Source organism: Sporocytophaga sp. (assembly GCF_017745095.1).
Lineage (GTDB): Bacteria > Bacteroidota > Bacteroidia > Cytophagales > Cytophagaceae > Sporocytophaga.
Window position 1 is genome coordinate 1 of the sequence record NZ_JAGHZZ010000030.1, and the last position, 51575, is coordinate 51575.

41 protein-coding genes and 4 tRNA genes are annotated in these 51575 nt (G+C 35.3%); 28 read left to right on the forward strand and 17 right to left on the reverse strand.

Annotated features, from left to right (window positions below; genetic code table 11):
• Positions 1 to 224: 224 nt before the first annotated feature.
• Complete coding sequence (locus tag J7604_RS24375) at positions 225 to 677, reverse strand: hypothetical protein (RefSeq protein WP_293902288.1); 453 nt, start codon at positions 675 to 677, stop codon at positions 225 to 227.
• A 388-nt stretch (positions 678 to 1065) separates the two neighbouring features.
• On the opposite strand from J7604_RS24375, the gene J7604_RS24380 reads away from it, so the two are divergent.
• Entirely contained in the window at positions 1066 to 1941 is an 876-nt protein-coding gene (locus J7604_RS24380; protein WP_293902289.1) for an SDR family NAD(P)-dependent oxidoreductase, read from the forward strand.
• Positions 1942 to 2354: 413 nt separating this feature from the next.
• Positions 2355 to 6716: a CotH kinase family protein gene (locus J7604_RS24385; protein WP_293902290.1), complete on the forward strand. Its 4362-nt coding sequence runs from the start codon at positions 2355 to 2357 to the stop codon at positions 6714 to 6716.
• Positions 6717 to 6790: 74 nt separating this feature from the next.
• Here the strand turns inward: J7604_RS24385 and J7604_RS24390 are convergent, their stop codons facing one another.
• The 5 genes from J7604_RS24390 to J7604_RS24410 form a co-directional block, all read right to left on the reverse strand.
• Entirely contained in the window at positions 6791 to 8227 is a 1437-nt protein-coding gene (locus J7604_RS24390) for a T9SS type A sorting domain-containing protein (protein WP_293902291.1), read from the reverse strand.
• A 172-nt stretch (positions 8228 to 8399) separates the two neighbouring features.
• A tRNA-His gene (locus J7604_RS24395) sits at positions 8400 to 8470 on the reverse strand.
• Positions 8471 to 8507: 37 nt separating this feature from the next.
• Positions 8508 to 8583, reverse strand: a tRNA-Pro gene (locus J7604_RS24400).
• Between the two features lie 39 nt (positions 8584 to 8622).
• A tRNA-His gene (locus J7604_RS24405) sits at positions 8623 to 8693 on the reverse strand.
• Positions 8694 to 8772: 79 nt separating this feature from the next.
• A tRNA-Pro gene (locus J7604_RS24410) sits at positions 8773 to 8848 on the reverse strand.
• Positions 8849 to 9597: 749 nt separating this feature from the next.
• On the opposite strand from J7604_RS24410, the gene J7604_RS24415 reads away from it, so the two are divergent.
• Positions 9598 to 10443, forward strand: a complete 846-nt coding sequence (locus tag J7604_RS24415; protein ID WP_293902292.1) for a hypothetical protein — start codon at positions 9598 to 9600, stop codon at positions 10441 to 10443.
• Between the two features lie 107 nt (positions 10444 to 10550).
• On the opposite strand, the gene J7604_RS24420 is transcribed toward J7604_RS24415, so the two are convergent.
• Positions 10551 to 11438 (reverse strand): NmrA family NAD(P)-binding protein, encoded by an 888-nt coding sequence (locus J7604_RS24420; RefSeq protein WP_293902293.1) that lies wholly within the window; start codon positions 11436 to 11438, stop codon positions 10551 to 10553.
• Between the two features lie 180 nt (positions 11439 to 11618).
• On the opposite strand from J7604_RS24420, the gene J7604_RS24425 reads away from it, so the two are divergent.
• Together J7604_RS24425 and J7604_RS24430 are read left to right on the forward strand one after the other, a co-directional pair.
• Positions 11619 to 11942, forward strand: a complete 324-nt coding sequence (locus tag J7604_RS24425; protein WP_293902294.1) for a helix-turn-helix domain-containing protein — start codon at positions 11619 to 11621, stop codon at positions 11940 to 11942.
• A 699-nt stretch (positions 11943 to 12641) separates the two neighbouring features.
• Positions 12642 to 13079, forward strand: coding sequence for a response regulator (locus J7604_RS24430; RefSeq protein ID WP_293902296.1), 438 nt, complete (start codon positions 12642 to 12644; stop codon positions 13077 to 13079).
• 2 nt (positions 13080 to 13081) lie between these two features.
• Here J7604_RS24430 and J7604_RS24435 read toward each other — a convergent pair whose 3' ends face one another.
• From J7604_RS24435 to J7604_RS24470, 8 genes are all read right to left on the reverse strand, one after another.
• A complete protein-coding gene (locus J7604_RS24435) occupies positions 13082 to 14425 on the reverse strand; it encodes a HAMP domain-containing sensor histidine kinase (protein WP_293902298.1) in 1344 nt (447 codons plus the stop codon).
• Between the two features lies 1 nt (position 14426).
• Positions 14427 to 15095, reverse strand: a complete 669-nt coding sequence (locus tag J7604_RS24440; RefSeq protein WP_293902300.1) for a response regulator transcription factor — start codon at positions 15093 to 15095, stop codon at positions 14427 to 14429.
• Positions 15095 to 17299 (reverse strand): bifunctional alpha,alpha-trehalose-phosphate synthase (UDP-forming)/trehalose-phosphatase, encoded by a 2205-nt coding sequence (locus J7604_RS24445; RefSeq protein ID WP_293902302.1) that lies wholly within the window; start codon positions 17297 to 17299, stop codon positions 15095 to 15097. The genes J7604_RS24440 and J7604_RS24445 overlap by 1 nt, the downstream gene beginning before the upstream one ends.
• 164 nt (positions 17300 to 17463) lie before the next feature.
• On the reverse strand, positions 17464 to 17976 hold the full coding sequence (locus tag J7604_RS24450) for a YceI family protein (protein WP_293902304.1): 513 nt from the start codon (positions 17974 to 17976) through the stop codon (positions 17464 to 17466).
• Positions 17977 to 18000: 24 nt separating this feature from the next.
• Entirely contained in the window at positions 18001 to 18876 is an 876-nt protein-coding gene (gene ygiD / locus J7604_RS24455) for a 4,5-DOPA dioxygenase extradiol (RefSeq protein ID WP_293902306.1), read from the reverse strand.
• Between the two features lie 68 nt (positions 18877 to 18944).
• Positions 18945 to 19535: a YceI family protein gene (locus J7604_RS24460; protein ID WP_293902308.1), complete on the reverse strand. Its 591-nt coding sequence runs from the start codon at positions 19533 to 19535 to the stop codon at positions 18945 to 18947.
• Positions 19536 to 19689: 154 nt separating this feature from the next.
• Positions 19690 to 20340, reverse strand: coding sequence for an NAD(P)-binding domain-containing protein (locus tag J7604_RS24465; RefSeq protein ID WP_293902310.1), 651 nt, complete (start codon positions 20338 to 20340; stop codon positions 19690 to 19692).
• A 109-nt stretch (positions 20341 to 20449) separates the two neighbouring features.
• Complete coding sequence (locus J7604_RS24470; RefSeq protein WP_293902312.1) at positions 20450 to 21031, reverse strand: Crp/Fnr family transcriptional regulator; 582 nt, start codon at positions 21029 to 21031, stop codon at positions 20450 to 20452.
• A gap of 277 nt (positions 21032 to 21308) precedes the next feature.
• Between J7604_RS24470 and J7604_RS24475 the strand changes: the two genes are divergently transcribed.
• Positions 21309 to 22406, forward strand: coding sequence for a porin (locus J7604_RS24475; RefSeq protein ID WP_293902314.1), 1098 nt, complete (start codon positions 21309 to 21311; stop codon positions 22404 to 22406).
• Between the two features lie 99 nt (positions 22407 to 22505).
• On the forward strand, positions 22506 to 22721 hold the full coding sequence (locus J7604_RS24480) for a hypothetical protein (RefSeq protein WP_293902316.1): 216 nt from the start codon (positions 22506 to 22508) through the stop codon (positions 22719 to 22721).
• 4 nt (positions 22722 to 22725) lie between these two features.
• Here J7604_RS24480 and J7604_RS24485 read toward each other — a convergent pair whose 3' ends face one another.
• Positions 22726 to 23184 carry an OsmC family protein gene (locus J7604_RS24485; protein ID WP_293902318.1) on the reverse strand — a complete coding sequence of 153 codons (459 nt, stop codon included), beginning with the start codon at positions 23182 to 23184 and terminating at the stop codon, positions 22726 to 22728.
• Between the two features lie 131 nt (positions 23185 to 23315).
• Between J7604_RS24485 and J7604_RS24490 the strand changes: the two genes are divergently transcribed.
• From J7604_RS24490 to J7604_RS24590, 21 genes are all read left to right on the forward strand, one after another.
• Positions 23316 to 23789, forward strand: coding sequence for a hypothetical protein (locus tag J7604_RS24490; RefSeq protein ID WP_293902321.1), 474 nt, complete (start codon positions 23316 to 23318; stop codon positions 23787 to 23789).
• Positions 23774 to 26170, forward strand: coding sequence for a heavy metal translocating P-type ATPase metal-binding domain-containing protein (locus J7604_RS24495; protein WP_293902324.1), 2397 nt, complete (start codon positions 23774 to 23776; stop codon positions 26168 to 26170). Before J7604_RS24490 ends, J7604_RS24495 begins: the two co-directional genes overlap by 16 nt.
• Positions 26171 to 26254: 84 nt before the next feature.
• A complete protein-coding gene (gene ccoS / locus J7604_RS24500; protein WP_293902327.1) occupies positions 26255 to 26425 on the forward strand; it encodes a cbb3-type cytochrome oxidase assembly protein CcoS in 171 nt (56 codons plus the stop codon).
• A 1-nt stretch (position 26426) separates the two neighbouring features.
• Positions 26427 to 28553, forward strand: coding sequence for a cytochrome-c oxidase, cbb3-type subunit I (ccoN, locus tag J7604_RS24505; RefSeq protein WP_293902330.1), 2127 nt, complete (start codon positions 26427 to 26429; stop codon positions 28551 to 28553).
• An 8-nt stretch (positions 28554 to 28561) separates the two neighbouring features.
• Positions 28562 to 28768 (forward strand): hypothetical protein, encoded by a 207-nt coding sequence (locus J7604_RS24510; protein WP_028978268.1) that lies wholly within the window; start codon positions 28562 to 28564, stop codon positions 28766 to 28768.
• Positions 28752 to 29597 (forward strand): cbb3-type cytochrome c oxidase N-terminal domain-containing protein, encoded by an 846-nt coding sequence (locus J7604_RS24515; protein WP_293902336.1) that lies wholly within the window; start codon positions 28752 to 28754, stop codon positions 29595 to 29597. Before J7604_RS24510 ends, J7604_RS24515 begins: the two co-directional genes overlap by 17 nt.
• A 25-nt stretch (positions 29598 to 29622) precedes the next feature.
• Positions 29623 to 31041, forward strand: coding sequence for a cytochrome c oxidase accessory protein CcoG (gene ccoG, locus J7604_RS24520; protein WP_293902339.1), 1419 nt, complete (start codon positions 29623 to 29625; stop codon positions 31039 to 31041).
• Between the two features lie 30 nt (positions 31042 to 31071).
• Positions 31072 to 31506 carry a FixH family protein gene (locus J7604_RS24525; RefSeq protein ID WP_293902342.1) on the forward strand — a complete coding sequence of 145 codons (435 nt, stop codon included), beginning with the start codon at positions 31072 to 31074 and terminating at the stop codon, positions 31504 to 31506.
• Between the two features lie 4 nt (positions 31507 to 31510).
• On the forward strand, positions 31511 to 32203 hold the full coding sequence (locus J7604_RS24530; RefSeq protein ID WP_293902345.1) for a sulfite exporter TauE/SafE family protein: 693 nt from the start codon (positions 31511 to 31513) through the stop codon (positions 32201 to 32203).
• Positions 32204 to 32207: 4 nt separating this feature from the next.
• Positions 32208 to 33572, forward strand: coding sequence for an oxygen-independent coproporphyrinogen III oxidase (gene hemN / locus J7604_RS24535; protein ID WP_293902348.1), 1365 nt, complete (start codon positions 32208 to 32210; stop codon positions 33570 to 33572).
• Between the two features lie 288 nt (positions 33573 to 33860).
• On the forward strand, positions 33861 to 34607 hold the full coding sequence (locus tag J7604_RS24540) for an acyl-CoA desaturase (RefSeq protein ID WP_293902351.1): 747 nt from the start codon (positions 33861 to 33863) through the stop codon (positions 34605 to 34607).
• A 1-nt stretch (position 34608) separates the two neighbouring features.
• Entirely contained in the window at positions 34609 to 34989 is a 381-nt protein-coding gene (locus J7604_RS24545; protein WP_293902354.1) for a group III truncated hemoglobin, read from the forward strand.
• A 383-nt stretch (positions 34990 to 35372) separates the two neighbouring features.
• The gene (locus J7604_RS24550) at positions 35373 to 37280 is read left to right on the forward strand and encodes a hypothetical protein (protein WP_293902357.1); all 1908 of its coding nucleotides are present in this window, start codon (positions 35373 to 35375) and stop codon (positions 37278 to 37280) included.
• A gap of 37 nt (positions 37281 to 37317) precedes the next feature.
• Positions 37318 to 37665 (forward strand): hypothetical protein, encoded by a 348-nt coding sequence (locus tag J7604_RS24555; protein WP_293902360.1) that lies wholly within the window; start codon positions 37318 to 37320, stop codon positions 37663 to 37665.
• A gap of 228 nt (positions 37666 to 37893) precedes the next feature.
• Complete coding sequence (locus J7604_RS24560; protein WP_293902363.1) at positions 37894 to 41175, forward strand: hypothetical protein; 3282 nt, start codon at positions 37894 to 37896, stop codon at positions 41173 to 41175.
• Positions 41176 to 41182: 7 nt separating this feature from the next.
• Positions 41183 to 43114 (forward strand): transglutaminase family protein, encoded by a 1932-nt coding sequence (locus J7604_RS24565; protein WP_293902366.1) that lies wholly within the window; start codon positions 41183 to 41185, stop codon positions 43112 to 43114.
• A gap of 9 nt (positions 43115 to 43123) precedes the next feature.
• Positions 43124 to 45094 carry a DUF3857 domain-containing protein gene (locus J7604_RS24570; protein WP_293902369.1) on the forward strand — a complete coding sequence of 657 codons (1971 nt, stop codon included), beginning with the start codon at positions 43124 to 43126 and terminating at the stop codon, positions 45092 to 45094.
• A gap of 276 nt (positions 45095 to 45370) precedes the next feature.
• The gene (locus tag J7604_RS24575) at positions 45371 to 45976 is read left to right on the forward strand and encodes an RNA polymerase sigma factor (RefSeq protein ID WP_293902372.1); all 606 of its coding nucleotides are present in this window, start codon (positions 45371 to 45373) and stop codon (positions 45974 to 45976) included.
• Positions 45973 to 46614 carry a hypothetical protein gene (locus J7604_RS24580; protein ID WP_293902375.1) on the forward strand — a complete coding sequence of 214 codons (642 nt, stop codon included), beginning with the start codon at positions 45973 to 45975 and terminating at the stop codon, positions 46612 to 46614. Before J7604_RS24575 ends, J7604_RS24580 begins: the two co-directional genes overlap by 4 nt.
• A 13-nt stretch (positions 46615 to 46627) precedes the next feature.
• Complete coding sequence (locus tag J7604_RS24585; protein WP_293902378.1) at positions 46628 to 47536, forward strand: hypothetical protein; 909 nt, start codon at positions 46628 to 46630, stop codon at positions 47534 to 47536.
• A 59-nt stretch (positions 47537 to 47595) separates the two neighbouring features.
• Entirely contained in the window at positions 47596 to 50658 is a 3063-nt protein-coding gene (locus J7604_RS24590; RefSeq protein ID WP_293902381.1) for a T9SS type A sorting domain-containing protein, read from the forward strand.
• A gap of 198 nt (positions 50659 to 50856) precedes the next feature.
• Here the strand turns inward: J7604_RS24590 and J7604_RS24595 are convergent, their stop codons facing one another.
• Positions 50857 to 51468 carry a sigma-70 family RNA polymerase sigma factor gene (locus J7604_RS24595; protein ID WP_293902384.1) on the reverse strand — a complete coding sequence of 204 codons (612 nt, stop codon included), beginning with the start codon at positions 51466 to 51468 and terminating at the stop codon, positions 50857 to 50859.
• Positions 51469 to 51575: the final 107 nt, after the last annotated feature.

A 51575-nucleotide genomic window follows, 5' to 3' on the forward strand; every position in this document is an offset into this window, starting at 1 on the left:
GAGCTGTCCTAATAATGGGAAGGTTACAAGAACAGATGCATTTGGAATATTAACTTAATCATAAGGAAAGGTTTTAGTGGGCGACAAAATGCGTTCTTTGAGAGGGCTGGCTATGGTATAGTCATTTCATAAACTCAATAGAACAAAGTCTGGTTTGAGAGTGTCTTCTCTTTGGAAACCCCGAGTGAAGGGGAAAACGAGAAATTGGAAAGAGCAGAATATAATTAATTTACTTTTTTAAGATAGGTCATACCTGTCTTCCTGGCAAGAAAAAATAAAGTATCTATTTCCTCCATAAGTTGCAGACTCTGCTCAATAGCACTTGTATAAACAGGTATTAATCTTTTTAACACATCTTTCCTTATTTCGAAAGCTATCATAATATCAGTAGCCTGGATGTTGGAAGCCGCAAGATTATAATTGTTTTTTCTCCAGTTTTCAAAAGAATCAAGAATATTGTCAAAGCCTTTATTAATTGAAAGGTCCTTTAAAAATTTTCCGAAACTTTTGGTGAAAAGTTCATTAATTTCTTTTTCTGTATGAAGTCCTAATTTATCAATAATTTGCCCATGATGCTCCCTTGCTGCTTCAATGTTCAAATGTACGGCTTCTTTTAAATGCCCTTTTTCAAGTAAGAAAGCTGCAAAATTCTTAAGGTTTTTAATTTTATCAATCATAAAGTTGTATTAAGATAAGGATAAAATTTGATTTATGGTGAAAAAGCTTTTATAAGACCAGATGATTTTCCGAATACACCATCAATCAATCGCATCTTAATAAATGATATTTTAATCGATGTAATTGGATATTAGTTCTATTCTTCAAATGTCTAATCCCCGATCTATATGGAACTTAAATTGAATCCTTCCGGGGAACTTATTGCTGATTCATCTATGTAATTTATTCTCACTTTATCCACACTATTCCTATAAAAATTACAATGAAAGAGGGTTCATTACCAGATGTTTAATTTTCCCTGATTGATCAATGAGCTTACTGATTTTAATGTTGAACCGGCAAAGGAGATAGCATGTTCATTATGCATGATGAGTTGTGAAATGAGATATGAGAAGACTAGAAAATAAAGTAGCTATAGTTACAGGAGGGGGAACGGGAATCGGAGAAGCTATTGCCAAACGGTTTGCACAGGAAGGTGCAAAAGTAGTAGTATGCGGCTTTCCCGAAGATCCGGTAAGTGATACGGTTAAATATATAAAAGACGAAGGTGGGGAAGCTGTGGTGTTCAAAGGAGATATCTCAGAAGAATCAAATGCAAAAGCATGTATACAGACTGCTATAGATAGTTTTGGGAAGCTTGATATTCTGATCAACAATGCGGGAGTATTTCCGGAGATCAATGAATTAACAAACTATTCAAATGAAGCATTCAGGTACCTTGTCAAAAACAATATCGAATCGGTATTCATGATGACGAAATATGCTTTACCTGAACTTCAAAAGAGTAAAGGAAATATAGTGTCAGCAGGTTCAGAAGCGGGTAAGATAGGAATAGCTGATAATACTCCTTACGGAGGAACAAAAGCTTTTATCCATGCATTTATGCGCGGAGTTGCTATTGAACAAGCCAGACATGGCGTAAGAGCTAATTGTGTTTGTCCTGGACCGATAAATACTTCCTGGTTGAATACAGATGAAAGCGGCGTTACTGAAGAAATGGTAGAGTCTTTTGTGAATGCAACTGCATTAGGAAGAAAAGGAACACCGGAAGAAATAGCCAATGTATATCTGTTCCTTGCATCAGATGAAGCTTCTTATGTTACAGGTGCGCTTTATTCAGTTGATGGAGGTGTGACTATAACTAAAGGTAGTGTTGGAGTCATGGCAGACAAGAGTTTGAAGAAAGAACCTAAGGGAACTGTTAGACTTGAGCATCAGCAGATAGGCGCGACATATATACGAGAGCCAGTAGGAAAAAAATAAAAAGAATCATGAGAAGGCTTTGAAATTTAATATGGCCTTATTTATTGTGTGTGCCCTGTCTTCCAGACAGGGCACACATAAATTGATGGAAAGAATACTATAGAGTAACCATTAAAACTTTAGCAGGTTTCTATTGTTCTCTGTATGAATTAAAGATATTGATAGTATAGGCTACGATTATATAGCAAACTCTTTTAAAGAGTAACTTTTTATCTTATTCATAAAATCTAGCTGTTAAATGCTTCACAAGTTCAACATGGTAAAGTTATGTTTTTGAGAGCATGTCTTTCTTTAAATGTTTGGTTTATAGATTTTTGATTTTTTATAATAAAGCCTATTAGCCTATGATGCGCCAATAGACGTATAGAGTATAAAATAATTAGTATTTTTATTATTACTATTTATATAGGCTTATGAAACAAATGTTACTCTTTGCTGCTCTTCTGTTATTGTTCATTCCTGCTTATTCACAGGTGTTACTGGATGACAATGAGGGTAGTACATCTTTGTCTTTACAATGGTCATCCGGCTTTCTGGTGAGAAATGCTGTAAATCCTTTAAAGAATGGAAGCAACCAAAGTCCTTTTGTTGCAAAATATACACGTACGAATGCAGCTTATTGCGGATTTGCACTAAAGGCTTCAGCACCTTCCAAAGACCTAGGTCCTTATGCGACATATGATGCATCTGCAAAAAGATTTAAGATGGACTTTTACAGCCAGTATCCTGGCACAAAAGTCCAGATTACTATACAAAATAGTGGAATGGCTGCCGCGGCTGATTTTCCTGTAGGTCGACATTCTGAATATTCAGCTACGTCAACAAAGACTAATGAATGGGAAACACTGGTTTTCAAGTATGTCTGGACTCCTGATAAGTCTGTTCCCAATGATGCAGTAGATGAATTTATAATTTTCATACAACCAGGAGATGGAACTGCCTCCGGCAGAACATATTATCTCGATAACTTTATGGGACCAGAATCCTTTATACCTGAGCTTTCAGAAATGTTATATGAAGATGCGGAGGCCGTTTCTCTCGTTAATTATAAAAGTACAACAGGTGATTTTTCCAAAGGCGTAATTAATCCAGCGTCGAACTCTGTTAATTCAAGCGCTCAGTCCCTGAGATATGTAAGAAGTACTAAGACAGTAGATACGGTTATAATGTCGCCTGCTGGCACGATCCACTCACTTAGGCCATTTCTAAATGGAAAGAAAAAAATGACTCTTCAGGTCTATAGTAGCAAAGCAGGTTCTAAAGTACAATTAAGTTTTCTGGATAAAGACAGTAGATCAGGCACTACTAAAGGTATTCATTCAGTGTTTGAAGCAACTACGAAAAAGGTTAGGGAGTGGGAAACCCTTTTGTTTGATTATATCCGAATGCCTGATGCGGGAGTGAAGGATACAGAGATAGATGAAATACATTTGAATATTGCCAATGGTTCTACAAAGGCTGATACTTTTTTTCTTGATAATTTTTACGGACCGGACCTCTTTGTTCCCCAAGGAACTGTAGTACTTCATCTGAACGAAGTGTCAGCTTCAAATTTTAAAACAAAAACAGATGAAGATGGTGATGCCTCTGACTGGATTGAAATATATAATTCCGGTGATGGAAGTGCTAATCTTAAAGGATACCGATTGTCTGATGATAAGCAAAATCCTTCATTGTATAGGCTTCCGGATCTATTTATCTATCCTGGAGATCATATTATTCTATGGGCTTCAGATAAAGATACCGTTTTTCCTTCAGGTGAAATACATACCAATTTCAAGTTAAGCAATGAAGGCGAGCGCTTGTTGTTGTCCAGTCCTGAAGGTGATACAATTGACTTGTTGAATATTCCGGCATTGAGTCAGGATATTTCTTATGGAAGGATTACCGGATATTCTGATTCCCTGGGATATTTTTTAACTCCAACTCCCGGAAGTCCTAATATATCGAGTGCTTATGCAGGGTATGTGAAAACACTTCCTGTATTTTCTATGAAAGGAGGTTTTTATGAAAAACCATTTGATTTGAACCTAACTGCAGTTACTGGTATGGAGATCAGATATACTTTGGATGGATCAGATCCTTCTACTGAATCTTCTTTGGTGACAGGGACGTTACCTATAACAAGCAATGCACATGATCCCAATTCACTATCTACAATTCGTACTACATATATTAATTATCCACCTTTCTTGGCGCCATCAGACACTATTTTTAAAGCCACAACAGTAAAAGCAAGAGTGTTTAAGGAGGGACTGATACCAGGTCCGGTTTTAACAAATACCTATTTTGTTGACGAGAAAGGAAGGAACAGATATTCTCTTCCTGTATGGTCTATTGTGACAGATAGTCTGAATTTATTCGATTATGAAAAGGGAATTTATATACCAGGTAAACTTTACGATGATTGGCGTATTAATAACCCTACGGCAATAGTGGAAGGCAATACACCTTCCAATTATACACAGAAAGGTGATGAGTGGGAAAAGCCTGTTAGCATTGAGTTCTTTGAACCGGGAAATTTTACAGGAATTCAATACAACGCTGGTATTAAAATTCATGGCAACTATTCAAGAGCTAATCCTCAGAAATCTCTCAGGTTATATTTCAGAGACGGATATGGGGCAGATGTACTTAACTATCCAGTTTTCCCTGGACTTAAAGGAAAAACAACAGGGAAAAAGGTTGATGAATTCAAAAAGATATTACTCAGAAACAGTGGAGGAGATAACTTCTTTTCTTATTTCCTGGATGCACTTTCTCAAAGTCTTGTCGCTCACACTTCTGTTCTCACAAGTTCATATAGGCCCTCAGTTTTATTTCTGAATGGTGAGTATTGGGGTCTAATAAATATCAGGGAAAGGTATGATAAGGATTTTATAGTATCCCATTATGATGTAGCGGATGATGATATCGCGATTTTGTCTTTCAATGGAACAATAGAAGAAGGTTCTCAGGAAGATGCAAATGATTATCTGTCAATGGTGAATTATATTTCAACCAATGATATTACAGATCCTGTTGTTTGGGCATACGCAAGCCAAAAGATGGATATTACCAACTTCATTGAATATAATATTGCAGAGATTTACTTAAACAATCGTGACTGGCCTGGTAATAATGTATATTATTGGAAAAACAGAAAAGGCAATCCGGCTTCCTCTTCACCGGGACCAGATGGAAGATGGAGGTGGATATTGATGGATACTGATTTTGGTATGGGCTGGCCATTGGGAGATGTTTATCCTCCAACTTACAATATGATTAAGCATGCTACAGCAGAAGGTAATACAGAATGGCCTAATCCTGACTGGGCAACCTTGCTATTCAGAACATTGTTAAAAAATAATACTTTCAGAAATGAATTTATTAACCGCTTTGCCGATCATCTGAATAGTTCATTTAAGACCTCAAGAGTGATTGCTAAAATAGATAGTATGAAAGCTGCACTCAATCCTGAAATGCAGGAACATTATAAAAGATGGCATCCAAATACTTCTTTAAGTTTTTGGGAGGGTAATGTGCAGCTGATGAGGAATTTTGCAAAAGAAAGACCAATATATCAAAGACAACACATAACTGATTTCTTTTCCCTTACAGGAGTGCAGCAAGTAACACTGGATGTAAAGGATAACACGGGAGGAAGTATTAAAATATCTTCAATAAAAATTGACAGGAATCTTCCAGGAGTAGAAGATGGGGTATATCCATGGACTGGTATATATTTTAAAGATGTACCATTAACCATCACCGCTATTCCGGATCGAGGATATAAGTTTGCGGGCTGGAACGGTAATCCTTCCTCTGACAGCGATACTACTTTAGTACTTGCTTCAGATACTAAATTGGTAGCGTATTTTGTGCCATTGGATGAAAATGATAAAATTCCGTTTGCTCACAATCTTGCCAAATCAGATTATGAAATGAAGTATTGGAGTGCCTCCTCAGAAGCGGGAAGCTACCCGGCTTCTATGATATTTATGCAAACAGATACTATAGACCCGAAGATAGATGTGGAAAGAAATATTCCATATACTTTAGCTTATAATCTGACTAAAAAAACCAGAATAGAAGGGCTGAACGATGATGGATTCGCTTTCATTAACACAGGTTCTATTTCAGATGAGCCTAATCCCGGACGTGATCTGGGGGCAGCTGTACTTGCATTGAAAACAAAGGGATTAGAACAAGCGACGGTATCCTTTACTGCAGGAACAGTTTTACCTAATGATCGTTCATACGGAATCCGCCTTCAGTACAGAATCGGAGACAATGGAGCATTTACTGATTTCATGAATAACGGAAATCTTGTGGACTATATAAGAACTGCAGAAGGAGGTAAGTATACCAGATTTGAAAACATTCCGCTTTCGGAGGAATTAATGAATCAGGAATACATACAATTGCGTTGGGTTTATTATTATATATCCGGAAACTCAGGCCCAAGAGCAAAACTTCGTTTGGATGATATATCGGTTAGTGCTCTTCGTCCTTCAGCAGTTGCAGATGCTTCATCTGATCTTAACCAGGTCTCCATCTTTCCTAATCCGTCCAATGGAAGTTTTACATTTCGATTGTCAAATGAATTCAGGGGTATGATGAATATTGCCGCTTTAGATATAACAGGAAAAACAATTTGCTCAACAGAACTTAACAAACAAAGCAAAGAAATATACTGGCATTCGGAATGTGACTTTACAGGTCCTGGTTTTTATTTTCTAAAATGGAGTACAGGAGAAGTTCAGGGATTTGAAAAAATAATAGTGAATAAATAAAAGGTATTAATGATTCACTAACAAAAAAGACATCATGGAATTTCATGATGTCTTTTTTTTGCAATGGGTATATATTATTGTTTTACAAATTTTGTAGCGAATGAACCTTTGGTGGTTTCTACCTTTATTTGATAAAGACCTGCATTTAATCCATCTACCAGAAGTATTTTTTCGGCAAATTCCAGATTGATGACTTCACCGGTAGTGCTTGTAGCAGTAGCTTTCACGATTTCTCCGGCAGCAGTAACAGATACATTTGTTGCTGAAGGGTTCGGATAAACAGAAAATGCGGATTCAGTTTCCATTTCAGCTTCTGCAGATCTTAAATTGTTTGAATTAGCCCATCCGTTCCAGAAAGAGTCTGTAAATACAGCTCCCGCATTAGGATTAAAAGAATAGTTTGAATTGACAGCACCTACAATGATTCTCTCATTGTGAATGTCTATAGCATTTCCCACAGTTACTTTGTCAAGTCTGCCTGTTGCAGAATTTGTAGCAGGAATGTAAATAGAGCCAATCAGATTAAATGGAGTTCCTTGCAGTTGATAATAGAATACTTTTTCATTGTTTGAAATGATCAGACCCTGTCCGCTGATAGCAACATTCAGACCAAATCTCATAGGACCAGTCAAAGTCTGGTGAAGCGTCCATGTATTTGTTCCTGATTTTTTGAATACCTGCACAATCGGTTCGCCGTTTGAACCAGAGGTTGAAGCTACAGCATGGCTTGCTGTAATGTCTATCTGACTGTAACCATAACCATATGCATTTGAAAGCTGAGCAACATTTGTCCAGGTACCATTGTTTAATTTGTAGATGTGAACTTTGGTTCCTCCAGTAACTATCAATTGATCACCTGAAAGTTTTACAACCTTACCAAAGTAGTCTGCATACTGAAGTCCTGTTACAGGAATCCAGCCTCTGCGCACCCACTGAAGGTAACCAGTTCTCTGAAACATACATACACCACCCGCTGAATTGTCTTTGCCAGGTGCTCCAACGGCAACCCAATCTCCGTCCGTTGCCACAGCAGCACCGAATTGTAGGTCTGCAACTACATCGTTTGCATCAGGCAAAAGCTGATAGTTTAAGGTGGTATGGTATTCGCCGTTGTTTAGTTTGTTCGCAATGATTACAGCACCACAACTTACGCCACCAATAACATAAGAAGGTACACCTGCAGCTATACATTGCAGGCCTAAAGCTGTATTATTCTTTCTTCCTAATCCAATGCTGGAGCCATTTCCATAAGTATATGTTCTCACATATTGATTATTACTAAATAAGCGAATCGTACCGTGGTATGTTCCTGCTCCTCCATTGTAGTAAGTGTTGTTTTCGAACTCAGACGATGCAAGAGTAAGATGGTCGTATACAGCTACAGCTGATCCAAAGTCATCGATTCTCTCTGGTCTTGGATATGTTAGTTCTGTTGCCGGTACTTGTGCTGATGCTGTTCCTACAGCAAACAGCATCATAATGCTGAAAATGTTTTTTTTAAGTTTGAACATAGATTGATAAATTTTTCGTTCAATTTATCTAGTTCAGTTCAATCGCTTGAATAGTAATTTATAAGGTGGGACTTTTGCTTTACAAATTCTGCTTATTAATTGATGAAGAAAAAAAGTAAAAAGTAAAAACACTTTAATCTTTAAGCCTTTTAACTTTCCACTTCAAGTCTTGGGTGATTTCGGGACTCGAACCCTGTTCTCTACATTCACAGTGCAGCATTTTACCTGTTAAACTAAAACCACCATTTTGTTTTCCCTCATGGATTCGATGAAGGGAAAGTCAGTAGGGCAGGATTCGAACCTGCGTGCTCCTCCTTCCAAGGGAGGCTAGATAATCCTGACTCCTATACCTACTGATATAAAAAATTAGCATACTTAGAGTACTAATATTCTTGGGTGATTTCGGGACTCGAACCCTGTTCTCTACATTCACAGTGTAGCATTTTACCTGTTAAACTAAAACCACCATTTGTTTTCCCTCATGGATTCGAACCATAATACTCTCCTTCAAAGGGAGATGTCCTGCCTTCTAGACGAAGGGAAAGTCAGTAGGGCAGGATTCGAACCTGCGTGCTCCTCCTTCCAAGGGAGGCTAGATAAACCTGGCTCCTATACCTACTGATATAAATAAAAAAGCCCCTAAGATTTCTCAAAGGAGCTCTATGAACATTATGGTACATTATAAACTACATAGTATTCCCCTTGATGACTTTCGGCATCTGTTGCGGTTGATGGATATGTAATTGTATTGTTATCATAATATTGAATGATATCTTTTATACTAATTTAAAATTCTTGTATAGGAATTAAATGAGTTTCTCATTAAAGTAAATGATTACCCACTAAGGTACTGATATAAAACAAAAAGCCCCTAAGATTTCTCCAAGGGGCTTTCTATATAATATATTTATAAATTACATAACGATCCCCTGAATGCTTTGCGGCATTTGCTGTGTATGGGGGATATGTAATTTTATTGTTTTCATGTTACAAATGTCGTTAGTTAAATTTTCTTCTGCAAGAAATTGTTGTAAAATATTTTTAAGCAATTTAATTGTTATTGTTTTTTAATAGAAACTACAGGAATAATAAAGATTCATTTAGCAAATGTTTTCTGTTTTAAGGAAAATCTTTGTCAACTGACTTTTATGAATGAATTTGGAATATTAACTCTGTTATATGGTAAGATTTTGGGAAGGAGAAATTCTGGCCTATTGAGGAATTGACAACTCCAGTAGGTGGTAGAAATAAAAAATAATAATACACTACATAATGTTTTCAGCTCTTTGATTATTTATTTGTTTTCTTGAAACAAGAATACGATATTCATATTTTTTAATATAATTTTTTAATGAAATATAAAACCGTATATGAGAAAAGGATTTTTAATTTACAGTTTTTTACTGATTGTTTTAATATCAGTTTTCGGAGGATGTAAAAAGGATAAGGATGTTGATACTATGCATCCCAATAATGGTGTGTCAGAATCTATAAGTTTTTCGCCTGATACTACGGATATTCATATTCTTGAAGGGACTACTTATTTCTTAACGGTTAATTATTATGCATATAAAGGAATTAAGTCCATTGCAGTCTATAAGATAGAAGATGGAGCAACACATTTGTTTATAGGAAAAAATACTAATGGTTTTGATTCTGAAACAAATGAAAAAGAGGAGTATGCGTTTGTAGCACAATTGGAGGGCGATTCTGTTGTAACCTATAGGTTTGAAATGGAAGATAAAATGGGAAGAATTAGTTCGAAAATACTGATTTTACACGTCTTTCAGGATGAGAATGATAAGAATCATTACCTTAAATTCAAAAATTTGGTTCAGAGTGTACGGTTTATGCCTCACACAGACTATGGCCATTATAATCTTGCAGAAAGCAAATACGTTGATTCCGTTAATATTGAAGATGTGGACCTGTTAGATAATACGGGAACTGACCCTTGGATCAAAAAGTGGATACCAGGGCCAGGAAGAGAATTAAGAAAGGTGGTAGAGAAAGATCTTGGACGTCTTTCTGTAGAAACTTTGGAAGCTCTCTACAAGAACATCTCACCCATCAATGAATCGGATGTGTTAGAAGTAGGAGATAAGTATCTTTTAAGTTACAAAGGAAAGCATTATTTAATTGAAATTACATATGTTGGCGATAAAGGTTCTGAAAACTGGATGACGTTTGTTTACTTTAATTATTATAAATATTGATTAATACCCCTTGTCCACTCAACTTATTATTTTAAAAGCTTAGAGAGTTCCTTGATATAAAACCCTCAGGTATCCATATTAAGTATACCTGAGGGTTGAATTGTTCATTAGGAGTTATAGGCAAGAGTAAATTCATTGGCAAAATTTTCAAGCTTAGTTGGACTGAGAGATGGTTGGTGGTTATAAAGGTCTTCAAACATCTTGCCTGTTCTTACAGCAATTCCCATCTCTGTGAATGCATCGGCATGGCTTGCTGATAGCCCGGCATTTAAGAGACCTTCTTTCTGCTGTTCATCTGTAAATTCTACCCATGAAAAATCTTTTCCAATTGCTTTACCAAGTACTTGGACAATCTCTTCTGTTGTTCTGAAATCACTCACGATATATCTAAATGAACTTCCATTAAAATTAAGATGAAGCAATTCATCTATTGCAGTAGCGGCAATATCATTGGTGTGTACAAGTGGCAGTTTTGCATCACTGTTGCCAAAATTTCCTCCTGCAATCCCCATATTTTTAATTAAGTCTATTTGATTAAACAGGTTATAGAAAAAATAGGATGGTCTGAGATGTTTTACATTTAAGGCAGGTATCTTATTCAGCATCTTTTCATAGGCAGCCAAAGAATCTACAGGTCCGCAGCCATTTCCTAAATGTGCTCCAATACTACTTAATGTAACAACATATGGTATTTTATTTACGCGAATAGATGCTGCATAATTGGTAGCTATTTTAAGTTGAGAACCTCTAAGATCACTGGTATTCATCAATGGAGGGATCATGGTATATACCACATCAGCTTTTTTAAATGCATCTTTTACAAATTCCGCATCTTCCAGAGAGCCTGTCAGAGCTTTAGCACCAAGTGCTTCAATCTGTTTGATCTTATTGGCATCGCTGGTGATGATAGTTACATTTTTACCAGCTTTAATAAGATTCTCTGCTATTGGTTTGCTGATATGTCCGATTGAACCTGTTATTACATAGTTTTTCATAGTAGTCAGTTTTTATAATTGTTGATAGTACAATAGTTAGTAAAGAAATTCTTGACACTTGATCCGGATCTTTGTAAGTATTTACATTGCAATTTTAACTTTTTAGTCTTTATATTGTAAGTAGTTATATTAATCTGATATAGTCATAAAAATCATACTAATATTGTAAATCAATGTATTATGGAAAGATGTGAAATGAGAAATGTTGAAAATTGTCCGGTTACGGCAACTTTAGGAGTAATAGGAGGGAAGTGGAAAATGCTGATTATTTATATGATCAGTAATGATATTAATCGGTTTGGGAAATTGAGTATGATGCTAAAGGATATCAGCAAACAAATGCTTACCACCCAATTGCGTGAACTGGAGCAGGATGGTTTGATAGAAAGGGTGATTTACCCTGAAATTCCGCCGCGTGTTGAATATTTTTTGACACCTAAGGGAAAAGCCCTCGCCCCGGTAATGGCTGCCTTAAAAGACTGGGGAAACGAATTTTTGTTATAAAAAGTTTCCATTAATGAGGAAATCTAGATAATAAATATTATTTGATTTTTTTTGCTAAAATGCCTTCTCATAATCTATAAATTTCATACCTTTGAAGTGGCAAGCCCGTGCTGTTGACCATCGATGCTCACGGATATATAAAAAAATCGTTTATCTGCACTTGAAAAAGTCACATAACATTTTTTCCAACATAGAAATATGAGCGCGTCAACAGTCTGATATGGGCTTGTCTTTTTTTACATTTTCTAATAAAGACTTCTTCCTAAATAAATAGCAACAGTTTGAGCAGGAGCAACAAGATGTTTCTCAGGAATTGTCTTGCTGTTGCCCAAACTATTGCTATTTACTTAATTGATGAATCATCAAGTAGCTTTCCTACACTTGTAGAATATTTCTACATTATTTATTTTTTGCCAAACTTTATTTTACATCCCTTCAATATTATTAATATGCTTATGTATGAACCTATTAGATGAATGTGCTCTTTTCTTGAATACTGTCTCGTTAAGGGGAAGGTATTATATTAAGAAATTTTAATCGAATTCTAATTTCAAACCCACATCAACTCCCTATTTTTCGCTGTTATAATCTAAGTACTAGAATTCTATTTTCTGTATCGGTTTTCTGAAAGACTTAAAGGACTGAAAGGAAATAAAAACAATAGTAGCATTCCATAAAAATCAAATATTTATAAAGTAAATGGCTGCAAAATCTATTCTTTATATAGAGGATGATGAGTTAGATGTAATCTGTTTTGAAAGAGCATTGTTGAAATTTAATCTCCCCATAATTTTCTATACTGCTTATAATGGCATCGAGGCTCTTGAGTTGCTGGAAGGAAAAAATAAAATTTCGATTCCTGATATCATTGTGCTTGATCTTTCCATGCCCAAAATGAATGGTTTTGAATTTTTAAAGGAGCTGAGGAAGAACACTATTTATGATTCTGTTAGGATATTTATTATGACTACTTCGAACGATGACAAAGATAGGATACAGGCAGAGTACTTTAATATTGACGGATATATTATCAAGCCTTTAAACTTCAATGAGAACACTAAGAGGAACTCATCTATGGATAATTTCATGCAGTTTCAAATTAATAAAATGCTCGGAAAAGATTTTTCCACTTTATAAAATTAAATAGGAAAAATAAGGGTCACAGAAGTACCTGTGCTGATTACAGAGTTAATTTTCAAAGTTCCACCGTGTAGTTTTATAATTTTATCAGTAAGAGATAGTCCTATTCCAAAGCCGTTTGCTGAAAGGTTTCTGCGGCTTCTGTAAAATGGTTTAAGGATTTTTGTGAGTTCATCTTTATCTATACCGGATCCTTCATCTCTTACAATAAAACATATATTGGCATATTCTTTAGCATCAACAATTAGTTTTACAGCCTTGTTAGAGTATTTAAATCCATTTTCAATTACATTCATCAGAGCTACTCTTATAAGGTCTTCATTGCCTGTAATTTCAATTTCACTGAGATCTTTATTGACTTGATTTTCTATTATGAAGGATCTTGAATATTTCCTTTTTAATACATCTTCTTCAAGTCTATCCAATAAGTATCTGAGATTTACTTTTTCAGAAACCAAACTTTGCTTATCCGCTTGAAGCAATTCCAATAGCTTATTAGACAATTCTGTAAGATTTAACGATTCTTCAAGGATTGATTTTAATGTCTCTTTATAAGCTTCCGGAGAACGGTCTTTAAGTAATGATACTTCTATTTCACTTGTGATGGACGTAAGAGGAGTGCGCAATTCATGAGAGGCATGTGCTATAAATTTATTCTGCTGCTCAAAGGTATCTTCAATTCTGTCAAACATTTGATTAAAAGAATTGGCAAGCTGGGTGATCTCATCTTTTCCCTTACGCTCAGTTAATCTAAGTCCTGCATGACCTTCCTTAATATTATCTACTTCATGTATAATATCTGAAATAGGTGATAGGGCTCTTGAAGAAAAAAATCTTCCTGAAAAAAATATGACAATCAGTCCGAAAAGATTACCTGCTACCAATGCAATAGCAAGAAAGTTAATAGCTTCTTTTCCTTCTATATCAACGGCTGAGGCAGTTATCACATAATTTCCTTTATAATCTAGGCCTACAAATTGCCTTTCTGCTAGAACAAAGGAGTATTTTTTTTCATCTCTGATCTTTTGTAACTTTTCATCTGGAATTCTAAAATTGATTGTATCATCTTTATAGACAAGGCTATCATTTTTATCGTAGATTCTCACATATTCTTCATGAAGCGAAGTTAGATAATTGCGTCTTAGTTTTTTTAATAACTCGGCGTTTATCTCATCCACTTCAATAAGAATTTTAGCAGTATACAAAGCTTTTTCCCTGAGTCGCTTTCTGAAGTTAAATTCCCGGTATTGGCTGAAGGCATAATAGATGCAGACACTGAATAAAACAAGAATACAAAAGACAATTCCTGTAAACTGAAGTGTAAGCTTGTTTCTTATTTTCATGTCAATCTTCCTTAAGAATATAGCCCAGGCCAATGAGTGTGTGTATTAACTTGGGAGTGTAGTTCCTGTCTACTTTCTTACGAAGATAATTAATATAAACATCAATAATGTTAGTGCCCGTGTCAAAGTTGAGATCCCATACGTTTTCTGCTATGTCTGCTCTGGATAAAACCTTCCCTTTGTTCTTCAACAGATATTCTAGTAATCCGTATTCTTTCGCAGTAAGGTCAATTCTTTTTCCGCCTCTGATGACGGACTTGGTATCAAGATCTAGTTCAAGATTTGCTATTCTGTATACTCTGTCGTTATGAACCGGTGGTCTTCTGGATAAGGCTCTGACTCTGGCAAGCAGCTCTCGGAATTGAAAGGGTTTAAGTAGATAATCATCAGCACCTGCGTCAAGACCGTTTACCTTATCATCAATAGTACCAAGGGCGGTAAGCATCAAAATAGGCGTAGATTTTTGCGCTCTTATTTTAGTACAGACATCAATACCATTAATATCAGGTAGATTTATATCCAGTATAATTAATTGATATTCGTGTGATATAGCCAGGTCCATGCCTTCTTTACCTGTCAATGCGAGATCTGCTGTATAATTGCTGTCTTCCAGACCTCTTTTAAGTACAGAACCTACCTTTTTCTCGTCTTCGATGATAAGGATTTTCATTAAAACAATTTTTGTGTTTTTTCAGTGATTTCAGATAGGATAGTCCTTATACCTGAATTTACTCCCTGAATATATTGAGGAAGTGTGTATTTGGCTGCAGACAGAGATGAACCAATTTTTATAGTATAAGCATGTTCTGGCATTTCCTTGAACATATCTTCATCTGTCCAGTCATCACCAGCAGCAAGGATAAAATCAAAATGAGCCTTAAGATACTTTTTAACGGCTCTGCCTTTATTAATCAATGCACTTTTGATTTCAACCACTTTATTACCCTCTAAAACAGACAGTCCCATGTTTGTGGTCAGATATTGAAGATAGTCCAGCAGTTCCTTTTTTCTGGCATTGGAGAGATCATCATCGGCTTTTCTGTAATGCCAAACAAGGGAGTGTTCTTTTTCTTCGATAAATGTTCCCGGTGTTTTTTCAACGAAGTGATTGAGAAGTGCAGATAATTCTTTTTTCCATTCATCATTAAGTTGAAACATCATTTTCCAATTCTTTTCTCTTCTCATCCACAATCCATGTTCTGCAATGATGTCCATATTAAAATGACCAAACCACTCATTCAATGTTTCCTTATTCCTTCCTGAAATAATTACTACTTTGAGATTTTTAATAGCGCATAGTTTGGTCATTATATCATTTAGATCCTTGTCTGGTTTGGCGTGTTCAGGTTTATTCTGAAAGGAAACCAGCGTGCCATCATAATCTAGGAATAATATTCTTTTCTTGGAAGAATTAAAATCTGAAATAACTTTGTGTTTTAGCTCCGGGGTAAGCCTCTTCATGGCCAGTTCTTCTTGCTTCTGTACAATCTCTTCCATTGATTTTAGAAATATAGATGTCCACTTTGAAACATCATATTTTCTAAGAAGATATTGCATTTCAGACATTCTTCTCTGTTGTTCATCAAATGGCATGCATAAAGCGGTCTTTATCGCATTGGCACATTCTTCTATGTTGTATGGATTAATTACCAATGCATCTGAGAGTTCTTTTGCAGCACCTGCCATTTCACTGAGAATCAATACCCCCGTTTCATCATTACGGCTTGCTACATATTCTTTGCAGACTAGATTCATTCCATCTCTTAAAGGAGTAATCAGTGCTACATCACTTAATTTATAAAATGCAGAGAGGGATTGAAGTGGATAAGATCTGTAAAAATAAAGGACAGGAGTCCAATTTACTGTGCGGTATTTGGAGGTGATATTGCCTACCAGCTCGTCTATCTCCATCTTAAGATTCTTATACAGCTGTACCTTTTCCCTTGAAGGTACAACGATCATCAGCAGTGAGACTTTTTCTCTGAATTCAGGATTTTTCTCGAGAAAATTATCAAAGGCCTTCAATCGCTCCGGGATTCCCTTAGTATAATCGAGTCTGTCAATGGAAAGAATGATCTTAACATCCTGAAATTGTTTTCTATGCAAGCCTACCTGTCTTTCGGTAGATTTTAGCATAGATGTTTCCCAGTATTTAAAAAAGTCTATTCCTAAGGGAAAAGCATCTACTTTGAATATACGTTCTTCAGCCCTTACCGTACCCATTTTATTTTCCATTCCCAATATCCTTTGAATAGAAGTAAGAAAGTGCTTTACATCATCATGCGTGTGAAAGCCGATAAGATCAGCTCCTGTAACGCCTTCAAGTATCTGTTCTCTCCATGGAAGTATTCTGAAGATTTCATATGAAGGAAAAGGGATATGTTGAAAATAGGCAATTTTTGCTTTGGGTAATTTTTTTCTAATAAGTCCAGGTAATAGCAATAGGTGGTAATCATGAATCCATATGAAATCTTCTTCTCCTGCATGCTTAAGCACCTCGTCACAAAAGATTTCATTGACTTTTTTATATACTTCCCATTGTTCTTCATGGCAGGAGGTATATGTGGGAAAAGAATGAAACAAAGGCCAGAGTGTGGTATTGCTAAACCCTTCATAAAATTGGTTTACATCATTATCATTTAAGAAAATTGGTATAAGTCTTTGTTTTTCAAGACTTGATTTGATATCATCGGTATTTTCATGAAACCCTTCAAGAGAAAAACCTGCCCAGCCTATCCATACTGAGTTCATGTCTTTGCTGGCACCGGCAAGTCCAGTGGCTAGTCCACCAGGACTAGGTGTGAAAACTACCTTATTGTCTTTTCTGCTTAATGTTACAGGAAGACGGTTTGAAACAATAATTGTCTTTTCCATCTGCAAGAATTAACTTTAATAATACGCCTTAGGTTTCTACAGAAAATTAAAATACAATTAGAATTCCTTTAGCAAGGATAGGGAATAGGGTGAAAAAAATGTGATCTAAAAGTAAAACAGCCCATTCCGGCCAAAAAGAAGTAGAAATGGACTGTTGTATATTGTTATGCTTGTTGCTGATATTGTACTTCAGCAGTAATAGCAACTTCATCACTAACCAGAAAGCCTCCTGTTTCAAGGGTAGCATTCCAATTGATACCCCAATCTTTTCTGTTAATTTTACCGGTTACGGTAAAACCTGCCTTGGTATTACCCCATGGATCTTTAGCCACACCACCAAATTCTACATTTAGCTTCACTGGCTTGGTAATACCAGCAATCGAAAGATCTCCTTCCAGTGTAGATCCATCAAATTTTTTACCAGTGAAAATTAATTGAGGATGTTTTTCAGCATTGAAGAAATCAGCTGATTTTAAGTGTCCGTCTCTTTGTTCGTTACCAGTATCAATAGAGGAGAGGTCCGCTGAAAAATTAATTTTCGCTCCTTTAAAATCATCACTTGAAGTTTCAACTTCAGATGCAAAAGACTTAAAATGTCCTTTCACATTATTGATCATAAGGTGTTTTACCTTAAACCCAATTTCGCTATGCACAGGGTCAAGAATCCATTTTGCCATAATTGTATGTTTTTTAAAAAGTTTTTAATTAGTAAGTTTAACTGATGTCATTGATATAGACCCTAATTCTGTCTTATCATTAAACAGCATAGGCGTTTCTTTGTCCTGTTTTAAGCCAAGTACATAAAGCAATGGCATATAATGTTCAGGACTAGGTACTGCCAGTTGTACTTCTTTCCCTAGTAAATGATAATTAATCAGGGAATTGTGATTGTTTTCCAGTATCAGTTTTTTGACCTTTTCATTCGCTTCAATTGCCCAGTCGAAACCTCCCTGAGTGTTCCAGTCAGCTCGATGAAGGTTATGCACAATATTGCCGCTTCCCATGATAAGAATTCCTTTTTGCCTTAATACAGAAAGATCCTTTGCCAATTCATAGTGCCATAAGGGATCCTTAGTGTAATCCATGCTCATTTGAATGACAGGTATATTTGCTCCCGGATACAAATGCGTAATAACACTCCAGCTTCCATGATCCAACCCCCAGTTGTGATCTGACTGAACAGATGTTTTCTTTACAATTCCTTTTACATCATCAGCCAGTTCAGGACTTCCCGGAGCGGGATATTGAAACTCATGTAATTCTTTTGGAAAACCACCGAAATCATGAATGGTTTTAGGTTTTGCCATTGCGGTAACAAAAGTACCCTTTGTTTCCCAGTGTGCAGATATACAAAGAATTGCTTTAGGTGTAGGAAGGCTTTTTCCGGCATCCTGCCATCCCTTGGAAAATTCATTTTGTTGCAAGGCATTCATAGGACTTCCATGGCCAAGAAATAAAACGGGCATGGTTTCCGTGGATTCAAATTCCGAAGTGAGTTTATTGAGTTCTTTAAGATTCATAGCTCCTCCCGCGAAAGGCATTAATGCTAGTATTTTTAAGAAATCTGTCCTGTTCATAATAGATGGAATTATGTAAGGAAAAAAAAGAGGGCTGATTTATTTGTCAGCCCTCTTTTTGTTTCTGCTTATTTTGCAGCTACCAGGTCGACATTCAATTCGAAGTCGTCGTTGATTGCTTTGTCTCCAAGGTTATCGAAGAAGCTACCTGAGCCATATTTGATATCATATAGAGTTCTGTTCACAACAATTTTAGCTTTAGCTTTGATTTGATTTCCTACAGTCTGGATAGTAGCAGGGAATTCAAGCTCTTTAGTGATACCTTTGATAGTTAGGTTTCCTTTAACGTTGTACTGATCTTTACCAGTAGATGTAACTTTAGTAATTACAAAAGTTGATTTAGGGAATTTTGCAGTAGAGAAGAAATCATCAGATTTTAAGTGTCCTACAAATTTCTCATTGTAACCAGCATCTGCAAGGTCAGTACAAGTCATAGAGTTCATATCGATAGTGAAAGAACCACCTGTGAAAGTTTTACCGTCAGAGATAAGTTTTCCATCAGCAATGTTGATTCCACCTGTGTGCTCACCAGTTACTTTTTTGCCAAGCCATACTACTTTGCTTTGTTTTGCATCTACTTTGTATTCTGTTGTTCCTGCAGTGAAAGCCATTGCTAAAAAGGCGAAAATTACTGCAACAAAAAGACCATTACGTTTCATAGTTTTGAATTTAGGTTTTAGGTTTATTTAGGTTTAATAATTACTTTATTTTTCAATGATTTATTAACACAAAGTTATATTAATTGACTCCTTATTTCCATTGATCTGGATTAAGAAAATTCGTTGATTCAGATCAATTTTTGTTATTATACCATCAGCTTTTCGAAAAATGAATTTTAAAGCACCCTGATTCCGGAGTATTATTTCTTCTACACAATTGTATAAGAATTAGCATCATACTCTCAAGTGTCCTGCTTGTACTCAGGTTGCCAGCCAGTTGCGGTACCATTCCAGATTCTTTTATCAGAGCGGAAACTGTAGCAACAGCAATTTCATCGTCTCCAGCTAAAAAACAATCTGCATTCATTTGATTTTTGAAATCTGAAGGAAAGATTGTATTAAATGCCTTTACAACTTTTGAATAAGGAAGGTATTTCTGTAACTCTTCAGCAGCGCTTGAGAATGGAGAGGTTAGTAATTTACTTTTATCCTCATTCAGCGGATTGATAATGCTAATAACAATTTTTCCGGTTACTACATCTTTAATATAATCCGCAACTTCTTCCTGTACTTCATAAGCCACCGCAGGAATAATTACATCAGCTTCCCATGAACCTTCATGAATACAATTCAATATTTCAATATTAGCATTTGGCAATTCTGAAAAAATAGCATCGTAAGTCTTATGACATTTTTCAGAATCCTTATCCATTAACAGAATATGATGGCCGCTTGCTGCAAGGCTTTGTGAAAGTGCCGAGCCCATTGCTCCTCCGGCTCCGATAACTGCAATGGTCTTTTTCATCTGTGCTTGTGTTTAAATCATTTAAATTTATAACACAAAGATAGGGCATGTCGGTGGTTCGGGACATTGACCTGCATCAAGAAAAAGCATTGATGCAAGTCATAAAATTTCAGGAACTTGAAGCTTGCTTTTTTCTTATTCTGCTGATTGTTTCAGGCTTAATTCCCAGAAAAGATGCAATCATATGTTGAGGCACCCGCTGCACGAGATCCGGGTATGTTTTTAGCATGCGCATATACTTTTCTTCGGCAGTATTGGTAATGGTAGAGAGCAATCTCTTGTGCATAGCAACAAAACTTCCCTGAATCAACAACCGGAAATAACGTTCGAACTTTGGTATATGCTCAAACAGCTTATCCTGAGATTGCTTATCCAATAAAAGTATTTCGGTATCCTCCAGTGCATCTATATTGTATATAGCCTCCTCACAGGTAAGAAAGCTGTTCATGTCGGTAATCCACCAATCTTCAGGAGCAAATTGTATTATATGTTCTTCTCCCTTATCATCAACGGAATAGGACCTTAATAATCCTTTAGTAACAAAAGCAACATATTCAGAGATATCTCCGGCCTGCAGCAAATATTGCTTTTTTCTGAGTTTTTTAGGAATAAAGAGCGTCTTACAAAAAGCTTTATCTTCTTCTGTAATCTCAATTTTCCGTTCTATATTTTCAAATAATAAATCAAACATTGTAAATGAATTGTCAGGTAAGTAAACTTCCCGAAGCCGCAAAAAAGCAAAAAAAACCTTATTTTCTAAATTTATTATCTGATGGTTACCCAAGAAGATTTTTGACAATATTTTTTTATTGATAATCAGCGATTTGTGAGAGTAACTTTCAATGCCCAGCATTAAACTGCCAGTTTGCTTTTCGGTTTCTTTTCGGTGTGATTTAAAAAAACAATTCTAAAATACTTTACTTTGTTCCATAATGGAAAGGTTGATTTGTGCGTTTGTGTTCATTTTTATGATGAACAATTCTTTTATATGTCTTAGTCAGGTGAGGGATAGCACAGTTGTAAAAGATACATCAGAATTTTCATTCTGGGGTTTTGTAGATATTTATTATGGTTATAACTTTAATATACCTCCTTCACGTGTAGTTGGTGAGCTGGTGACAGGCAATAGCTTTCTATATTCTCACAACAGACATAATGAATTTAACCTAAATAATGGAATTGCAGGTGTTGATTATCTAAATGATAAGGTTCGCGGAGTTCTGGCGCTTCAAGCCGGTACTTATGTACAATATAATTACGCAAATGAACCTGTAATGCTTAGGTATATATATGAAGCTTATGGTGGGTATCAACCAATAAAGAACTTATGGATTGACGCCGGTATTTTTACTTCTCACATAGGATCAGAAAGCGCCATATCCTCTGAAGATCTTACTTTATCAAGGTCCATGATGGCAGATAATACACCTTACTATGAGACTGGTGTCAGAGCATCATATGATATTAATAATAAACTAAAAATTAATGGTCTTATTTTAAACGGATGGCAAAACATAACTGATCATAATAAAAATAAGGCCTTAGGAACACAGGTTCAATTCAAACCTATAGAGAATTTACTATTGAATTACAGCACTTTTTATGGGAAGGAATCCGGAGCATACGAGCAAACTATTGGAGTGATAAACACAGATTCTTTATCGACACGAAGGTTCTTTAATAATTTATATTGTCAAGCCAACCTGGCAAAATTTAATTTGTTATGTTCTTTTGATATTGGTTTTCAAAAGAAAAGGAAAGTTGCAGGCAGTTACATATGGTTCAATCCAACTTTAATTTTGAATTATTCAATTACTGAAAAAATTAGCGCAGTGGCCAGATGCGAATATTATAGTGATAAAAACGGTGTCATAATTTATACCGGAACACCGAATGGCTTTCAGACAATTGCCGGTTCTTTTGGCCTTAATTTCAAGTTAGCGGAGTATTTATTATGGAGAATAGAAGGGAAGATTTTTGAATCGAAAGACAAAGTTTTTCTTACTAAAGATAATCAGTCTGATAAAAGTGTATTGCTATTATCTTCTGTTGCGATAAAGTTTTAGTAATCCTCTTTATATGATCCTTTCTTTATTAGCTCAATATTACTGAATTTGAATCCAAAATGATCTGTAACATTTGATTGGTTCAGAGGTTTTTCAAGTATGAAAAATTATAAGCTATCTGTCATCTTTGTTACCCTTTATCTCTTTGTATTTACCGTTCTATCCAGGATGGATATTGAATTAGAGATCATGCTTTCGCTTTTCTCATTATCTCCGTTTCTTATTTTGTGGATGGTATATTCCGTACTGAAATATGGCAAACATTCCGGTAAGGCTTTAAATGAGCGGGAATGGGGATATGAGGACAGAGTCTGACCAATCAGGTTCCGGTTTTCTTTCCCGCCTTATTTAAGTATTCAAAAATAGGGTGAATCTCTATATTGATTTTTAAAGCTCTTCTTGAAGGGCAGGCAGTTTCTGCTTCATCCAGGCATCTCTGAGCTAGCAGGAAAGAACTGTTATTTTTTAGCTTAACTATTGGTCTGATCAGAATTTCTTCAGTTGTAAACTTTTCTGCTTTTTTTTCAAGCTTAACAAAACACTGGCTTTGATATGATATTACTTCAAGGTTATTTTTCTCCGCTATTTCCAGAAAGGTTGTCATAAAACAAGAAGAGACAGATGCTCCCAGCAACTGTTCTGGAGTCCACTGGTTCTTTTTCTCACTAGGTGTTTCTAATGGAGAGAAAACCTTTATCTCATCAACTCCATGTGAGGTAAGGAATCCAGCTTTTTCTGATTTCCAGGACAGATCTATTTCATAGAAGTATTCTTCCATTGTTGTAATAATTTATGTTTCAAATATAAGTTATTGTGCAACAGCCAGTGATGACATATATTATCTGAAAAACTGATATTTGTCATTTATCCCCTTTTTAAAATCGAGTTCCTTTGTTCAAAATAAAATGTATGAAAAAACAAGGATATAGGGGAATTATGCTCTTACTTATATTTTTATGGGCCGGCATGATTCTGGGCATTTCATTTCTGGAAGCTCCTCTTAAATTTCAGGCTCCTAATGTTACTCTTGGAATTGGCTTGGGTATCGGAAGATTGGTTTTTGGTACACTTAACAAAATCGAGCTGCTATTTTCATTTCTTCTTATTGTATTCAGTTTCATTACAAGACCTCCGGTTAAATTCAGATATCTCTTTGGGTTGCTATGTATAATCCTTCTCTTTCAAACCATCTGGCTGCTACCGGCGCTTGATGAACGAGCACAGATTATTATAGATGGTGGTATACCTTCAGAGAAATCACCTCACATGATTTATGTGGTTGCGGAGATGATTAAGTTAATAAGTTTGATTTCAGCCGGAATTATACTTTTTAACAATAGCATGAAAATGATTCAAAAGGAGGGACTATGGAAAGCATCGTAGAGCAACATGAAGTTAAATGTTATCATTGTGGAAATGAATGTGAAAGTTCTAATATTAAGATCGACTCCAAAATCTTCTGCTGCAATGGCTGCAAAAGCGTTTACGAAATCCTGGACTCCAATCTTCTTTGCGATTATTATTTTCTGGATACTAGTAATCCCGGAAATAAAATTGAAGATGCTGGTAAATCAAAATATGCTTTTCTTGATGAAGAAACCATCCTTACAAAGGTATTGGATTTTCAGGAAGGAAATACATTCGGCGTTACGTTTTATGTTCCGTCCATCCATTGCAGCTCTTGCATATGGCTACTGGAAAATATGCAAAAGATTCATCCCGGTATCATAACATCCAATGTCCACTTTAGGAAAAAAGAAATCAATATTCAGTTTAATAAAAAGATAACATTAAGACAACTTGCTGAACTACTATCTTCGCTGGGATATGCTCCGGTTATAAATTTTAACGGAAAAGAAATCAACAGGAAAACTGTAGACAAAGCTCTTTTATATAAGATAGGTATTGCAGGCTTTTGCTTTGGAAATATCATGATGCTAAGCCTTCCTGAGTATTTATCAGTTTCTGATAAATTTTCAGGTGATATCAAAGGATTGTTTATATTCTTAAGTCTGTTCCTTTCTCTTCCTGTATTCATCTATTGTGCATCAGATTATTTTGTCAGTTCCTGGAATGCAATCAAAACAAGAACAGTCAATATTGATCTACCAATTGCGTTGGGAATCATTGCCGCCTTTTCACAAAGCATCTATGAAATTTATACAGGCAAAGGACCTGGTTATCTGGATTCTTTGTCAGGATTAGTATTCTTTCTTCTGATAGGAAAATGGTATCAGAAGAAAACTTATGAGGCTCTTTCATTTGAAAGAGATTATAAGTCTTATTTCCCATTGGCTGTTACTAAAATTGAAAATGGCTCTGAACGCTATGTAACATTGGACAAACTAAAGGCAGGTGATACCATTTTGATTCGTAATAAAGAAATAATACCTGCTGACGGTTACATTTTAGAAGGAACTGGAGTCATTGATTATAGCTTTGTCACAGGCGAATCTAATTTGACTACAAAAGAAACTGGACAAAAGGTGTTTGCAGGTGGAAGACAGGATGGCCCAGCTGTTAAAATTATTACCAGTAAGGTAGTTTCAGAAAGTTACCTTACTCAGTTATGGAACAAAGACAATGCAACTGATAAACTTAATGGCCTTGTTGAATTTACCAACAGAATTGGAAAATATTTTACCGTCGCTGTTTTGTTTATCAGTTTAGGTTCTTATGTCTATTGGGTAGGGAAGGATCCTGGTATTGCGTTGCATGCCGCAGTATCTGTCCTTATTATTTTTTGTCCTTGCATTTTTGCACTGGCCATCCCCTTTGGTTTTGGAAAAGCAATGAACATATTGGGAAGAAATGGTCTGTTTTTAAAAAATACTGAAACCATTGAAAAGCTTGCTCATAACGATTCAATTGTTTTTGATAAAACAGGAACGATTACCACTACTGAAAATCCTGAGGTTTCATTTGCAGGAGCACTTACCAATACAGAATCAGGAATGATAAAGGCCCTTGTTAAAAATTCAACCCATCCGCTTTCCAGAAGTATATATAATTATCTTAAAGTGGATACCTCTATAAAACCTGATTCCTTCGTCGAAATACCTTCTCAAGGAATAAGGGGTATGTTTAACAACATTGAAGTCATTGCTGGAACAGCCGACATTGTAGGTGTTCAGGTCAATAAAGATACCGAAATGGTCTCCGGTTCTAAGGTATATGTAAAGATCAATAATCAGGTCAAAGGTTATTTTGTATTCAGAAACAGCTATCGAAAAAGCTTTGAACAGATATCAGGTATATTAAAAAAGAAATATACGCTTCACCTTCTCAGTGGAGATAATGATTCTGAGAGGAGCTATTTGAGTAATTACTTTTCATTGTCTAATCTACACTTTAATCAGACTCCACAGAGTAAGCTTGATTATATAAAAAAGCTGGGTAAAAATGAGAAAGTAATGATGATAGGAGATGGTCTGAATGATGCAGGTGCTCTGCAACAAAGCAATTGTGGTATCAGCATTACAGAGAACTGCGGGAATTTTTCTCCTGCCTGTGATGCGATATTGGATGCTTCAGCATTCTCTCGTCTGCCGGTCTTTCTGAAATATGCAAAAGCCTGCGTAAAATCAGTTTATGGTAGTCTTGCCATTTCTCTTTCCTACAATGCAATAGGATTGTATTTCGCAGTTCAGGGCTTATTAAAACCACTTGTAGCAGCTTTATTAATGCCAATTAGCTCTGTATCAGTGGTGTTATTCGTAACTATTATGAGCGGCCTTTGGGCAAAAAAATATGGACTCAGATAAAAGTGACAAATATCATTTTTCGGGTTGTTTTACCTCATTCTTCCCTGACTACTTTACGCATTAATTTGTATTAAACAATAAGCAATGAGTGTACTGATCATACTTGTGATTTTCAGCCTGCTGGTAGCAGGATCGTTTCTGGGAGCCTTTATATGGGCTATCAGAGACGGACAATACGAAGACGACTATTCTCCATCTGTAAGGATGTTATTTGACTCAAAAAAAACAGAAATAAAACATAAAAGTAACAAGTAATATGCACTTAGAACGGTTTTCATACGACAATGCAATCGTCCGGAATTTTGCCTTTGCAACAATGATCTGGGGAGTCATAGGAATGCTCGTCGGACTTACGGCAGCACTTCAACTCGCTTTTCCAGCTTTGAACTTCGGACTTGAGTTTACTACATTCGGAAGGATCCGGCCATTACACACCAATGCCGTAATCTTCGCATTTGTGGGAAATGGAATTTTTACAGGTGTATATTACTCCTTACAAAGACTCTGTAAAACAAGAATGTTTAGCGATTTGCTAAGCCAAATCAACTTCTGGGGATGGCAGCTGATCATCCTTTCTGCAGTACTTACATTGCCACTTGGTTATACAACCAGCAAAGAGTATGCTGAACTGGAATGGCCGATAGATATTGCAATCACTCTTATCTGGGTTGTTTTCGGATGGAATATGTTTGCTACTATCCTTAAAAGAAGAGAGAAACACTTATATGTAGCTATCTGGTTTTACATTGGAACCTTCGTTACAGTCTCAGTATTGCACATTGTGAATTCATTTGAGCTTCCTGTAACTTTTATGAAAAGTTATTCCTGGTATGCAGGAGTTCAGGATGCTCTGGTTCAATGGTGGTACGGACATAATGCTGTTGCTTTCTTTCTGACTACTCCATATTTGGGACTTATGTATTACTTTGTTCCGAAAGCAGCAAACAGACCAGTATATTCTTATAGACTTTCAATCATACACTTCTGGGCATTGATTTTCTTGTATATCTGGGCAGGTCCTCACCACTTGTTATATACCGCTCTGCCTGATTGGGCACAATCACTTGGTGTTGTATTTTCAGTAATGTTGATAGCCCCTTCGTGGGGTGGTATGCTGAATGGACTACTTACTTTGAGAGGTGCTTGGGATAAGGTACGTGAAGATGTAGTGTTGAAATTCATGGTGGTAGCATTAACATGTTATGGTATGGCTACTTTTGAAGGTCCGATGCTTTCTCTTAAAAATGTAAACGCTATAAGTCACTTTACAGACTGGACAGTAGCACACGTACACGTTGGGGGCTTGGGTTGGAACGGATTTCTGACATTCGGAATGTTATATTGGTTGTTCCCGAAATTATTCAGAGTAGAACTATTTTCTAAAAGACTTGCCAATTTCCATTTCTGGATCGGGTCATTAGGAATCATTTTCTATGCACTTCCAATGTATTGGGCTGGTTTTACCCAAAGTTTGATGTGGAAAGAATTTACAGCAGAAGGACTTTTAGCATATCCTAACTTCCTTGAAACTGTAACTCAGATAAAAACAATGTACATGCTGAGAGCACTTGGTGGAGCGATGTTCATAGTAGGAACAGTTGTGATGTGTTATAATTTATTTATGACAGCCAAACAAGGTTCATTTGTCGCTAACGAGGAGGCTGAAGCTCCTGCTATTCATAAAGAAGTAAGTGAGGAAAATGAGCACTGGCACAGATTGATTGAACGAAGACCTGTTCAGATGATGGTACTTAGTCTTGTAGTAATTCTGATAGGCGGAATTGTGGAGATGATACCGACATTCCTGGTAAAATCAAATATTCCGACTATTGCAAGTGTAAAACCTTATACAGCACTGGAACTTCATGGAAGAGATCTCTACATCAAAGAAGGATGTAATAATTGTCACTCTCAAATGGTACGGCCATTCAGATCAGAGACTGAAAGATATGGAGAATACTCCAAAGCCGGTGAGTTTATTTACGATCACCCACACCTTTGGGGCTCAAAGAGAACCGGACCGGACATTCACAGAGTAGGAGGCAAATATCCTGATTCATGGCATTATAATCACATGCTTGATCCCGAAAGTATGTCACCAGGTTCTATCATGCCTCCTTATCCATGGTTGTTTGAAAACGAAATAGACACTAATTCTACTGCAGGAAAAATAACTGCAATGAGGCAACTAGGAGTGCCATATCCAACTGGTTATGAAGCTCAGGCTAATAATGACCTTATAAAACAGGCAAATGAAATCTCAGCAAGGCTCAAGGAGTCAGGTGTTAAAACCAAGAGTGAGAAAGAAATTATAGCGCTTATAGCTTATTTACAAAGATTAGGTACTGATATTAAAGCAAAACCATTAGCTCAGGATAACTGATTCTCGATATGTTAAAATTTGTAAAATATCATATGGCATCCATCACAGATATAGAGATATATCCTATCATTTCGTTTGTCATATTTTTTCTGTTCTTTCTTGGAGTATTGATGCTCGTTTTCAGATCGGACAAGAAGTTTATGTCTAAAATGGAACAGATGCCCCTGGAAGATTCAATCTTAGCAAAAGGTGAAAACAATGAAGAGAATATTTAAAGATTTTATCAATATGAAATCCATACTTGCCCTGCTTTTTGTTTTAAGTCCGTTTATTTCAAAAGCTGATGCTGTAGGATCAGCTCCTCAGTCAGCGGATATGTTCAGTATCATAATACTTGTGATACTTGTATTGATAACTCTTGTTCTGCTATATATACTTTTTACATTAAAAGTATTTCTGGATCATGCTAAGCCTAAGGCATCTGCGGAACCGGTAATGTCAGGTTTTTTAAAGAAGCTTACAGATACTGTTCCATTAGATCAGGAAGAAAGTATCCTAACCGACCATGTTTACGATGATATCAGGGAGCTTGACAATAACCTTCCTCCATGGTGGAAATACATGTTTTATGCAACAATTGTATTCTCCTTTGTCTATATCTACTACTACCATTTTAATGAAAATGGTCAGTTACAGATAGAAGAATATACGGAGGAACTTGCTGTGGCTGAGAAGGAGAAAGAAGCCTATATGAAGCTGGCAGCTAACAGCATTGATGAAACAAATGTTAAGCTGGCGGATATAAAAGGTATTGAAAAAGGTAAAGGCTTGTTCGTTCAAAACTGTGCTGCTTGTCACGGCGCTTCAGGTGAAGGCGGAGTAGGACCTAATCTGACAGACCCATACTGGCTGCATGGGGGTGGAGTAAAGAATGTATTTAAAACTATTAAATACGGCGTGCCGCAGAAGGGAATGATTTCCTGGAAAGCTCAGTTAAGTCCCTCTGCAATTCAGGAAGTAGCAAGTTACATTATAAGCATTCAGGGAAGTAATCCTGCAAATGGTAAAGCTCCTCAGGGAGATAAGTACGAAGGAAAAGAGTAAAGTAAATTAAAATATCATTACCAAAATGGAAAGGTCTGATTTAGCACATGTGAACCAGGATGAGTCTTTCAGAGACTCTATCTCTACTGTTGACAAATCTGGGAAAAGGATCTGGCTCTATCCAAAAAACTCCAAAGGAAAGCTGACGAATTACCGCTATTTGCTTTCCTTGCTGTTTATCGTAATGATGATTTCCGGAACCTTTATTAAAATAGATGGAGAGCCTCTGCTTCTTTTGAATATAGTTGAAAGGAAGTTCATCATTTTGGGAAAGATATTCTGGCCACAAGACTTTCATATATTTCTGTTGATTATGATAGCTTTTGTTGTCTTCATAGGAATATTTACAATGGTATATGGAAGAGTATTTTGCGGATGGATATGCCCTCAGACTATATTCATGGAATCCATTTTCAGGAAAATAGAATACTGGATAGAAGGGGACTTCAAAACAAGAGCTGCTCTGGATAAAGCGCCTCTCACTTCTGTAAAGTTTTTTAAAAAACTATCCAAGCATCTGATTTTCTTCAGCATTTCATTTCTGATCGCCAGTATATTTCTGAGCTATATACTCGGTGTTGAAAAGGTTTTAAAGCTTATGCATGAAAACCCTTCAAACCGCCTGGGAATGTTTACTTCTCATCTGGTATTTTCATTTGCATTCTATTGGGTGTTTTCAAGAATAAGAGAACAGGTTTGTACTACAATTTGTCCTTATGGCAGATTACAGGGAGTGTTACTGGATAAGAATTCTCTTATTGTTGCCTACGATTATGTGAGAGGAGAGAAACGAGGGAAGTTAAAAGCGAAAGAATCCCGCAAAGATGCTGGCAAAGGAGATTGTATAGATTGTAATCAATGTGTGCATGTATGCCCAATGGGGATCGATATTAGAAACGGAACTCAGATGGAGTGCACTAACTGTACCGCCTGCATTGATGCGTGCAACTTTATGATGCGCAGCGTGGGTTTGGCAGAAGGTCTTATCAGAATGGACTCGGAAGCGGGGATTGCAGAAAGGAAACCATTTAAAATTACTGCTAGAATTGCAGTATACACTGGAGTTCTGATTGTTCTGATTGGATTTATATTCACCTTATTATTGATGAGGGCAGATGTAGAGACAAGTATATTGCGTACTCCGGGCGTTTCTTATCAGGAGCTTCCTGATAATAAAGTCAGCAATCTCTATAATATAAAGATGATCAATAAGACAAGTAAAGATATTAAAGTCAAGATAAAAGTATTATCAGATGACGGTGAAATAAAACTTGTTGGTAAAGAGCCGGTGATACCTTCTCAGGGAACAGCTGAGACAGCTGCTTTTATAGTACTAGACAAAGCTGACATTAAAAAGGTTAAAACTAAAATAAAAATTGGAGTCTATTCGGATGGTAAAGAACTGGAAACTTTAACAACCAGTTTTATCGGACCTCTCAACTGACAACTTTATACTTCAACAAACATTAAAAATATGAGCTGGGGATATAGAATTACGATACTTACACTAGGCTTTGTAGGTTTCATGACATTTCTGGTTATCAGTGCCTTCAGGCAGGACTTTGATCTTGTTACTGAAGACTATTACGGAAGAGAATTGCAGTTCCAGAATCAGATTGAAAAGCAAACCAATCAAATGCAATTGAAGGATTCTCTCAGCTGTATTGTATCAGACAATAATGTGATCATCAAATTCCCAGATGAATTAATACAGAATAAAATATCCGGTGAAGTATTATTCTTCAGACCTTCAGATGCTAAGAAAGATGTTAAAAGACCTATCAATTCCAATAATGGTGTAGAGGTCTTTAGGAAGGAATTATTTCAGAAGGGATATTACAAAGTACAGGTGGATTATAGTTCTGGCGGGAAAAAGTATTACTACGAAAAGTCAATCATAATCAGTTAGTATTATGTTTTACGCAGCATTTATAATCGGTCTCGTAAGCAGTCTGCATTGCTTAGGTATGTGTGGGCCACTGGCATTTGCTTTGCCAGTGAGGACAACTAACAAATGGAATAAACTGTTCAAATACCTCTTGTACAACTTAGGAAGGATACTTACTTATGCCTCATTTGGATTAGTATCTGGGCTTATTGGTAAAGGTTTTGTTGCAGTAGGCTTACAGAAGGTACTGTCTGTCAGTGCAGGAGTTCTGATTATTATGACAATTTTCTTCATCTACAATCCAATTAAGATAGGCTTGTTCAATCAATTAACAAATTCTATTAATCAAAAAGTAAAAGCAGGTTTTCAAAAGTATTTCCAGAATTCAAGCTTCACTTCATTATTTATATTAGGTGTTTTAAATGGTCTGCTTCCTTGTGGTGTTGTATATATAACATTGTTAAGCGCAATTGCAACAGGAGATTCAATATCTGGTGCAATCTACATGATGTTGTTTGGATTGGGTACTATGCCTATGATGTTGGCAGTAGGGCTAACAGGAAACATTTTAAGAGAAAAAATTAAACCTGTCTTTTTTAAGATAGTACCATTAATTGGATGCATAGTTGGAGTAATGCTTGTTATGAGAGGGCTTAATTCCAGTGCTTCCTCAAACGTTACAATACACAGTTGTTGTCACAGTCAAACTTGTCACTAAGAATATGGACATGGAAAGAAATGATCTTATCAGAAAGTACAATGTACCAGGGCCAAGGTATACCAGTTATCCGACTGTGCCATACTGGGACAACGATTTGTTCCATCAAGAGAAATGGCAGGAGGAAATCATCAAATCTTTTTGCAATGATAATGAAGAAGTAAGCCTATATATACATCTACCATATTGTGAAAGCCTTTGCACATTTTGTGGTTGCAATACAAGAATTACTGTCAATCATGATGTGGAGATTCCATACATCAATGCAGTATTAAAAGAATGGGCATTGTATTTAAAGCTCATGAAGAAAACTCCGGTTATTAAAGAAATTCATTTAGGAGGTGGTACACCAACATTCTTTAAACCAGAGAATCTCAAAAAGCTTATTGATGGAATACTTGATACCTGCTTAACCGCACCAGAAGCAGAGTTTGGATTTGAAGGGCATCCCAATAATACAACGGAGCAACATCTGCAAACACTCTTTGATTTAGGTTTTAGAAGAGTAAGTTTCGGTATACAGGATTTTGATCCTGTTGTGCAACATGCCATTCACCGTATTCAGACCTATGTCAGCGTTAAAAGTGTGACAGAAATGGCAAGGAGAATAGGGTATACTTCTATAGGATATGATATTATATATGGTTTACCATTTCAAACCATTTCCGGAATAGAAGACACAGTGCATAAAGTAAGGCAATTGATGCCGGACCGTATTGCATTTTACAGCTATGCACATGTACCCTGGATAAAGCCAGGACAGAGAAAGTTTTCAGAAGCTGATCTTCCTTCAGATGAAACAAAAAGAAATTTATATGAAAGAGGAAGAGATCTTTTGGAGCAAGCTGGTTACATAGAAATTGGAATGGATCACTTTGCTCTAAAGTCAGACTCTTTGTATAAGGCTTCTGTTAATAAGACTTTGCACAGAAACTTTATGGGTTATACTAGTCAATATACTTCAAGATTGATAGGGCTTGGTGTTTCTGCTATCAGCGATCTATGGGGGGCATATGCTCAAAATGTCAAAGTTGTGGAAGAATATATTGAGAAAGTAAATGAAGGTAAAATACCAGTGTTTAAAGGACATATTCTGAGCAATCAGGATATGATCATAAGACAACATATACTCAATATTATGTGCAAGTTTTATACAAGCTGGTCGAGTCCTGGGGAACAATCCATTGGCTTGTATGATGGAATCGGAAGGATGAAAGAATTAGAACAGGATGAGCTTATAAAGTTTGGATTGTATTCTCTGGAGGTAACTGAAAAAGGAAAGCCTTTCATGAGAAATATTTGTATGGCTCTTGATGCAAGGATGCATGCGACGTCAGTCAAAGAAGTAAAGTTTTCCAAGGTAGTTTAAAGTGTGTATTGATTTAAAGCAATCTCAAATTTAACAAGTAAATCAAAGATCTCCCTCTAGGTGAAAGTTGTCAATTTAAAGAATCTTCTTTTGTCATATTGAGCTTGCGAAATATCTGAGCTATCCTAAATAATGAAAATTTAGCTATCTGTAAAATTGGTGACTGATAAAGCAAATTATTTGCTAGCTATCAGATCCTTCGCGGGCTCAGGATGACAAAGAAAACTGTTGCTCTTCTTAAGAGGGATTTTACCCTATATTATAAATTGAATTATTAAACTTAATTATATGATTATATTGTATTTCTTTCTGGCGCATTGGTATCTTTCTTTGTTTGCCCAGACTTTCTTTCTACACAGATATGCTGCTCACCAGATGTTTACTATGAGTAAGACGTGGGAGAAAGTATTTTACGTCATGACCTTTATATTCCAGGGATCATCTTATTTAAGTCCTTATGCATACGGGGTTATGCACAGATTACATCATGCATATGCTGATACGGATAAAGATCCACATTCTCCTTCCTATTCCAAAAATCTTTTTGATATGATGTGGAAGACAAAAAATATTTATAATGATGTATTAAACCACAGAGCGAATATTGAAGAAAAGTTTACAAAAGGGGTACCATACTGGGGATTTATAGAAAAGCTTGGAGATACATGGGCTGTGAGAATTGGATGGGGGGTATTATATACTTTGGTTTATATGGAATTTGCAACTGCCTGGTGGATGTATTTGCTGCTGCCAATCCACTATTTAATGGGGCCAGTACACGGTGCAATCATTAATTGGTTCGCACATAAATTCGGATATGTGAATTTCAAGGTTTCAGACACTGCTAAAAACTTGCTTCCATTTGATTTCCTTATGATGGGAGAGAGCTATCATAATAACCACCATAAGTTGGGTGGTAGAGCAAACTTCGGTGTTAAATGGCATGAGTTTGATCCAACTTATCCAGTTATAAAGCTCCTCAATTTTATCGGAGTAATAAAACTTAAACTGAATAATGACTTAAATTATATGTGATATGGTAACGGACCGATTAAAGGATATTACATCTGAAGAAGATGTAAAACTTATGGTAGATTCCTTTTACGAAAAGGTGAACAAAGATGAGTTGTTGTCATATGTTTTCAATGACTTTTCAAAGGTAAACTGGGAGAAACACCTTCCTAAAATGTATCAATTCTGGAATTATCTTTTATTAGGAATACATGAATATAAAGGACGACCATTTCCCGTTCACACTCAGTTGCCAATTGAATCCAAGCATTTTGATACCTGGGTTCGACTGTTTAAGTCCAATATAGATGAACGGTTTTCAGGTCCTGTTGCTGACATGGCAAAAGTAAAAGGCGAACAGATTGCTCTTACATTTCAGTATCGCATGGGATTGTTGGAGGATTAAGGGGATATTATACTTTAAAGTTGAGTAGCCAATTCTATAAAGGATTGGCTATTTTGTTTTTTGAATTAATATTTTATTGGGTATGATTATTTATTATTTTTATGTTAAACAATTGAAATTCTGCTTACGAAAAGACGAAAGGTAATTGAAAGATTTTCTTGAGATTTAGCAAAGAAGATTGGTATTCAGATTTATGATTTTGAAATTTTTTAGTGATTTTCAATAAAGTAAAATTATATTTTACATTTATTGTGTCATGGTTTACATATTTTTTAAAATGCGAAATAAATAATCATTTCATACAGTCAGTTATATATTTTATTATTAATAGAAATTTTATTGTATCTCTCTAAGCTTCAATTTCGTTAGTATAAAACTATATCATGAAATATTTATCTACACTTTTTATTTTTCTTTATTCTCTTGTAAGTCAGGCACAATCGCTGAAAGTTCCGGAGGATGTTTATGGTTTGAAGAATCCTGTACAAGATCAGGGAAAAGCATGTACATCCTGTTTGCAAGTGCTTATGCAGAAACCGGCAGATGTAGAGTTCGGGTTTACAGTGCAGGACAATGATATCTATTTTATCCTCACAGATTCAAGGTGGCTTGAATTGCTTTTTAATAAATCATATGATGGTATTGCAGTTGATATCGTCAGCAGAGACCTTTATTCATGCAAAATTAAAGGCAACAGGGCCAATAAGCATTGGGCTTACGATGGTTACTTGATGGAACCGGTATACTGGAAAGACTTTAAGAAAACTACATTGATAGATGAGAAAGGGTTTGTTTTTGTAAAAGTTGGCACCATTCCGGACGAACTGGCAGGTAAAGAATTAGAGTTTAATCTGCTGCTTATCAGTAACAAATATGTATGTCACATCAATACCTTCTTCAGTGTTCCCTGGGATAGATGGGGACTTCTTGAGATGGGGCTCTTCATGGACACTATTCCTTCCAAAGCGACAGCAGGTGAAAAGGAATTGACATCTGAAAAATATCAGGTATTTAGCAAAAGTATGAAGTTTGAAGTACCTTTTGAAAAGAATAAATATGAATATGCACCTTCTGATATCAAAGCACTTACAGATTCTTTAAAACTTAATGATTACGAAATTAAGGATATTCAAATCAGAGCATATTCATCAGTAGAAGGTCCTGAGAAAATAAATATAGAATTGCAGGAAAAGAGAGCGGAAAGTATAATCCGGATTTTGCAAGGTTACCAGACTGAAAAGATCAATAAAGATGTACAAGCTTCTGAAAACTGGGTGGAATTCCTGGAAGATATTTCAGACTCTAGGTTTTCGTATTTGAAATCATTAAGTAAAGAAGAAATAAAACAAAAACTTGAGGACAAACAGCTGACAGATCAATTGGAGCCCATATTGAAAGACCATCGCAAAGCGATTTTAATGATAAATCTTGAGAAAAAAATTAAAATGGGCGATGATCCTGAAAAGTTAAAAGCTTCCTTTGAAAAAGCCATTATTGATAAGAATATTGAGGAAGCAAAAGCAATTCAGGAAGTTATCTTTTCCAAAATAAGGAATAAATCCCTGCCACAGGATTATATGCAATCTATAAAAATACCTGAGACATATACTTACGGATCTCTGTTGTTTGAATATGCAATTTTTAATTATCAGGAAAATGAGACAGATCTTTATACAAGTATCAGGCTTTTTGAAAAGCTTCAATTACTTATGCCTGGTAACAAAAATATCAGATATAACCTAACTGCACTTAAAATCAGATCCTGGGTTTATAGCCAGGGAGGTATAGATCCTGAAGAATTACGAAGTGAAATAATGGCTTTGCAGAAAATGGGGATTGAGCAAACTCTTATTAAAAGAATGCTCATTAATTATCATATTATCCGCAGTGAATATCAGATCTCTCTGAAGAACTATGCTGAAAAGGACAAGTCTGTAAAATATATTCAAGCTCAATATTCTACACTGGTCGCCAATGAAAATGACGCATTGAATCTTGCAAGGTATTTTTCCAGTTATAGTAAGCTAGACTGGGCAGAAAAGGTTCTTTTGAAATATGTGAAGAAAGTAGATGTTAATGAAGATGTCTTATTTTATTATCTAAATCTTACAATTGTCGATAGTAAAAAAACAGCTTCGCAGGAATACCGCACGATTATGCTAAACGCGATCAATATCAATAAAGAAAGGTTTTGTAAGATCTTTAATTCAGCTGCCAATGGGGGGATTACTTTTCAGCTTTTAAAAGATCAGTACCTGAAAAATATGTATTGTGAAGGTTGTGAAAAGTAATCAGTTGATTTGCTTTTCTTTTCTCAATATTGCAAAAATGAAATTTAAACTTGAAAGCCGGACAATAGAGGTAAAAGAAAATTGTGTTCAGCTTGAATTGGATTATGCAGTAATTCCTGATCACAAGGTTATAGTTTTCCAATATAATAAAATGGTTGATGTAAAGCTTGAGCATTTCAAATGGTCAAGCTGGGTCTTCTGGGAGATGGCTAATGATGAATATGTAGCTGAAAATAAATTGATCATTAGATACATAAAAGAAGATGGTCAAATTAATAAAAGGGAGATAAATCTAAATTTACCAAAAGAAAAGGCAGAGGAGTTGCTGGAATTAATCCAAATGGCAAGGAAAAGGTATTCAGTAAATTCAAATCATGGTTTGTGATGCATGTGTTAGAGTAAATACTGACTGGTATTGATATTTGGTTTATTTATAAAATATAATTTAAACTGTAGTTAATGTATTGATAATAAGTGTGGTATATTTATTTAATTATATCGATACTATTTGTTTTTTTATATAAGATTCTTCCTTATTTTCAGTCCAAACTAAAAATTATAAATTAAATTTGCGTTTAATTTTTTATCAAATATTAATAATAAAGGGGCATCTATGTTTAATAAAAATTTTTTAATCCTGCTTTGCTGTATATTTTGGCAAAGCCTTACTACTGTAGCACAAGAGAAAAAATTCATCATCAATTCTGCTGAAATCATCAACGAGGGAGTTTCCTTGCATGATGAAGGTAAGTTTAAAGAGGCTATCGAGAAATTTAAAGAGGTCGACAGAAATGACACCAATTATGTTTGGGCTCTTGCTGAGCTTTCCCTGACATACATAGCTGATTCTCAATTTGTACAAGGGATCAAGATTGCAGATGAAGGTTTGTCGTACAATTCAAAAAGTGAGAATCATTTCTTTAGAAACAAAGGAGTTGCCTTGGATAAAATGGGCAAAACTGATGAAGCCATAAAGTTAGATGAGGATGCCTTAAAAAAATATCCATGGGATTTTCTAACCCGATACAATTGCGCTTTGGCATATGAGAAAAAGAGCCTGTCCAAGTCCATGGCGATGTACAAAGATATTATCGTGAATTACAATCCTTACCACCCTTTAAGTCATTACAGATTATCAACTATTGCTTCTGACGAAGGTAAACTTGCTCCTTATATGCTTGCCAGCTATATGTATCTTGTACTCAAGCCGGGAGGATCAAATGCTTTTGATGTCATTACAAAAATTGAGAAACTTGTAAAAGGTGAAATCAACCTTCCAGAAAATAAAGATAAATCCAATTATAGTTTTGCAGACCTGGAAACCATCATAGAATCTAAAGTCGCATTGAACAGTAAATACAAGCACAAAGTTAAACTCAATTACCCATTCGTTTCACAAACTCAGCTTTTCCTAGAAAAACTAGAATACAAAGCATCTGACACCTCCATTTGGATGCAACAGTATGTTCCATTTTTTGTGGAACTGAATAAGAAAAATTATCTGGAGCCCTTCGTTTATACAATGTTATCTGGATTAAATATTCCTGAAGTCCAAAGCTGGCTGAAGAAAAATCAGGCAAAGAAACAGGAGTTTTTTTCTTGGGCATCAAATTATTTGTCAAAAGATATTGTAAAGAAAACTATTAAAGTAGATGGGAAAGACCAGAAGCTAAGTGCCTGGTATTATGACACGAGATTTATTCACTCTCTAGGTAATTATAAAGATGCCCAAAATACTACCAGAACAGGTCATTGGATTTTTTATTATCCGAATACTGTCATCAATGCTGAAGGCAATTTTGATAGCAATGGCAATAAAACAGGCGAGTGGAAATATTACTATGACAATGGTAGCCTAAAAGAAATCGAGAGTTATAATGCAGGTAAATCAGAGGGACCCTACAAATTTTACTATCCAAACGGGGCAATTAAGTACATCTGTAATATGTCTAATGGAAGTATTGCGGGAGATTTGAAATACCATAACAATGCTGAAGTACTTGAAACTGTTAACTACTTTAAAGATGATAAACTAAATGGCTCATCCAAAACATATTTCAATAGTGGAAATATCAAAAGTGATGTTAATTTCATTAATGGCCTGAAAGAGGGAAAGAGTAAGGATTTCAATAATTTGGGAGCCGTTGTGAAAGAAGGGGAGTTTAAAAATGGAAAATATGAAGGTGCTTACAAAACTTACCACAACAATGGCAAGATTGCTTCAGAGGGTCTTTTGAAAGATGATAAGGAGGAAGGAGTATGGAATCATTATTATGACAATGGGAAACAAGCTGAAGTTTCCAATTTTAAAGGTGGTAAAATGATCGGTTCATGGAAAAAATATTCTGAAACAGGTATCCTTCTAGAAGAAAGTACTTATAATGAAAAAGGGAATCAGAATGGTGAACACAAAGTATATGATACCGATGGTAAACTTCATTATATTCTTGACTATAAAGATGGTAAGTTAAAAGGAGTTAGATATTTTGATAAGACGGGTAAGCTTATTTCTGAAAATAAAGAAAAAGGTGGGGTTCTAAAGTTAAAGTCATTATATCCAGATGGAGTAAATATAATGTCTGAAGGAACATACAAAGACGGAGAAAGAGATGGTGTATGGAAATATTATGAATTAACGGGTGTTGCCACTTCAGAGGAGAATTACAAAGCAGGAGTTAAGAATGGACCTGGAAAAACATTTTATTTAAATGGCAAGAAAGATTCAGAGTTTAATTATAAAGATGGGGCACTTGACGGCTTTTACCAAGGATTTTATACAAATGGTAAAACGTCTTTTGAAGGCTATTATGTCAATGACCGTAAAGAAGGCTACTGGTACCGTTATTATCCTAATGGCAAAGTGAGCGATGTTTATTATTACCTTAAAGGAGAAGAATATGGGGTTTACGAAGATTATTCGACAAGTGGACATAAGCGACTTACAACAGTGCTGAAAGATGGCGTATTCGCTGAAGAAACATTGTTTGATACTACTGGAAAAGCCTACTCCACCTGCGCATTAAAATATGGTACAGGAGATTTTATGCAGAAACATCTAAACAGTAAACCTTACGTAAAGGCTAAATTGAAAGGTGGATCATTCCAGGGAGATTATCAAAAGTTTTATCCAAATGGAAAACTTAAAGAGAAATACAACTACATAGACGGATTAAAACATGGCCCGTCCGAAGGTTTTGCAGAGGATGGAAAACTTGAATTTAAAGGTAATTTTTATCTGGGTAAGAAATCTGGAATCTGGAAGTATTATTATTCCGATGGGAAGACCTTAAGTTCAATTGGCAAATATGTTGACGGATCCAAAGATAGTTTGTGGGTATGGTATAATGAAGATGGTACGAAAAACAGTGAATTTACATACAAAGATAATAACCTTGATGGGCAAAACGTTTATTATTCGCCTGATGGAAAAGACGTTATCTTGTTAAGAAATTTTAAGAATGATGTGCTGGTTTCCTACAATAATATGAAAAACGGTGCTAGTGGTACTCTAATGCCAGTTGCAAACGAAACAGCTCAGATTACAGGATATTACAGCAATGGAAACAAAGCCATGGAGTTCACACTGGATAAGAGTATGAGAGAGGGTAAATGCATTGCATATTATTCTTCTGGAAAAAAATGGTATGAAAAATCTTATCAAAGCAGCGAAACTCAAGGGCCAAGAATAGAATATTATGCAGACGGCAAAGTGAAAGAAAAGGCAGAATTTTTTGCAGATGAGCTAAATGGGCTTAAGACTACTTATTATCCTAACGGAAATATGAGGTCTTCTGAAAATTATATACTGGGCGTTCTTCACGGAGTTTCCAGATTCTATGATGTCAATGGAAAACTTGTGAAAGAAAAAAAATACGTGGATGGTTGGACTTATTAAAAGTAAAATGAAGAAATCGGTAAGAAGGACTTTCCTTGTTTATCTAGCTTTGATTAGTATTCCGGCAAAAATATTTGCACAGGATGCAAATTCGTTATCCAAACAATATCCTGACGAATTGGCAATTTACCTGAATAAAAAGAAATCGATCTTTCTTGATATTCAGGCTGATTCCCTGACCATCAATACAGAAAACTTTTCTGAAATGATCTATCTGAAAGACAACGCAAATATTCTTTCAGAGAAGGAAATATACTATTCCGGCATGCTCAAAGTTAGTGATGTGGAAGCTAAGTGTATGATTCCTAAAGGCGATGGAGGCTTGAAGACTATAAAAGTAACTGATTTTATAGATGAGGATGTTCAGGAAAGAGGTATTTTTTTTAATGATTCAAAGGTTAAAAAATTTATTTACCCATCTCTTCAAAAGGGAGCAAAATCATCTCTTTTCTACAAAGAGGCCTATCTTGAGCCAAGACTTTTCGGTCCATTCTTTTTCAGTGCAGAAGCATTGTCTTTAAGCTCTGAATTATCAATTACTTATAATAACAAGATTGAGATTGGCTATAAAATAATAGGAGTGGATGAAAGTGCACTTGAAAAAAGCGAGATTAAAAAAGGTAGTAAAATAATTACTACCTGGAAAATGAAAAACGTTCCCAGGCTTGAACATGATGCAAATGCTCCCAATATAAGGTATTATGCACCTCAAATTATTGTTTATATCAAATCACTTAACCTTAAAAGCGGCACCATTAATTATTCTTCAAATTATAAAGACCTTTATCAATGGACTTATAATCTTGTAAAGGGTATTAATAAGGATTCGGAAAAAGAGATCAAAGGGCTTGTCGATTCTTTGCTTGTCGGTGCCAAAACAGACCTGGAGAAATCTAAAAGAATTTTTTACTGGGTGCAGGACAACATCAGATACATTGCCTTTGAAGATGGCTATGGAGGTTTTATACCGAGAGATGCTGAAAAGGTATATAGAAAGAGATACGGAGACTGCAAAGATATGGCAAACATAACTTCATATATGCATAAACTTGCAGGCATTCCAGCATATTTGACACTCATTGGTTCAAGAGATATCCCTTATGCTGTTTCTGAAGTTCCTTCAAGTTGCAACTTCAATCATATGATTGCTACAGTGAAACTTGATGGAAAATACTATTTTCTGGATGCCACTGGTAAATATCAGTTGCATGGACAGCCAACTTCAATGATTCAGGATAAAGAAGGGTTGATTGTAATGGGAAAAGATAGTTGTATGGTGCTTAAAGTACCTTTAATCGATAGAAGCAAGAACAAAATTATAGATACTGTTCATGTTGATTTTGAAAAAAACAGCTTGAAAGGAAAAGGTAAAAGATATATTGAAGGATATCCTAAAATTACATTTGCACATGTATATGGCAACCTCGATCAGGAGGATAAGGTAGATTATTTCAATAGCTTTTTATCTAAAGGAAACAACAAATGCAAGGTAACTAATCCTATTGTTAAAAACGCATCTGAAAGAGAAAAGCCAACTGTCGTAAAGTTCGATTTTCGCGTAGAAGATTACTCTTTAACATCGGGCAAAGAAGTGTTTATTAATTTAAATCTGAACAAAGATTTATCCTCTCTCAATTTTGAATCTGCAAATAGAAAGACCGATTTTGAAGAAGATTATAAATATGAAATGACGGAAGTTACTACATTTAATATTCCGAAAGGGTATAAAGTAAAATACATTCCTGAAAACAAAAAAGTTAATGAGAAGGACTTTGGTTTTGATATTCAATATGAATTAAAAAAAGATAAGTTAGTGTATACAAAGAAAATATACATAGACTTTCTTATTCTTAAAATGAATCAATTCCCTACGTGGAATAAGATGATCAAAGAATTGAATAAGGCCTATAAAGAAAACATCTCCATCGTAGAAAACTAAACATCGATTATGAATAAGCTTTTTAAAAAAGTTATCTTTTTAGCTATTTTTTGTAACGCATTAACACTGTTTGCACAAAAGCCAGAAACTGACAGTTATGATTGGGAGGAAAAGAGGGCAAGGTTTAAGGTAAATGCTGATGATCAGAAAGAGTCTTGTGTTATTTTTAAAAACCATGCTTCTGAAGAGATCTCTTATAATGAGAAAAATGAACCTTACATTTATTCCGTTCATCACCTTATTGTAGCTGTTAACAATGAGTCAGGAATTGAACAATACAATAAACTTTCTATATCATTGGCTAATGTGATGGATATTGTAGACATCAAAGTTAGGTCAATCAGTAAAGACGGGAAAATTATTCTTACGGATAAAAGCCACATGAAAGAAGTCGAAAACCTGGAGAACAAAGGAGCCTTCAAAGTTTTCGCAGTGGAAGGAGTGGAAGTAGGAAGTGAAATAGAATACATTTATAAACTTAAAAAATATCCTGCTAATTCAGGAAGAAGATATATACAATTTCAAAACCCAAGCTACAATTACTCTTTTGAACTTATTGTACCAGAGTTTTTAACCTATGATACTAAAGTGTACAATGGCAATGCACAGGTTAAAGATACTGTTATTGAAAAGAAAAGACACATATCTCTTAAAGTAAATAAAACCAATGCTTTACCTAAGGAAGAATACAGTGACTATTGGGCTAATGTAATGCGTCTCGAATATAAGATTGCCAATAATACAAGTACTGGTAAAACAAAAATTGTGACATTCGCTGAAGCGGCTAAAAGCATTTATGCCAATACTCATGTTACAGATTCTAAAATTGATAAACAGGTAGACGGACTTTTAAAGAAAATCAAGCTGGACAAATCTGCTTCAGAAGAAGATAAAATCAGGCTGATTGAAAATCACATTAAGAGTAACTTTATTGTAAATCAAAACGGAGGTAGTGAAAGTTCTCAGATTGACTTCATATTAAAGAATAAATTCGGTTCCAAATTCGGAATGACAAGGTTGTTTATTAAACTCTTTGAGAGAGCTGAAGTAAGCCACAGACTGGCACTTTCTAATGATAAGACAAGCGAACGATTTGACCCTAAGTTTGAATCATGGGATTATCTTGATGAACAACTGATCTACTTTGATAAGCTGGACAAATATATGTCTCCCGTTCAGTTTGAATTCCGTTATCCAATGATACCTTCATATTTCCTGGGTAATTATGCCATGGTTATCAAGCCTGTTACAGTTGGTGATTTTACTACAGGACTCAGTGAAATCAAACTGATACCTTCAATTGATTATAAGTTGAATCATGATAACCTCATCATCAATCTCGCTGTTGATCTGGAAAATGACAATTCAACTATTTCAATAGAGAGAAGTTTTAAAGGTTATAAAGCAATGTTTATTCAGCCTTATTACGATTTGATTCCTGAGGATAAGCGTAAAGAGCTATTTGATGAGCTTTTAAAAAGTCAGGCTAAAGACGGACATGTAAGCAATGTTACAGTAAAAAATGTAGACAAGAACATATCTCCGTATGTTCAGCCAATGCTGATTACAGGTACTTTAAAAAGCGATGAACTGATTGAAAAAGCAGGAGGTAAGTACCTGCTGAAAATAGGCGAAATCATCGGGCCACAGAATGAACTATATCAGGAAAAGAAGAGAAACACAGAGATCTCTCTGGATTATCCTAATGAATATGTAAGAAAGATAAAGTTCGAGATTCCACAGGGATATAAAATTCCGAATTTAAAAGACCTTAATAAAAACATTGTTTTCAAAGACGGAAACGAAAATTCCATGGGCTTTACTTCTTCATATAAACAGGAAGGCAGAATTGTAACAATCGATGTGGAAGAATATTACAAAAAGCTTACTTATCCAATTGAGGTATTTGAGCAATTCAGGAAGGTAATTAATGCAGCAGCAGATTTTAATAAAATTACTCTTGTTCTCGAAAAAGAATAAAGTAATTTCTTAACGAAAAATTTAAAGGGCTTATCCAGTAATTCGGGTAAGCCCTTTGTGTTGCAATTACTTTTTAAAAAATATTATATTTTAAAATTCTGTCCTTAAAGGAGTTTAGAATTGTGAATTCTTAATCATTTGAAAATTAAGTAGTTTTTATTAATTTCAATGATGTTTTTAGTATTGGTTTTGCCTGTTTTATTAATTAGTATAGAAAAAAAATACTTTATTCTGTAATACAGCGTAATTATCCAGTCTTATTATCTGAAATCAGATATGTCTGAGGTAGAATTAATAAAAAAGATTCAAAACAAAGATAAAGCGGCGATAAAGGAATTGTACCTCCGATATTCTCCGGTGATGCTAAGCATTTGTGTGCGTTACTGTGGCAACAGGGAGGATGCCAAAGATGTAATGCATGAGTGCTTTATCAAAATCATTACTCAAATAGGTAAATATTCCGGCAAAGGAAATTTCGAAGGCTGGATGAAGCGGATAATGGTCAATGCTTCTCTTGATTTTTATAAACGTAAACGTAAAAACGAACATATAGAAATTGAAGAGGGACATTTCAGTACTTCTGCTGCTGATGATGATGTATTTTCTGGAAACAGTATTGATAAGAGAGATGTTGGAGGCAATCCCAATGACCTCATACTTAGAGCCGATTTTAGCAAAGAAGAAATCATTGAAAGTATTTATCAGATTCCTGAAAGCTACAGAATCATTTTTAATTTATTCGTCATTGAAAATTATGCTCACCCTGAAATAGCACAAATGCTCGGTATAGAAGAAAATACCAGCCGAACGCGCCTTTTCAGAGCTAAGGAAATGATTAAAAAAGTATTGCATCAAAAAAGTATCGAACGGTTAGCCAAATGAGTAACGATAATTCACATAGCGAAAAACTACCTGTAGAAGATCTCTTTCGTGATGTCTTTAGCGATCATAAGGAGACTGTGAATGAAAAAGACGTTGAGCAGTTTTTAGGTCAGTTGGAAGACACCGGTTTTTTTGATAAGAATAAAAGAAGACCGCTGTTTATATTTTTTTTAACATCTGTCATAGTTGGCGGAACAATATTCTATTTTACATTACAATTTCAGAAGGGTAATCAAAAAGCTACCAACAATCGATCCGCTAAAATTTCCGATATACCTGCATCTGGAGCTACAGAGAATTGTGATGAAGAAGATGTGACTGAAAATGGTGAAGAATCAAATAGAGAACACAATATAATTCAGAAAAAGGTATCTCAACCTATTTCTGATGTGAGCAATAACTCACAGAATGTTCATCATAAGGAAACTGCAGTAGATAATCAAGTCCATATTGCAGAACCTGAAATACAGGCAAAAGATACTATTATTACCGATGTAATTCCTGTTCTGCCTGTATCCAAACGTCAGAAAGACAGCATAAGGATAAAATACATTATACAGGTAGATACAATTAAAACAATAGATTCTCTGAACATAAGAAAACGAAAGTGGGAGAAGATGAAAGGGAAGAATAAATAAAGACATTTTCTCTATGAAATATTGGTTTTTATTATCGTTGATTTTCTTCTGTTATACTCAGGTTATGTGTCAGGATATCCGCTACGACACGACGTATCAGGTGACTTATGAAAATGGGATTAAAGATTCCGTTATAGTGATTTATAAGCGTGTTATCGTCAATGAGAAATTTTATATTGTTGACAGTACTCAAAAGTACAGGTGGGCATTGGATGCACATGTAGATCCTTTTATAACAGCTTCCAGACTTAAATCATATCATTTCACCTCTCCGGAGATCAATAATCATAACAAAGAAGTAAAGTATACAGGACAATCCATCGGATTCAATTTTTATAGTACTGGTAAAATGATTGATATCAGAGTTGGACTGAACTTTTCCAGATATACAATTTCTCTGAAAAGTAGCAGAAATGTATTTACTCAAACGACTACAAAATATCTGGAAAATGATACTCTTGACACTTACTACACAGTTGATGATAATGGTCAAATAACTTACTTCTACATTATAGAACCTCAGGAAAAAACCAGAATTGATACTAAAACAGAATTCCAAAATAATTCTGCAATAGGTAAATTTTATTATACACAAATTGTTTTGCAGGGTGCATACAAAAGGACAATTAAGAACTGGGATCTATTACTATTTGCAGGTCCTGTAGCCGATATATTAATAACATCAAGAGGAAATATATTGAATGAAAAAGGAGATAAGGTTTCATCCAGAGAAGTTAGCATTAATAAACCAACTATAAATTTTCAAGCTAATTTACAGACCTGCTACCATCTTTCACCCAGAATACAACTTTTTGTAGAACCTTATTTCCAAAAGTTTTTATTCTCATTTAATAAAGAGCAATATGCCCTTTACCCAAGGAATTTTATAGGGCTCAAAAGCGGATTAAAATTTTCTCTATAATTTTTTGTAACACCTGATTTTTTTTCTGTCTGGTCTATAGAAACTAAAAAGCTACAACTATGAAAGCGAACTTTTATTCAGTTAAAGATTATGGAATTCACACCTCCCGGTGTTTCATTATCTTCTTTTTATTAATGATTCTTATTAACGGCAGAAGTATAGCTCAATTAACTATACCTTATCTAAGTGAACCTATTGATGCTTCACTTAAAGACACTGCATACTTCTCCGCCTGTCGTTTTCCATATTCTGTTTCCAATATATTGCCAGGAAACAGCGAAACTGTCCAATGGAAAGTTGTCAAAGGAACTGTTAGTATCATGCTGGAGACACAGGCTAATATGCAGGTGAGAGATATAAAAGGTGATACTGCAATTCTTACATATACCATTTATAATCCGGACAAAGTTGCCAGGTTTATTGATACTCTGTGGTTATTCAAAACAAACAGTCTGCCTTGTTCTATTATAGATAGATCGTGGCCTTTGCCTTCTGTAAAATGCGGAGACACTATTACATTGTATTCTAAATTTCCTATAGGCTATAATCACAGATGGACTACCACTTCAACAAATGCTGAAATTATTGATGGAGCAACAACTGGTACACTTAAAGTGAAACTTCTTACAGCGGGAAACTTTATCATTAATGTAAATGCTTTTTCTGCAAATGACTATAATACATTTTTTGATTCTTATGCATTAAGCGTAACTTGTTCAGCACCAACTGTAACACAAGCAGAAGCCGGCCCTAATCAAAACCTTACTCCATGTCAGTATCCTTTTACATTGTCTGGAAATGCTCCTGCATCGGGCGAAACGGTAAAATGGGAAGTTGAAACAGGCTCTGCATATATTCAGAATGAGGATAGTAAAGACCTTAGAATTCTGGATATAAGTAATGGAACAAGGTTAAAATATACAATTACCAGAGGTGATCTAACAAGTATTGATTATGTCAGCATTTCGACAGATTCCGTCCTTACAGATAAATGTAATCCGGTTATTAGTAACACAAATCCCAAGTGCGGAGATACAATTTCCATTGATTTCTCATGGAACAATCAATTTCAATACATTTTGCAATGGACGACTCCAGATGGCCTTTCTCTTATCAGTCAAACATCCGTAAGTGCAAAGTTTAAAGTATCTATCGGAGGACCAATGACTTTACTTGTTTTATTAAAAAGCAACTATAATACTTTTGCAAAGAGAATTTCAATTAATGCTACTTGCCCTCAGACTTCTTTAACTAAAGCTAAAGCTGGAAGTGATATTTATATATTACCATGTCAGTTTCCTTATACTCTTTCTCCTGAAAGTGTACCGCAATTAGGTGAAACTGCAAAATGGGAAGTTGTTCCAGGGACAGGAATTGCTTATCTATTAAATGAAAATTCTCCTAAGGCAATATTAACCGATGCCCTGAACGGAACACGTTTGAAATACACAATCACAAATGGAAGTCAATCTTCTACTGATACCTTAACTGTAAATATTTTGGGCACGCTATGCGATCCGTTTATTTCTAATCGTGCTCCAAAATGTGGTGATACGGTACATATTTATTTTAATAACCCGAGCATTGCATCTTATACATTCAAGTGGGAGTTTTCAGGAATAACTCCTTACTATACAACTGATGCAAGTGCAGGTTTAATCATGACTAAAACTGGTAATTACCGGATAAATACAACTGTTATATCTCCTCATCAGCTAAATACTGTTACCAATACAATTACATTAAGTTCAACATGCTCGTCTTCTGTTACACAGGCAAATGCAGGCGAACATTATCAAACAGTAACCTGTAATAATCCCATCTTACAGAACGCAAATAGTCCTGGTCCAAATGAAATGGGTGAGTGGAAGCTTCTAACAGGTAATGCTGTCATTACAGAAAAAAATAATCCTAAAACAACAATAACAAATGTCAGTTCCGAATTGCTTGTTTTGGTTTGGACAATATCAAATGGTTCAGCTTCTTCATCAGATACTATTAGAATCAGTGTAATACCACTTAAAGTAACATTCGTCAATATTAAAAATGCTACATGCAATGAAAGTGACGGGAGTGTTAAATTGCAGATAAAGTATGGAACATCATTTAATGTAGAGCCTCTGTATTGTCAAGTTACATGGGAAAATGGCTCTTCTGATACCATACGTCGTAATCTTCCATCAGGTAGTTATTACGTTTCGGTAGTTGATAGGGATGGTTGCAAGGCAACAGATACTGTCAGGATTTCAGACAACTGTAATGAAGTAAAAAGATATAGCGTTGAAGGTAATGTTTACGGAGGAGTAAATTTATATAAAAACGGTCTTGCATTACTTATAAAACAGAATGAAAGTTTTCCTGTTGCGGTCAATAGTGTTCATGTTAAAAACGGTTATTACAAATTCACAGGAGTAGAAAAAGGAGAATATACCGTATATGTTCTACCTTATAAAGATTCTTTATTAACTATTCTGGATGACTATTTCTTGCCTACTTATTATGTGAATAAGGTAAGTCTAACAACTGCAAATCCTATTCAGGTAAAAGGCAATACTTACAGTGTAGATATAAAGCTTGCTGAAAGGAAACAATCTAACATAGGACCTAATAATGTTAAAGTGAATATTGATCCCAAAAATGGATCTCCTATTTCTACATTCCCAGTGTTATTATTCAATGAGAAAAATGAATTGGTTGATGCAGGTTTCTTTGACGGAACATCAGTATACTTTGATAATTTGGCAAGTGGTAAATATTTTGTGGCAATGGCTATAACCAATGATGGATACAAAAACTCTGCTTTGTTTGAAGTAAATAACGCACGAATAATTGTTGATGCTGAACTTAAAGACGGAACCGTTACCAGTACAGAAATTTCAATTGACAACACTATTCGTGCTTTCCCAAATCCATTCAAAGATCAGCTTACTATTGAAATTACAAATGTAACCAGTGAATGCAAGGCGAGATTAATTGATCCAATTTCTGTGAAAGAAGTAAAAGTATTCTCAGTCATTTCTGGTCAGAATCTGGTAAACATGGATGATCTTGCTGCAGGGTTCTATATACTTCAGATTGAAAATGGAGGTGAAGTTAAAAATGTAAGTATTATTAAACAATAAAAATCATTTACCAATTAACCTTAGCCCCTGTTAACCGCAATGGGGGCTTTTTTATTTCAAAGTTATTTAGTTGTGAGTTTTACTTTCGAGAGGTAACTAACTTAGTAAGTTACTGATAGGTAGACTGCTGTATTCAGCAGAACCAGATGGGATTCGTATTAGATGTAAAAAGATTAAAGGATAAATTCTAAATTTATCTTACCTGATCATATCAAGCATTTCCATTACTTCAGAATAAACAACTTCACTTCGATCCGCAGGAAAGATAAACAAATCAGGTAGGTTCAGACTATCAATGCAAAGGTTATCATTCAAAAATGCTTTAGCCCTGATTAATCTGTCATTGACTTCTTCTTCAGGTATCTCCAAAGATATGGCAACTTCTTGCACATTAGCCCTTTCAACTTCAACCATCACATAAACTGATCTTAGTGTTCTCGGCAAACCATCAACAGCACTTTCAAGAATTTCTTTAAACCCTATATTAGACACTCCAATATCAGGTATACCGCGTTTTTTGAAGGCATTGAAAAAATCCTTACTAAACCAACTTGATTTATTAAGCCTCACTGAAATGATACTTAACAAAATTCTTGTAAGCCAGACAGAAAACTCCATATCCTCTTTAAATTGAGATAGTCTTAAAAAAGCTTTAAGGAAAGTTTCTTTAAGAATATCATCTACGTCTGCATCATGCCTCGTAACTGACCTGGTAATTCTGAAAAGTCTTTGATTATATTTTTTTATAATTATACCAAAGAGTTTCTTTTCACCATTACGAATTTTATCAATTAACTCAAGCTCCGTCATAATTCCCCTTATACGTGATTGGGAAAAATATGTAACCATATGTCAAAAAATATTTGTCTTTTAAACCATAGTTTACACGTGCCAAATAGGAGAGTAACGACCATGAT

Bases quoted from the DNA above. Each gene is read 5' to 3' on its own strand.
- J7604_RS24490 (WP_293902321.1), top strand. From the start codon at position 23,316: ATGAAAAAACAAGGATATAGGGGAATTATGCTCTTACTTATATTTTTA.
- J7604_RS24450 (WP_293902304.1), bottom strand. From the start codon at position 17,976: ATGGCAAAATGGATTCTTGACCCTGTGCATAGCGAAATTGGGTTTAAG.
- ccoG (WP_293902339.1), top strand. From the start codon at position 29,623: ATGGAAAGGTCTGATTTAGCACATGTGAACCAGGATGAGTCTTTCAGA.
- J7604_RS24590 (WP_293902381.1), top strand. From the start codon at position 47,596: ATGAAAGCGAACTTTTATTCAGTTAAAGATTATGGAATTCACACCTCC.
- J7604_RS24585 (WP_293902378.1), top strand. From the start codon at position 46,628: ATGAAATATTGGTTTTTATTATCGTTGATTTTCTTCTGTTATACTCAG.
- J7604_RS24580 (WP_293902375.1), top strand. From the start codon at position 45,973: ATGAGTAACGATAATTCACATAGCGAAAAACTACCTGTAGAAGATCTC.
- J7604_RS24545 (WP_293902354.1), top strand. From the start codon at position 34,609: ATGGTAACGGACCGATTAAAGGATATTACATCTGAAGAAGATGTAAAA.
- J7604_RS24560 (WP_293902363.1), top strand. From the start codon at position 37,894: ATGTTTAATAAAAATTTTTTAATCCTGCTTTGCTGTATATTTTGGCAA.
- J7604_RS24485 (WP_293902318.1), bottom strand. From the start codon at position 23,184: ATGGAAGAATACTTCTATGAAATAGATCTGTCCTGGAAATCAGAAAAA.
- J7604_RS24380 (WP_293902289.1), top strand. From the start codon at position 1,066: ATGAGAAGACTAGAAAATAAAGTAGCTATAGTTACAGGAGGGGGAACG.
- J7604_RS24475 (WP_293902314.1), top strand. From the start codon at position 21,309: ATGATGAACAATTCTTTTATATGTCTTAGTCAGGTGAGGGATAGCACA.
- ccoN (WP_293902330.1), top strand. From the start codon at position 26,427: ATGCACTTAGAACGGTTTTCATACGACAATGCAATCGTCCGGAATTTT.
- J7604_RS24465 (WP_293902310.1), bottom strand. From the start codon at position 20,340: ATGAAAAAGACCATTGCAGTTATCGGAGCCGGAGGAGCAATGGGCTCG.
- J7604_RS24575 (WP_293902372.1), top strand. From the start codon at position 45,371: ATGTCTGAGGTAGAATTAATAAAAAAGATTCAAAACAAAGATAAAGCG.
- J7604_RS24390 (WP_293902291.1), bottom strand. From the start codon at position 8,227: ATGTTCAAACTTAAAAAAAACATTTTCAGCATTATGATGCTGTTTGCT.
- J7604_RS24425 (WP_293902294.1), top strand. From the start codon at position 11,619: ATGGAAAGATGTGAAATGAGAAATGTTGAAAATTGTCCGGTTACGGCA.
- J7604_RS24445 (WP_293902302.1), bottom strand. From the start codon at position 17,299: ATGGAAAAGACAATTATTGTTTCAAACCGTCTTCCTGTAACATTAAGC.
- J7604_RS24530 (WP_293902345.1), top strand. From the start codon at position 31,511: ATGTTTTACGCAGCATTTATAATCGGTCTCGTAAGCAGTCTGCATTGC.
- J7604_RS24510 (WP_028978268.1), top strand. From the start codon at position 28,562: ATGTTAAAATTTGTAAAATATCATATGGCATCCATCACAGATATAGAG.
- hemN (WP_293902348.1), top strand. From the start codon at position 32,208: ATGGACATGGAAAGAAATGATCTTATCAGAAAGTACAATGTACCAGGG.
- J7604_RS24555 (WP_293902360.1), top strand. From the start codon at position 37,318: ATGAAATTTAAACTTGAAAGCCGGACAATAGAGGTAAAAGAAAATTGT.
- J7604_RS24415 (WP_293902292.1), top strand. From the start codon at position 9,598: ATGAGAAAAGGATTTTTAATTTACAGTTTTTTACTGATTGTTTTAATA.
- J7604_RS24375 (WP_293902288.1), bottom strand. From the start codon at position 677: ATGATTGATAAAATTAAAAACCTTAAGAATTTTGCAGCTTTCTTACTT.
- ygiD (WP_293902306.1), bottom strand. From the start codon at position 18,876: ATGAACAGGACAGATTTCTTAAAAATACTAGCATTAATGCCTTTCGCG.
- J7604_RS24385 (WP_293902290.1), top strand. From the start codon at position 2,355: ATGAAACAAATGTTACTCTTTGCTGCTCTTCTGTTATTGTTCATTCCT.
- J7604_RS24540 (WP_293902351.1), top strand. From the start codon at position 33,861: ATGATTATATTGTATTTCTTTCTGGCGCATTGGTATCTTTCTTTGTTT.
- J7604_RS24435 (WP_293902298.1), bottom strand. From the start codon at position 14,425: ATGAAAATAAGAAACAAGCTTACACTTCAGTTTACAGGAATTGTCTTT.
- J7604_RS24480 (WP_293902316.1), top strand. From the start codon at position 22,506: ATGAAAAATTATAAGCTATCTGTCATCTTTGTTACCCTTTATCTCTTT.
- ccoS (WP_293902327.1), top strand. From the start codon at position 26,255: ATGAGTGTACTGATCATACTTGTGATTTTCAGCCTGCTGGTAGCAGGA.
- J7604_RS24420 (WP_293902293.1), bottom strand. From the start codon at position 11,438: ATGAAAAACTATGTAATAACAGGTTCAATCGGACATATCAGCAAACCA.
- J7604_RS24550 (WP_293902357.1), top strand. From the start codon at position 35,373: ATGAAATATTTATCTACACTTTTTATTTTTCTTTATTCTCTTGTAAGT.
- J7604_RS24440 (WP_293902300.1), bottom strand. From the start codon at position 15,095: ATGAAAATCCTTATCATCGAAGACGAGAAAAAGGTAGGTTCTGTACTT.
- J7604_RS24430 (WP_293902296.1), top strand. From the start codon at position 12,642: ATGGCTGCAAAATCTATTCTTTATATAGAGGATGATGAGTTAGATGTA.
- J7604_RS24470 (WP_293902312.1), bottom strand. From the start codon at position 21,031: ATGTTTGATTTATTATTTGAAAATATAGAACGGAAAATTGAGATTACA.
- J7604_RS24525 (WP_293902342.1), top strand. From the start codon at position 31,072: ATGAGCTGGGGATATAGAATTACGATACTTACACTAGGCTTTGTAGGT.
- J7604_RS24595 (WP_293902384.1), bottom strand. From the start codon at position 51,468: ATGACGGAGCTTGAGTTAATTGATAAAATTCGTAATGGTGAAAAGAAA.
- J7604_RS24515 (WP_293902336.1), top strand. From the start codon at position 28,752: ATGAAGAGAATATTTAAAGATTTTATCAATATGAAATCCATACTTGCC.
- J7604_RS24570 (WP_293902369.1), top strand. From the start codon at position 43,124: ATGAATAAGCTTTTTAAAAAAGTTATCTTTTTAGCTATTTTTTGTAAC.
- J7604_RS24460 (WP_293902308.1), bottom strand. From the start codon at position 19,535: ATGAAACGTAATGGTCTTTTTGTTGCAGTAATTTTCGCCTTTTTAGCA.
- J7604_RS24565 (WP_293902366.1), top strand. From the start codon at position 41,183: ATGAAGAAATCGGTAAGAAGGACTTTCCTTGTTTATCTAGCTTTGATT.
- J7604_RS24495 (WP_293902324.1), top strand. From the start codon at position 23,774: ATGGAAAGCATCGTAGAGCAACATGAAGTTAAATGTTATCATTGTGGA.